General features: G+C 52.0%; 47 protein-coding genes and 2 pseudogenes (2 of these 49 running past the window's edge). 18 read left to right on the forward strand and 31 right to left on the reverse strand.

Features of this window, described 5'->3' with window-relative positions:
* The 5 genes from JJQ72_RS04925 to JJQ72_RS04945 all read left to right on the forward strand — a co-directional run.
* On the forward strand, window positions 1-532 hold the 3' end of the coding sequence (locus JJQ72_RS04925) for a cache domain-containing sensor histidine kinase (RefSeq protein WP_208202947.1). It extends 1,319 nt beyond the left edge of the window; only the last 532 of its 1,851 coding nucleotides appear in the window; its start codon lies off the left edge, out of view; the stop codon is at window positions 530-532.
* On the forward strand, window positions 498-2,165 hold the full coding sequence (locus JJQ72_RS04930; RefSeq protein WP_208202948.1) for a response regulator: 1,668 nt from the start codon (window positions 498-500) through the stop codon (window positions 2,163-2,165). The genes JJQ72_RS04925 and JJQ72_RS04930 overlap by 35 nt, the downstream gene beginning before the upstream one ends.
* Before the next feature lie 93 nt (window positions 2,166-2,258).
* Entirely contained in the window at window positions 2,259-3,551 is a 1,293-nt protein-coding gene (locus JJQ72_RS04935) for an ABC transporter substrate-binding protein (protein ID WP_138225185.1), read from the forward strand.
* 93 nt (window positions 3,552-3,644) lie between these two features.
* On the forward strand, window positions 3,645-4,526 hold the full coding sequence (locus tag JJQ72_RS04940; RefSeq protein WP_138225184.1) for a carbohydrate ABC transporter permease: 882 nt from the start codon (window positions 3,645-3,647) through the stop codon (window positions 4,524-4,526).
* 12 nt (window positions 4,527-4,538) lie between these two features.
* On the forward strand, window positions 4,539-5,375 hold the full coding sequence (locus JJQ72_RS04945) for a carbohydrate ABC transporter permease (protein ID WP_208202949.1): 837 nt from the start codon (window positions 4,539-4,541) through the stop codon (window positions 5,373-5,375).
* A gap of 120 nt (window positions 5,376-5,495) precedes the next feature.
* Here JJQ72_RS04945 and JJQ72_RS04950 read toward each other — a convergent pair whose 3' ends face one another.
* Complete coding sequence (locus JJQ72_RS04950; protein ID WP_175415236.1) at window positions 5,496-5,903, reverse strand: rhodanese-like domain-containing protein; 408 nt, start codon at window positions 5,901-5,903, stop codon at window positions 5,496-5,498.
* A gap of 201 nt (window positions 5,904-6,104) precedes the next feature.
* Between JJQ72_RS04950 and JJQ72_RS04955 the strand changes: the two genes are divergently transcribed.
* A complete protein-coding gene (locus tag JJQ72_RS04955) occupies window positions 6,105-7,085 on the forward strand; it encodes a zinc-binding dehydrogenase (RefSeq protein ID WP_208202950.1) in 981 nt (326 codons plus the stop codon).
* 76 nt (window positions 7,086-7,161) lie between these two features.
* On the opposite strand, the gene JJQ72_RS04960 is transcribed toward JJQ72_RS04955, so the two are convergent.
* Window positions 7,162-7,704 carry a YdhK family protein gene (locus JJQ72_RS04960; RefSeq protein WP_208202951.1) on the reverse strand — a complete coding sequence of 181 codons (543 nt, stop codon included), beginning with the start codon at window positions 7,702-7,704 and terminating at the stop codon, window positions 7,162-7,164.
* Window positions 7,705-7,951: 247 nt separating this feature from the next.
* Window positions 7,952-8,923: a tRNA dihydrouridine synthase gene (locus tag JJQ72_RS04965; RefSeq protein ID WP_243895876.1), complete on the reverse strand. Its 972-nt coding sequence runs from the start codon at window positions 8,921-8,923 to the stop codon at window positions 7,952-7,954.
* Between the two features lie 738 nt (window positions 8,924-9,661).
* On the opposite strand from JJQ72_RS04965, the gene JJQ72_RS04970 reads away from it, so the two are divergent.
* On the forward strand, window positions 9,662-10,723 hold the full coding sequence (locus JJQ72_RS04970) for a Fic family protein (protein WP_208202952.1): 1,062 nt from the start codon (window positions 9,662-9,664) through the stop codon (window positions 10,721-10,723).
* A gap of 81 nt (window positions 10,724-10,804) precedes the next feature.
* On the opposite strand, the pseudogene JJQ72_RS04975 reads toward JJQ72_RS04970, so the two are convergent.
* Window positions 10,805-10,957: pseudogene (locus JJQ72_RS04975) on the reverse strand (sigma factor); the annotation flags it as partial.
* Window positions 10,958-11,504: 547 nt separating this feature from the next.
* Entirely contained in the window at window positions 11,505-12,206 is a 702-nt protein-coding gene (gene sigK / locus JJQ72_RS04980; RefSeq protein WP_138225173.1) for an RNA polymerase sporulation sigma factor SigK, read from the reverse strand.
* A 279-nt stretch (window positions 12,207-12,485) separates the two neighbouring features.
* Here sigK and JJQ72_RS04985 point away from each other — a divergent pair, with 279 nt between their 5' ends.
* Window positions 12,486-13,016 carry a type 1 glutamine amidotransferase domain-containing protein gene (locus JJQ72_RS04985; protein ID WP_138225172.1) on the forward strand — a complete coding sequence of 177 codons (531 nt, stop codon included), beginning with the start codon at window positions 12,486-12,488 and terminating at the stop codon, window positions 13,014-13,016.
* Window positions 13,017-13,129: 113 nt separating this feature from the next.
* Here the strand turns inward: JJQ72_RS04985 and JJQ72_RS04990 are convergent, their stop codons facing one another.
* Complete coding sequence (locus tag JJQ72_RS04990) at window positions 13,130-13,918, reverse strand: alpha/beta hydrolase (RefSeq protein WP_138225171.1); 789 nt, start codon at window positions 13,916-13,918, stop codon at window positions 13,130-13,132.
* 308 nt (window positions 13,919-14,226) lie between these two features.
* Between JJQ72_RS04990 and JJQ72_RS04995 the strand changes: the two genes are divergently transcribed.
* Window positions 14,227-14,445 (forward strand): hypothetical protein, encoded by a 219-nt coding sequence (locus JJQ72_RS04995; RefSeq protein ID WP_208202953.1) that lies wholly within the window; start codon window positions 14,227-14,229, stop codon window positions 14,443-14,445.
* Window positions 14,446-14,516: 71 nt separating this feature from the next.
* Here the strand turns inward: JJQ72_RS04995 and JJQ72_RS05000 are convergent, their stop codons facing one another.
* The 5 genes from JJQ72_RS05000 to araA all read right to left on the reverse strand — a co-directional run bounded on the left by JJQ72_RS05000 (window position 14,517) and on the right by araA (window position 21,430).
* Complete coding sequence (locus tag JJQ72_RS05000; RefSeq protein ID WP_208202954.1) at window positions 14,517-16,202, reverse strand: glycoside hydrolase family 13 protein; 1,686 nt, start codon at window positions 16,200-16,202, stop codon at window positions 14,517-14,519.
* Between the two features lie 70 nt (window positions 16,203-16,272).
* Window positions 16,273-17,964 (reverse strand): ribulokinase, encoded by a 1,692-nt coding sequence (locus tag JJQ72_RS05005; RefSeq protein WP_138225168.1) that lies wholly within the window; start codon window positions 17,962-17,964, stop codon window positions 16,273-16,275.
* A 28-nt stretch (window positions 17,965-17,992) separates the two neighbouring features.
* Window positions 17,993-18,685 (reverse strand): L-ribulose-5-phosphate 4-epimerase, encoded by a 693-nt coding sequence (gene araD / locus JJQ72_RS05010; protein ID WP_138225167.1) that lies wholly within the window; start codon window positions 18,683-18,685, stop codon window positions 17,993-17,995.
* 55 nt (window positions 18,686-18,740) lie between these two features.
* Window positions 18,741-19,841 (reverse strand): GntR family transcriptional regulator, encoded by a 1,101-nt coding sequence (locus tag JJQ72_RS05015; protein ID WP_208202955.1) that lies wholly within the window; start codon window positions 19,839-19,841, stop codon window positions 18,741-18,743.
* Between the two features lie 101 nt (window positions 19,842-19,942).
* Complete coding sequence (araA, locus tag JJQ72_RS05020; RefSeq protein ID WP_208202956.1) at window positions 19,943-21,430, reverse strand: L-arabinose isomerase; 1,488 nt, start codon at window positions 21,428-21,430, stop codon at window positions 19,943-19,945.
* A gap of 247 nt (window positions 21,431-21,677) precedes the next feature.
* Between araA and kduI the strand changes: the two genes are divergently transcribed.
* From kduI to kduD, 3 genes are read left to right on the forward strand one after another with little or no spacing between them, the layout of a single operon-like run.
* Window positions 21,678-22,511 (forward strand): 5-dehydro-4-deoxy-D-glucuronate isomerase, encoded by an 834-nt coding sequence (gene kduI / locus JJQ72_RS05025; RefSeq protein ID WP_138225165.1) that lies wholly within the window; start codon window positions 21,678-21,680, stop codon window positions 22,509-22,511.
* Window positions 22,512-22,551: 40 nt separating this feature from the next.
* The gene (locus tag JJQ72_RS05030; protein WP_208203007.1) at window positions 22,552-23,313 is read left to right on the forward strand and encodes a DeoR/GlpR family DNA-binding transcription regulator; all 762 of its coding nucleotides are present in this window, start codon (window positions 22,552-22,554) and stop codon (window positions 23,311-23,313) included.
* Between the two features lie 54 nt (window positions 23,314-23,367).
* Window positions 23,368-24,120, forward strand: coding sequence for a 2-dehydro-3-deoxy-D-gluconate 5-dehydrogenase KduD (gene kduD / locus JJQ72_RS05035; RefSeq protein ID WP_138225164.1), 753 nt, complete (start codon window positions 23,368-23,370; stop codon window positions 24,118-24,120).
* A gap of 84 nt (window positions 24,121-24,204) precedes the next feature.
* Here the strand turns inward: kduD and JJQ72_RS05040 are convergent, their stop codons facing one another.
* The 9 genes from JJQ72_RS05040 to JJQ72_RS05080 form a co-directional block, all read right to left on the reverse strand.
* Entirely contained in the window at window positions 24,205-24,849 is a 645-nt protein-coding gene (locus JJQ72_RS05040; RefSeq protein WP_208202957.1) for a 50S ribosomal protein L25, read from the reverse strand.
* A 226-nt stretch (window positions 24,850-25,075) separates the two neighbouring features.
* Window positions 25,076-27,421, reverse strand: coding sequence for a type I pullulanase (pulA, locus tag JJQ72_RS05045; RefSeq protein WP_243895877.1), 2,346 nt, complete (start codon window positions 27,419-27,421; stop codon window positions 25,076-25,078).
* A 392-nt stretch (window positions 27,422-27,813) separates the two neighbouring features.
* Window positions 27,814-29,529: a phosphoenolpyruvate--protein phosphotransferase gene (gene ptsP, locus JJQ72_RS05050; RefSeq protein WP_208202959.1), complete on the reverse strand. Its 1,716-nt coding sequence runs from the start codon at window positions 29,527-29,529 to the stop codon at window positions 27,814-27,816.
* Window positions 29,522-29,797, reverse strand: a complete 276-nt coding sequence (locus JJQ72_RS05055) for an HPr family phosphocarrier protein (RefSeq protein ID WP_138225160.1) — start codon at window positions 29,795-29,797, stop codon at window positions 29,522-29,524. Before JJQ72_RS05055 ends, ptsP begins: the two co-directional genes overlap by 8 nt.
* A gap of 57 nt (window positions 29,798-29,854) precedes the next feature.
* A complete protein-coding gene (gene ptsG, locus JJQ72_RS05060; RefSeq protein WP_208202960.1) occupies window positions 29,855-31,918 on the reverse strand; it encodes a glucose-specific PTS transporter subunit IIBC in 2,064 nt (687 codons plus the stop codon).
* A 278-nt stretch (window positions 31,919-32,196) separates the two neighbouring features.
* Window positions 32,197-33,051, reverse strand: coding sequence for a glucose PTS transporter transcription antiterminator GlcT (glcT, locus tag JJQ72_RS05065; RefSeq protein ID WP_208202961.1), 855 nt, complete (start codon window positions 33,049-33,051; stop codon window positions 32,197-32,199).
* Between the two features lie 36 nt (window positions 33,052-33,087).
* Window positions 33,088-34,311: an aminotransferase class I/II-fold pyridoxal phosphate-dependent enzyme gene (locus JJQ72_RS05070; protein WP_208202962.1), complete on the reverse strand. Its 1,224-nt coding sequence runs from the start codon at window positions 34,309-34,311 to the stop codon at window positions 33,088-33,090.
* 150 nt (window positions 34,312-34,461) lie between these two features.
* The gene (locus tag JJQ72_RS05075; RefSeq protein WP_208202963.1) at window positions 34,462-35,988 is read right to left on the reverse strand and encodes a flotillin family protein; all 1,527 of its coding nucleotides are present in this window, start codon (window positions 35,986-35,988) and stop codon (window positions 34,462-34,464) included.
* A gap of 4 nt (window positions 35,989-35,992) precedes the next feature.
* Window positions 35,993-36,526 (reverse strand): NfeD family membrane protein, encoded by a 534-nt coding sequence (locus JJQ72_RS05080; RefSeq protein ID WP_208202964.1) that lies wholly within the window; start codon window positions 36,524-36,526, stop codon window positions 35,993-35,995.
* A gap of 246 nt (window positions 36,527-36,772) precedes the next feature.
* On the opposite strand from JJQ72_RS05080, the gene JJQ72_RS05085 reads away from it, so the two are divergent.
* Window positions 36,773-36,964, forward strand: a complete 192-nt coding sequence (locus JJQ72_RS05085) for a hypothetical protein (RefSeq protein WP_208203015.1) — start codon at window positions 36,773-36,775, stop codon at window positions 36,962-36,964.
* A 173-nt stretch (window positions 36,965-37,137) separates the two neighbouring features.
* On the opposite strand, the gene JJQ72_RS05090 is transcribed toward JJQ72_RS05085, so the two are convergent.
* The 4 genes from JJQ72_RS05090 to JJQ72_RS05105 form a co-directional block, all read right to left on the reverse strand.
* Complete coding sequence (locus JJQ72_RS05090; protein WP_138225155.1) at window positions 37,138-38,301, reverse strand: iron-containing alcohol dehydrogenase; 1,164 nt, start codon at window positions 38,299-38,301, stop codon at window positions 37,138-37,140.
* 209 nt (window positions 38,302-38,510) lie between these two features.
* Entirely contained in the window at window positions 38,511-40,103 is a 1,593-nt protein-coding gene (locus JJQ72_RS05095; RefSeq protein WP_208202965.1) for a UDP-glucose--hexose-1-phosphate uridylyltransferase, read from the reverse strand.
* A 12-nt stretch (window positions 40,104-40,115) separates the two neighbouring features.
* A complete protein-coding gene (gene galE / locus JJQ72_RS05100; protein ID WP_138225153.1) occupies window positions 40,116-41,105 on the reverse strand; it encodes a UDP-glucose 4-epimerase GalE in 990 nt (329 codons plus the stop codon).
* Window positions 41,106-42,284, reverse strand: coding sequence for a galactokinase (locus JJQ72_RS05105; protein ID WP_208202966.1), 1,179 nt, complete (start codon window positions 42,282-42,284; stop codon window positions 41,106-41,108).
* A gap of 181 nt (window positions 42,285-42,465) precedes the next feature.
* Between JJQ72_RS05105 and JJQ72_RS05110 the strand changes: the two genes are divergently transcribed.
* Complete coding sequence (locus tag JJQ72_RS05110; protein WP_138225152.1) at window positions 42,466-43,317, forward strand: AraC family transcriptional regulator; 852 nt, start codon at window positions 42,466-42,468, stop codon at window positions 43,315-43,317.
* A gap of 115 nt (window positions 43,318-43,432) precedes the next feature.
* Here the strand turns inward: JJQ72_RS05110 and mgrA are convergent, their stop codons facing one another.
* The 3 genes from mgrA to JJQ72_RS05125 form a co-directional block, all read right to left on the reverse strand.
* On the reverse strand, window positions 43,433-44,437 hold the full coding sequence (mgrA, locus tag JJQ72_RS05115) for an L-glyceraldehyde 3-phosphate reductase (protein WP_138225151.1): 1,005 nt from the start codon (window positions 44,435-44,437) through the stop codon (window positions 43,433-43,435).
* A 108-nt stretch (window positions 44,438-44,545) separates the two neighbouring features.
* Window positions 44,546-45,304 carry an NAD-dependent protein deacylase gene (locus JJQ72_RS05120; RefSeq protein ID WP_347880720.1) on the reverse strand — a complete coding sequence of 253 codons (759 nt, stop codon included), beginning with the start codon at window positions 45,302-45,304 and terminating at the stop codon, window positions 44,546-44,548.
* A 29-nt stretch (window positions 45,305-45,333) separates the two neighbouring features.
* A complete protein-coding gene (locus JJQ72_RS05125) occupies window positions 45,334-46,110 on the reverse strand; it encodes an HAD family hydrolase (protein ID WP_208202968.1) in 777 nt (258 codons plus the stop codon).
* Window positions 46,111-46,322: 212 nt separating this feature from the next.
* On the opposite strand from JJQ72_RS05125, the pseudogene JJQ72_RS05130 reads away from it, so the two are divergent.
* A pseudogene (locus JJQ72_RS05130) lies at window positions 46,323-46,565 on the forward strand (KGG domain-containing protein); the annotation flags it as partial.
* 247 nt (window positions 46,566-46,812) lie between these two features.
* On the forward strand, window positions 46,813-48,498 hold the full coding sequence (gene ilvD / locus JJQ72_RS05135) for a dihydroxy-acid dehydratase (RefSeq protein ID WP_138225147.1): 1,686 nt from the start codon (window positions 46,813-46,815) through the stop codon (window positions 48,496-48,498).
* Window positions 48,499-48,753: 255 nt separating this feature from the next.
* On the opposite strand, the gene JJQ72_RS05140 is transcribed toward ilvD, so the two are convergent.
* Window positions 48,754-50,124 (reverse strand): polysaccharide deacetylase family protein, encoded by a 1,371-nt coding sequence (locus JJQ72_RS05140; protein ID WP_138225146.1) that lies wholly within the window; start codon window positions 50,122-50,124, stop codon window positions 48,754-48,756.
* Window positions 50,125-50,260: 136 nt separating this feature from the next.
* On the opposite strand from JJQ72_RS05140, the gene JJQ72_RS05145 reads away from it, so the two are divergent.
* Together JJQ72_RS05145 and JJQ72_RS05150 are read left to right on the forward strand one after the other, a co-directional pair.
* Entirely contained in the window at window positions 50,261-51,448 is a 1,188-nt protein-coding gene (locus JJQ72_RS05145) for an AI-2E family transporter (RefSeq protein ID WP_138225145.1), read from the forward strand.
* A 28-nt stretch (window positions 51,449-51,476) separates the two neighbouring features.
* A complete protein-coding gene (locus JJQ72_RS05150; RefSeq protein WP_208202969.1) occupies window positions 51,477-52,109 on the forward strand; it encodes an HAD-IA family hydrolase in 633 nt (210 codons plus the stop codon).
* A gap of 37 nt (window positions 52,110-52,146) precedes the next feature.
* Here JJQ72_RS05150 and JJQ72_RS05155 read toward each other — a convergent pair whose 3' ends face one another.
* The 3 genes from JJQ72_RS05155 to JJQ72_RS05165 all read right to left on the reverse strand — a co-directional run.
* Window positions 52,147-53,913, reverse strand: coding sequence for a peptidoglycan D,D-transpeptidase FtsI family protein (locus JJQ72_RS05155; RefSeq protein WP_208202970.1), 1,767 nt, complete (start codon window positions 53,911-53,913; stop codon window positions 52,147-52,149).
* Window positions 53,914-54,069: 156 nt separating this feature from the next.
* Window positions 54,070-56,232, reverse strand: a complete 2,163-nt coding sequence (locus JJQ72_RS05160) for a methyl-accepting chemotaxis protein (RefSeq protein ID WP_208203008.1) — start codon at window positions 56,230-56,232, stop codon at window positions 54,070-54,072.
* 271 nt (window positions 56,233-56,503) lie between these two features.
* On the reverse strand, window positions 56,504-57,671 hold the 3' portion of the coding sequence (locus JJQ72_RS05165; protein WP_208203009.1) for a peptidase U32 family protein. Its footprint extends 155 nt past the window's final position; only the last 1,168 of its 1,323 coding nucleotides appear in the window; its start codon lies off the right edge, out of view; it ends in the stop codon at window positions 56,504-56,506.

A 57,671-nucleotide genomic window follows, 5' to 3' on the forward strand; every position in this document is an offset into this window, starting at 1 on the left:
GAGTCAGGGCCGGGAGGTCATTACGCTGGAGGAGGAAATCCGCATTGTTCGGGATTACCTGGCTATTCAGCATGTGCGCTACCGGGACGTATTCACTTATGAGATCGAGATCAGTCCGGAATGCTATCAGGTTCCGATTCTGAAGCTGACCATCCAGCCGCTGGTTGAGAATGCCATATATCATGGACTTAAAGAAAAGGAAGGCGGCGGACACCTTCATATCCGGTGTGATCTGAATGGAGACGTCATCCAGATCGACGTAGAGGATAATGGCAAAGGCATGCCGGCAGACCAAGCAGAGCGGCTTCTGTATCCTGCCGCCGCCCCTTCTCCTCCCGCTGCAGGCAAGGGGTCCTCCTACGGACTGAGAAATGTCAATGATCGCATTCGGCTGTTCTTCGGACCGGCGTACGGCCTGCAAATTCAAAGCCAGCCAGACTCGGGAACCACGGTCCGCATCTCACTGCCCCAAGCATGGAATCCTGTCACAGAAGGGAATGAACCGTTTGATCAAGCTGATGGTCGTGGATGATGAACAGATTTTTCGAGATTATTTGTGCACCTTGCTGCCCTGGGAGGAATATGGGATGACGATTGCCGCGGTTGCCAAGAACGGCCAGGACGCCTTGACCCAGGCGGAGTCCTCCATGCCGGACATTGCTCTGATCGATATCAGCATGCCGTTTATGGATGGCCTGCAGCTCAGCGAGGCACTGAAGCAGCGCAGTCCCCACGTCGCTATTGTCCTCGTAACAGGGCATAATGAATTCGAATATGCGAGAAGAGCACTGAAGCTGGGCGTGCAGGATTATATCCTGAAGCCCTTTTCCAAAGAAGAACTGCTGCTGACACTCCTGCACATTCAAGAGGATATTCTCAAGGTCCAGGAGGATAAAGAGACGCATCAGTCCAGCCGGCGCATGCGGCGCGAGGTGGATCTGAACCGGCTCGTTAGCGGTGAGCTCGCAGACCCTGAGGCCCGGCTGAGTGAGATCCTGCGGGAGCAGGGTGCCGTCCCTGAGAGCGGCCGCTTCCTGACGGCCTGCATCGAGATTGACAATATGAACGCCCGATGGCGCCAGATCAGTGACCGGGAGCTGTGGAAGTTCGCGGTGATGAATATTTTGAGCGAGACGATGGCGTTCTCCGGCAATCATATCGTCTTTAACGGACCGGAAGGGCGAATCGTATGTATCTTTGAAGTCGGCAGCGGTGACGGAGGACCAGGCTCTCTTGGTCTCTCCTTCCCTGCCCCGCCGCCGGCAGACTATGTCGAGGGCTGTGAGAAGCTGAAGTTTCTCATCCGCAAGTATTTGAAATTTACAGTTACGATCGGCGTGGGCAGGCTGCACCAAGGACCTGCCGAGATTTCCCTTTCCTACAAAGAGGCGCTGCTCGCGCTGCAGCATAAATTTGTGCTGGGGTATGACCAGGTTATCAATTACAGCACCCATGCCGCGGTCGCCGGCAAGTCCCCGGTCGGCTTGCTGACGCCGAGCATGCACGAGGCGCTGCTGGTCAGTATGCGTGCGGGAAACTGGGAGGAGGTTCAGGATCAGCTGGAGGGGATTTTTGAGAAGCTGGAGTCGGCGCAGATGACGATCGATTACGTGTTTGTCATTTGCATGAGCCTGGTCTCCTTGTGCCTGTCCTGCGTCTCCGAGAATGGACATCCCATTGAGGACTGCTTCGGTGAAGATTTTTACCCATACAGCGACATTGTAACGAAGCCCAATATGGAAGAAGCCAAGCTATGGATCATCGGCCTGTTTCACAAGGCGAACCAGTATATGCAGCTGCACCGCAAGACCAAATCGGGCAAAATTGCCGAAGCCGCCAAGCTTTTTATTGATCAGCATTACACCGACCCGGACCTGAAGGTAGAGCATATTGCAGCCAGTGTGTACATTAACTCCAGCTATCTGCGGGCACTGTTTAAGAAAACGCATGGCATGACGGTGACGGATTATATTTTGCAAAAACGAATGCAGCATGCCGCCTCTCTCCTGACAAGCGACCGGGCACTCCGGCTGTCTGACATTGCAGAGGAAATCGGATACCATGATCCCGCTTATTTCAGCAGAACCTTTAAGAAATACTTCGGCTATTCACCGAGCGAATATGAAAATCTGCCGCATTCGAAATCCTCCTACATGCGCGAATAATCCAAATTGCAAGCGTTTAGTGCATTAATTCAGCGGCCGGGGCCCGGTATACTAAAGGCATAAACAGATCACAGTCTATGGGAGGTCTTGGTCATGAAAAAAAGCTTGGCCGTACTTTTAAGCTCCGTTCTCGTATTCGGATTAACTGCCTGCGGCAGTGACTCCAAGGAAAGCGCCGGTACGCCGGAGGCGGGCGGACAGGAGCAGACAACCACACTTCGCATCTACGCCCAATACTCGGATGAAGACACCAAGGGATATTACGATTATGCTGCTGCCGAGCTGGCCAAGGAGATGCCTAACGTCAAGCTGGAGCTGGAGGTTCAGGCCCAGGACGATGGACAGAAGCTGAAGTCCTATGCAGCCACAGGCAATCTTCCGGACATTTTCAATGCCGGTCAGGATCAGATCAATCTGTTCCGCAAATCCAACAATATCCTTCAGCTTGATGACTATGCGGAGAAAATGAAATTTAAGGACAACATGCAGCCGAGCGCCATGAACACGCTGTACGCGGATGACGAGCATATTTATGCCTTCCCTTATGCGGGCAACGAGTTCGTGCTCATTTATTACAACAAGGAGCTGTTTGAGCAAAACGGCGTGGCGATCCCGACTACAAAAGCGGAGCTGCTGACAGCCATCGAGGCCTTCCAGGCTAAAGGCATTACGCCGATGTCGATTTTTGCCAAGGAGAAGTGGATCACTACGGCACTGTATGATATTTTTGCAACTCGCTATGATCCAAGAGGGATTAAAGGTCTTGACAGCGGGGAGACGAAGCCAAGCGACGAAGCCTATGGAAAGGCAGCCCAGGATGTGATCGACCTCGTCGCTGCAGGACTGCTGCCGAAGGGCGCAACGAACCTGAATTATGATCAGGCCGCAGCACTGTTTCATGAGGGTAAGGCAGCCATGTTCGTTAACGGACAATGGGAGATTGAGGCTTCCACCAAGGCTCTTGGCGACAAGGCCGGCTACCTGTACTACCCGGCGCCGGATCAGGCCATGTATGAGCAGAACAAGCTGGCCTTCAGCGGCGGCGGAAGCCCGGGCGGCTTCGCTGTCTCGGCCAACACGAAGCATAAGGATCTTGCCGCCGAGGTTGCGAGCTTTATGGCACTGAAATATGCGGAGTTCAAGTACACCCAGAAGGGCAGCCCGATTGTAGCCACCAAGGTTGACATGGAGCCGGCCAAGGCGTTTGACCCGATGATGGTTACGCTATCCGAGGACATTCCCAACATTACAAGCACAACCGCGTTTGCCTGGGGCCTCTCCAATGCCAAGTTCAAGGCAGCGATTGAGGATGCCAGCCAGAGCCTGCTGATGGATGGTTATTCGGCACAGCAATTTGTGTCTGACCTCGAAAGCGCTCTGAAATAATTACAGTCGACCTGAAGCATGTACACACCGGTCAGGTGAGAAGGCCGGTGTGTATTTTTTTCGCCAGATTGAACGCCAGAGGAGTGAGCCTGCATGAATAAATTTCTCGGAAACAAGACCGCCATCCTGCTCTTCATCTCTCCCGCCCTGCTACTGTTTACGGTGCTCGTCTTTTGGCCGATCCTGCAGGTGTTTTACCGGAGCCTGTTTGAATGGGATGGCCTCACGGAAGGAACCTTCATCTTTCTGGACAACTACAAGCGGATGTTTGAGGACAGCCTCTTCTATACCTCGCTGTACAACGGCCTGATCTTTGCACTTATTCTAACCGTGCTGCAGATCAGCATCGGCACCGTGCTGGCGCTGACCATCTCGGATGGCCTGATCAAGGGCCGCAAGCTGCTGCGGATCAGCTTTTTTATTCCGGTTGTTCTGTCGATCACGGTCGTCTGTCAGCTTTGGCTCGCTATTTACAACGGAGAGTATGGACTGATAAACAAAATATTTGAAGCCCTCGGTCTGTCCTACCGCCAGGACTGGCTTAGCAACAGCAAAACGGCCATTTTTGCCATCGCCATGGTGAACGCCTGGCAGTATATGGGCTATCATTTCGCCCTGCTGCTGGCCGCCGCACGCTCCATTCCCGAGCAATATATGGAGGCAGCCAAGATTGACGGTGCCGAACGCTGGACCGCACACTGGAAAATTACGATTCCGCTGATGGCGGAGACGTATAAATTTTGTCTAGTCCTCGCGATTACCGGTGGTTTGAATGCGTTTGCAAATATGTACATTATGACCGGGGGAGGCCCTGGCACCAGTACCTATACCTTGACCTATATGATGTACCGTTCAGCATTCCGCGTTGGCGAGTTCGGCTACGGCAGCGCGTCGGCTGCGTTTCTCGTCATTGAATGCCTGATTGTGACCTTTGCTATCAACCGGCTCGTTGCCCGGGAACGGATTGTGTACTAGGAGGATGAACATATGTGGATGAACTTCAGGCGTAAACAACCGTTACTGCAAATTTTTCTCTGGCTGTATGCCCTCATTTCACTGTATCCCTTGATCTGGATGGTGTTTTATTCCTTCAAGGACAACAATGAGATCTTTGTGACGAATCCGTTCGGCTTCCCCCGGACGCTGCGGTTTGAAAATTACGTGTCTGCCATGACCGAGTTCAATGTTCCGCGCTATTTCCTGAACAGTGTGTGGGTATCTGTCATCACCGTCATCGGAACCATTGCTGTCGCCCTGCTGTTTGCTTATGCCGTCGCCCGAATGCGATTTCGCGGCAAAACGCTGGCTCAAATGTATATCGTGATCGGCATGTTTGTGCCGGTTCAGGTCATTATGATCCCACTCGCGATCCTCGTGCGTGATTTTCATCTGACCAATACGTATGGATCGATTATTCTGCCTTATATTGCGTTTAATGTTTCCTTCTCTACTCTCGTATTTTATGGTTTCTTCCGCAGCATTCCCTTTGATCTGGAAGAGGCGGCATGCATTGACGGCGCAAATATATACCAGACCTTTTACCGGATTATGATACCCGTTGTCAAGCCGGCGATTGCCACGATGGTGATCTTTGTCTTTCTGGCAGCATGGAACGAGTTCCCGATTGCACTGATGCTCATTTCCGATGAGGATCTCAAGACGCTCCCGCTCGGCTTGCTGTTCTTTCAAGGACAGTTCACTACCGACTGGGGCGCGATGGGAGCAGCCATGACCGTCGCTTCTCTTCCAACGGTGCTGGTCTACATTCTGTTTAGCGAACAGGTCGAGAAAGCCATGACGGTCGGCTCTGCTGTCAAGGGTTAAACAACGGCTGAAGCCAGGACAGGATGCGTATATCAGGCATAGACACCCATAAACCGTAGACCTGTCGCTTCACTGCGGCTGTGTCTACGGTTTATTCGTGGATGCCTGCTTCCGGCTGATTTATGAGATGCATGCGCCCATGCCAGCTCGGCGCTGCTCCTGACTCCGACCGGCAGCATGCTCCCTGCATACAAAGGCTGCCAGCTCGGTATAGCCCGACTTCTTCAATATTCTTGCTGCTTTCCTGATATGATAAGCTGAAGAAGAGACGATCACAAGCTGTTCTCCTGGCACCAGCTCATTCATGCTGACGTAAGGGAGCCTGCCGATGTAAATGTTAATCGCCCCTGGTAGATGTCCCTTCTCGAAGTCGGTTGCGTCTCGAATATCTAAGATCTGTATTTGCCGACTTTCCTTGATGTGAAGCAGCTGCTCCTCGCCCAGAAATCTCAGCCCTTTCACAGGCCCCAAGCGATGCTGCAGCAGAAAAAGCACGAGGCCGAGCAGTAAAAATGCTTGCCAGAACACTAGATCTCCTCCCTTCGTCTGTATTCGTAGTTTGTGTATACTATGGATTACGCCTTATTTTATACCCTGTAGGGTATAAAATCAACTATACCAGGATAGGCACTTCCAAGTGCCTTCTTCCGGTAAGCTTTCATCTTCTTTATAATAAGTGTGCTTCGTTATCTTCATTCTAATCTTTTTTTATCCGAAGGAGGACATGCAATGAAAGCTTTGCTGCTTCAAGGACCCGGAGAGATCAGTCAGATGAGAGTTGGAGAAGCGGTTAAACCATCTCCCCAGCCAGGTGAAGTACTGGTTCGTATTATGGCTACCGCGCTAAATCCCGTCGATTATAAAACAGGAAATCAAGGCAATCCGCATTGGAGCTATCCGCATATTCTTGGACTGGATTCTGCCGGCATCGTGGAGGAGATCGGGGCCGGCGTGAACCATATTTCGGTTGGCGATCGGGTCGTTTGTCACCTTGATCTAACTCAAAAGGGCGGATATGCTGAATACGGCGTTACCTCAGCACATACGGTTTCTGTCATTCCGGAAGGCATTTCATTTCAGGATGCGGCCGCACTTCCTTGTGCCGGCTATACCGCTTACCAGGCGTTGTTCCACAAAATGCATGTGTCTTCAGGACAGAATATCCTGATCCATGCCGGAGCCGGCGGTGTCGGCGGCTTTGCTATTCAGCTGGCTAAAGCAGCCGGGCTAACCGTGCTGACGACCGCTTCTGCGCCCAAGCATGAGTATGTACATTCGCTCGGAGCCGATTACGCCATCGACTATCAGCAGGAGGATTTCGTTCAGCGGACGCTGGAAATTACAGACGGCCTTGGCGTTCATTATGTCCTTGATACGGTCGGCCGTGACAATGCCACCCGCTCCTTAAAGGCGCTCGCCTTCAATGGACAGATATCCTTTATTGCCGGACCGCCTTCAATCAATGAGGCGATCTCGTTTGCTCATCCCTTATCCTTCCATTCTATTGCGCTCGGCAGCGTTCATGCTTCCGGCAATCTCGCCGAGCAGCGCAAGCTTGCCCAGATGGGAGATCATATGCTTTCCATGCTGCAAGAGGGCAAGATCACCTCTACCCTCTCCAGCACCATTACCCTGGACGAGGTCCCTGCTGCTCTAACCGACATCGCGACAAGGCATGTCACAGGCAAGATCGTAGCGATGCTGGGGTAACGGCGAAGCTGACAAGAGTCCTGCCATGTAAGCAGGGCTCTTTCTCAGCTTGACCGAATAGTTGATGAGCTGTCTTTTATAATGGAGATAGTTCATTTTCTGTGACCCATTGATGGTTCTTAACCATGGCCCCACCTGTAGTCGGTATGAAGTCAATCATGTACACCGTCGTGGATTGAGCAGAATCCACCGTTGCTTCAGCACCCTTCATTCCGGGCATATGGTCGGCCGTTAAAACTACCGTTGTTCCCGGCTTCAAAGGATCTGAACCTGCATCTTGAATCTCTTCATGAATCACCCATTTGTGGTTCGTTACCTCGTCTCCTCCTGCCACAGGAGTGTAAGACACAGTATAAACAACCGTCTCATATGCACCTGCCACCGTCGCTTTGGCCCCCTTCATCCCGGGCATATGCTCGTCCCGGATCATCACTTGACTGCCTGCTTGAAACATTGGATTTGCTGCTTCTTTTAACCCTTCAGGAACTTCGCCAGTCGTTGAATGACTAGCATGATCTTCGTGCTGCGTGGACCCTGCCGGGTGCGAAGCCTCTTCCCCACATCCGGCTAGAGCCACCATCAGCACCGAAATAAAGAAGCATATCTTGATCCATTTCATGTTCAGTATCCTCACTCCTTTTTCTGTATAGCATACCCCCTTATGGTATATCATATGGAGTGAGAATATACCAGCAGGAATGTAAGGTTGGATTATCTCTTAAGATCGGGTCGTTTGATATTCGACGAGGATATAAAAAATGCCCTTCCAATGTTACACTGGACAGAGCATTCATATCGTTTGTTCATCCCCCACCTTGTCGCTACGTACAACGACTCGTCAACCGGCAAGGTGTACACCCTCGCAATTATTCAACATGATCATTAGTAAAGCTGTGTAGCACTTGACGCACTTCATCTGTTGACTTCGTTTGCATGAGCTCATTTTTCAACGCATCTGCCTTATCAAATCCATGAATATATATTTTGAAAAAACGAAGTAAATGAACAAATGGTCTCGGCTCTAGTTCTAATGCATATTGATCATATAAATGAATGTGGTATTTTAGTAGCTCTATTTTTTCGTCCCTGCTATGCTCTCTAGGCGTCTTCTCAAAAGCAAATGGATCTTTAAATATACCTCTACCGATCATAACTCCATCAAATCCGTATTGTTCTGCCAGCATCAAGCCTGTTTTTCGATCAGCTATATCTCCATTAATCGTTAATAATGTATGGGGTGCAATCTGATCACGAAGCTGTTTAATTTCAGGAATCAGCTCCCAATGAGCAGGCACCTTGCTCATTTCTTTCTTGGTTCGTAGATGAATAGAAAGATTTGCAATATCTTGTCGCAAAATATGGGATAACCACTCACGCCACTCCTCCACATGAGTGTAGCCAAGTCTAGTTTTTACACTTACAGGTAATCCACCTGCTTTAGTAGCTTGTATAATATCTGCTGCAAGCTCAGGCTGTAAGATCAGCCCGCTGCCCTTAGCTTTAGCTGCGACGTTATGAGCAGGACAACCCATATTAATATCAATGCCTTTAAATCCGAGCTTCGCTAAACCTATACTCATTTCCCTAAAATGATCAGGGTTATTTCCCCAAATATGTGCTACCATAGGCTGTTCTTCTTCTGTGAAATATAATCTCCCACGCTCACTATATATAGCATCTGGATTACAGTAGCCTTCAGTACTTGTAAACTCAGTGAAAAAAACATCAGGTCTACCCGCTCGACTCACAACCTGACGAAACACCACATTCGTGACATCTTCCATAGGAGCAAGTACAAAAAACGGTTTAGGTAACTCTTTCCAAAAATTTTCAATCAACGCTCATTCCATTCCTCTCATCTGCATACGATCACCGCTAGAACAAACAACATTATAACATATTTCATCATGCCATTATTAAGTTTGCCGGCAACACATGGCCTGGGCAGGATACTATCCATCAGCTAACCTGAACAATAATTGTCTCACATCGTATCTCACTTTATTTTCATGGACCGTCACAACATTTTGCATCGTTGTTCCGTTTGCAGGGAATTTTGTACCGTTATTCATATGCTTAGAAACATCTGAGAGTATTGCATTTTCAATCTCATCCTTGTCCCAAAGCCTTGGACACTTCCTGATCTATGTGTACGGCCATAAATGTCCACTATTTACCTCGACCTTTGTTCCACCAAGGTCGAATTTTTATTAATCTGGACTGTCAACAGAAAATCAAACAACTTTTTTAAGGGCCGCAGTTTTATACTGAACGGGCGTCATGTAACCTAGTGAACCATGAACCGGTGTTTGTTAAACCAGTTCACATAATCATATAATTCATTTGTTTGTACATTTGGCCCTATTACTATGGATATTGCTAAACTGGATTGGTTAACCCCAAGGCATGAACAAATGATCGACCCATTTAGACTTTCAATATTTAATAGTCGGATGGATTCTCGGTGGCCTCCTTCGATTCGGTAGCATGAGCTTAAACTATATATTTTCAACCCTTATATAACTACATATATTTTGGTATAATATATGTAGTTATATAAGGGGGTGGATAGGTATATGAAGCTTATGTTTTTATCTGATCGAATGAAGGATATTGCTTGGGGTCCGACTACAATGAACATGCTGCAACGTGTCGCAGAATTTAAAGGGAAACAGGCATTGTACTTTCAGCAATCCCTGGAAATTCTTACAGCTATGAAAAACGTAGCATTGATTCAAAGTACAGAGTCTTCGAACCGAATCGAAAAAATCGTGGTGACGAATAAGCGTCTTACTGAAATCGTCAATGAACGGGTAGATCCTGTAGATCGGTCGGAATCTGAGATTGCCGGTTATCGTGACGTGCTCAAGGTTATTCATGAATCCTACGAGCACATGCCTGTAACGTCTAATGTTATTTTGCAGTTACATAGAAATCTACTGCAATACGCGACGGGTAGTGGTGGAAGCTATAAAATGAGCGACAATGATATTACCGAAGAACTCCCTTCAGGGGAAACCATTATTCGGTTTAAACCTGTTTCTGCCTTTGAAACGAAACAAGCAATGCAAGACTTAGTGAATGGGTTTCGGAAGCGAAAAGAAGAAGCATTGTACCCCGAATTGCTGCTTATCGCTATTTTTATTTTAGACTTCTTGTCAATCCATCCCTTTCCAGATGGTAACGGCCGAATGGCTCGACTCCTTACTCTCCTGTTGCTCTATCAGGCGGGGTATGAGGTAGGTCGATATATTAGCTTGGAGAAATGTATTGAGGACACCAAGGATCAATACTATGCGACCCTTCAAAAATCATCACAAGGCTGGCATGAAGGAACCAATGACGTTCGTCCCTGGGTTGAATACTTTCTCACAATGCTTATCGAAGGTCATCAACGGTTTGAACAACGGATGGGGGATTTGGATCGTGGCAGGGGTTGGAAATCACGTCAAGTGGAAGGTGTCATTCAACACTTGATGGGGGATTTTAGCGTTGCTGATTTGTTAGAGCGGTGTCCGGGGATCACTGGTCCTACAATTCGTCAAGTACTTGCCCGCATGTCCAAGAAAGGGCATATTGTGGCGATCACGAAGGGGCGAAATGCCCGTTGGCGCAAAATTTTTGGTGACGAGGATTGATTCTCCATAACAGATAGATCCATGGTTAAACAACTTTATTCTGGTCCGGCCTGAATCGTAGGCCGGGTTTACTGCATATTAGATATCGCTCTCGATACAACGAGCGGCAAATGTTGCGAGCTTCGTTCCCTTGCCCGTTCGGCAGCTTTCGATCGCTTTGATTAGGCCGATGGTGCCGATGGATATCAGGTCTTCCAGGTCTTCGCCGGTATTGTCAAACTTCTTGAGGTTATGGACACAACCCGATGTAAAAAACGATTACAGTCAATAGACTTAATCGGTATAATCCTCTAAGTTATTTCGCTCTACGAGCGCTCGCTCAATTATTTCCACCCAATCCATCAATAACAATTAATTGATGAATACATTCTCTTGTGAGCTTAATCGCTTCTTTTCCAGCCGAAACTTTTCGACTCTCAGGGTTTTCAGTGTCGATACCTCGTGCTAACGCATCCCCTCGATGTACCTCTTTGTTATGTCAATCGGATTGTGCAAGAATATGTCCTTGAGCATCTTCTTCAAACTCCTATAAATCTAAAAAATAAATAGTAGTCGATTCGATAATTTGCTTGGAGGAATCGGTTATTGCGCCCGCAATCCGCAGCTATATACAATCGGGAAGTAATCCTGCAGAAACCACCCTTCCGCATGAGCTGTCATAGCAATCATCTGGAAACCCATCCATTCTAAACGCCCCCCCGCGTTAAATGCCTGAACACAAAAAAGCAGAGGTTTCCCTCTGCTTCACGTTGGCACAGCCGACTCTAAATTCCATACTCCATCATCGCTTCGCCTTATAAAACTCATGATACAGCTTCATGAGCGCCCGCTTCTCAATCCGCGAAACATAGCTCCGCGAAATCCCCAACTCCTTCGCAATCTCTCGCTGGGTGCGCTCCTCTCCGCCATGCTCCAATCCAAATCGCCCAATGACCACTTCCTTCTCCCGGTCGTCCAGGATATCGAGGTTGCGGTAAATTTTGCTCTTCTCGATCTTTAACTGCACTTTATCCACGATATCGTCCGCTTCGGTTCCTAGAATATCGATCAACGTGATTTCATTGCCTTCTTTATCTGTGCCGATCGGATCATGCAGGGATACGTCCTTACGCGTTTTTTTCAAGCTACGAAGATGCATAAGTATTTCATTCTCAATACAACGAGCGGCGAATGTTGCAAGCTTCGTTCCCTTGCCCGTTCGGAAGCTTTCGATCGCTTTGATTAGGCCGATGGTGCCGATGGAGATCAGGTCTTCCAGGTCTTCGCCGGTGTTGTCAAATTTCTTCACAATATGAGCCACCAACCGAAGGTTGTGCTCAATCAGCTTATTACGCGAAGCTGCGTCACCTTCAGCCATTAGCTGTAGATGCTTCGCTTCCTCTTCTTCGGTCAGGGGCTGGGGAAACGCGTTGTTTTTCACATACGACACTAACAGGCTTAGCTCTTTGATGAACAGTGCAATAGCGGTAAACAGTCCAGGCACAGGGGACACCTCCTGAAGAATACAATGCAACCGGCCTCTTGCCGCGCTCGGTTTCCAGTCTGTTCATTGTATGTGGGCAGGAGCCCAGTCGTGCCTGTACGTGAAAAAGTTCCTATTCTTATGGCACTGCATCACGCCTGCTGAGCCGTGCAGCAACGGTTTTTCCTCAGCGGATGGGCCGCTCTTGCTTGAATCTCCTTCCCAGCGGGTAAAAAAAGCATGTACGCGCCTTTCTTGGTGCACACTGTACAGTATGATTTCAGGAAGGAGTGACCGATCATGACTGAAGCAAAGAAGATTGCATTTTTGCTGGCTAACGATTTTGAAGACTCGGAAATGAAAAACCCATATGAGGCTATGATCAAAAATGGCCACGATAACGTAATTATCAGCTTGAAGGAAAATGAGGAGCTAACAGGCAAGCAGGGCTCGGTATCCTACCAATCCCACCTGGCTGTTAAAGACGCGCAGGCATCCGATTATGCTGCGGTCATTATTCCGGGCGGTAAATCTCCATCCCATCTGATGGACGACAAGGATATTCAAGCCTTTGTTCAGGAGGCGGATCAGAAAGGGCTGACGATCTCGGCCATCTGCCATGGTCCGCAGATCCTGGCGGCAGCCGGCCTGCTGAAAGGCCGTACGCTGACGTCCTATCCCGGTATTCAGGACGAAGTTCGCGAAGCCGGCGGTCAATTCGTGGATCAAGAAGTGGTAACGGACGGTAATTTGATTACGTCCCGTACTCCGGAGGACGAGCCAGCCTTTATTCAAGCTACCCTGGATGCTTTGGGCTCTAACGCTTGGTAAAGTCTGCCACAGTACGTAATATTGTAATCACAAACGCCGGAGGACGAGGTTCATCGTCTATCCGGCGTTTGTGATGTTTCTTCATCCTTACAGGTGAAATTCAGCTCACAAGTCTAAAGAACCTCAATTCTTCGCAGCCACTCCGCACACAAGCCGGTCCACTGCGCAACCTGCGGGTCCTCCTCGGACAGTCCGAGTCCATGACGACCATGAGGAAACACATGGAGCTCAAACGGAATTTGCTGAGCAGAGAGAGCGCTTGCATACATGAGACTATTTTCCACCGGAACAGCAGCGTCATCAGCAGTATGCCACAAAAAGGTTGGAGGTACGTTTGAAGTTACCTGCAGCTCGCCCGACATTTTACGAATCATCTCTTCCGATGGCTGCTCCCCGAGCAGATTGGTGACCGAGCCTTCATGCCGATGCTGTGTGAAGGAGATCACGGGATAGCACAGCACGGCGAAGTCCGGTCGAGCGCTCACGCGGTCAACCGGGTCTTCTGCATCCGGCTGTCCTTCTTCTGCCTGAATACATACGGTAGCAGCCAGATGCCCGCCTGCCGAAAAGCCTAGTACGCCAATCCGGGCCGGATCAATGTTCCATTCTGCAGCGCGGTGCCGGATCTGCTTGACGGCATGCATACCGTCCATCTGCGGATACGGATATCTGGTCGGCTTCACGCGGTAGTGAACCACAAAAGCAGATAAGCCCAGGCTGTTCAGCCACTCCGCGATGGGGTCCCCCTCATGCTCGGCCCGGCGGAAGTAACCGCCTCCAGGAAACACCACGACAGCAGCATGGGGTGAAGCGGACTCCACGACATGTGGAACAATATATGGCTCGAATGAACCCTCTTCCTCCAGCTCAATCCCCGGAATATTTTTTTCCCACAATTTCATTCTTGATTCCCTTCCTTCTCTCTTGATGTATAGCATGAACGAACAGGCGCTATGGCAAGCCTTTGACATGATCTTCGCTGATTATAGATCATTCGTCAACCCGTAATTGTGCAAAATACAGCGGATCGGCTGCTCTTGGCACTTCTCCTTGTTCGGATGCTGATTCAGGAATCCCGTTACGGTTTATTCGTTACTTATACCACAAAAAGCACAGCCCCATCTGATATTAGGCATCTCCAAAGCCCTCTATACATGCTTGACGTTTCAACGGGCAATCCTAGATAGGCCAAGAAGAAAGGATGAGTGACATGGCTAACAAAAATCCCGATTATGACGGCCGCTTTCCTGGAGTAGATCCCATTCCGGAGCCGGACCGCCCTGACCACGGAGCTACAGATATGATTGACGATGTCGTCGGCGGTATTCTCGAGAATAAAGACAAGGAAGAGATGAAGCGAGAGAACAGTCACGGCAATGAAACAGTGGATCGCAGACCGGGACATTTACCGGACGAGGACGAAGCCTAAAGAAGGATGACCGAGATGGTTTAGCCACTCTCGGTCATCCTTTTTCACATGTTCTAGTGGAACGCGCGAGTCTACCCCTCAACAATTACAGCCTCAAACGGCTTCAGCTTGAAGAGCCCTCCTTCCTCCACTGCCGGCAGTCCTTCATAGTTTCCCAGCACCGCCACAGCTTGACCGGAATCTCTCTTCCAGTCTTCAGGCCAACGTGTCGTAACCTCGTGATCTGCAAAGTTCAGCAGCACCAGCCATGTTTTTTCCTTATACGTTCGCGTGTAGCACATGATATGCTCCTCATCTTCCAGCAGCATATTGAAATTTCCGTAGGCCAGCACGGGCTGCTCCTTGCGCAAGGCAATTAGCCGGCGATAGTAGTGGAACAGAGAATCCGGGCGTTTCATGCTCTCCTCACTGTTAATATCTTTGTAATTGTCATTCACCGGGATCCAGGGCGTACCGCTCGTAAACCCGGCCTGCGCTTCAGCACTCCACTGCATCGGCGTACGGGCGCTGTCCCGGCTGCGGGCATGAATCATGTCGAGGACCTCTTGCTCTGAAGCCCCCTCCTCCTCCACCATCCTATTGTAGAAGCCAAGGGTATTCTTATCCCGATAATCCTGAATGGAGGAGAATTTCACATTGGTCATGCCCAGCTCTTCCCCTTGATACATAAAGGGAGTTCCGGGTATAGTATGCAAAAAAGTCGCCAGCATCTTGCCCGACAACTCCCGCAGTTCCCCATCTGCGCCATAGCGCGGAAGCATCCGCGGGTGATCGTGGTTGCTCAGATACGTGCCATACCACCCTTTTCCAAACACCTCTTTGGACCACCGGTTCACAATATCCTTCAGCTCCTGAAGCCTCCAGCTCCGCACCTTCCACGGGTTTCCGCGCTCCACATCCATGCCGATCATCTCCATCAGCAGCACCATGCTAAGCTCTTTCCGTTCTGGAGCGGAGTAACGCACCGCTACCTCCATAGAAATGCTCGGCGCCTCACCCACGGTTACGATGTTCTCATAGCGGGAGAATACCTCTGTATGCAGCTCCTGCAAATAATCGTGGACCTTTGGTCCATTTTTGAAATAGCGCTGACCTCGCGGATGGGGATCCTCCGCCGGAGCATCGGGAAATCCAGGTTCTTTGGACAAAATATTGATCGCATCCAGCCGGAAGCCGTCAATTCCCTTGTCCAGCCAATACCTGATCATTTCATACATCTCATGCCGCATGGGAGCATGCTCCCAGTTCAGATCCGGCTGAGTCACATCGAAAATTCGCAAGTAATACTGGCCGGTCTGCTCATCCAGCTTCCATGCCGACTCCTCGGAAAATGACATCCAGTTGTTCGGCTCGGCCCCGGCCACTCCATCTTTCCAGATGTAATAGCTGCGGCGCGGATGCTCCCGGCTGGAAGAGGCCTGCTGAAACCAGGCATGCTGATGCGAGGTATGATTTATAACGAGGTCCATAAACAGCTTCATCCCCCGGGCATGCACCTCTCGCAGCAGCTCCTCGAAATCCTCCATTGTACCAAACGGCTCATTGATTTCATAATAATCACTGACGTCGTAGCCGTAATCCTCCATCGGCGACTTGCATACAGGACCCAGCCACAGCATCGTAACGCCGAGACCCTGTAAATAATCCAGCTTTTCCAGAATACCGCGCAGATCGCCGTGCCCATCCCCGTCCGAATCCTTGAAGCTGATGGGATAAATCTGATAGACCACCCCTTCTTTCCAAAAAGCCCGCTCCATCAAAGACGCACCTCCGAATAGATTGTGTTATCTATCCTTAACCATTTCTCGGCTGCGTCAGACGTGCATTCTACATGGAAAGGGCGCTTCTTGCCGAAGCCTCTGCTTTCAGCTTTTTCAATGTTTTCATCACGGGGTTGCCGCCGCGGCCAAAGTAGTCGTGGAGTTTGCTGTATTCCTGATACAGCTGCTCATAAGCGGCCGCATGCTCCGGAATCGGCCTGTAGGTTTCTTCCTTCACTCGCGCCATGCTGACAGCAGCTTCTGTGATGGTAGCATACCCGCCGTTTGCAGCTCCTGCAGCCACAGCGGCGAACATCGCCGCGCCCAGCGCCGGTGTTTGCTTAGAGTCCGCAATGAAAATTTCACGCTGCGTCACGTCCGCATAAATCTGCATCAGCAGGCGGTTCTTCTGAGGAAGCCCGCCGCAGGCATACAGGGCATCCACGGGTACCCCGCCATGGTTAAAAGCATCGACGATCTTTCGCGTGCCAAAGGCGGTTGCCTCCAGCAAGGCCCGGTATATTTCCTCTGGCTTGGTCTGCAGCGTCAAGCCGAGCAGGAGGCCGGTAAGGTCTGTATCCACGAGCACGGATCGGTTACCGTTCCACCAATCCAGTGCCAGCAGTCCACTTTGACCCGGAGACAATCTGGAGGCTTCACGCTCCAGCCACGCATGCACGCTCAGGCCTTCTTCAGCAGCTGCAGCCTTCACCTCACCCGAAAGACACTCCTCCACAAACCATTCAAAAATATCTCCAACAGCCGACTGCCCTGCCTCATATCCGTACAATCCGGGTATGATGCCATCTTCAACGACTCCGCACATGCCCTCAATATGCTTTTCGTCACGGCCCAGCAGCATATGGCAGATCGAGGTTCCCATCGCCATAACCAGCTTGCCCGGCGTGACGACACCGACCGCCGGAACCGCAGCATGTGCATCCACGTTGCCGGAAGCGACGGCAATGCCTTCGTGCAGCCCCATCATGTCTGCCATCTCTTGAGACAGCCCTCCGGTCCTTGCTCCGAGCGGTACTACTTCTCCACGAAGCTTCGTATCCATCAGGTTCTCAAGGCGCGGATCCAGCGCTCTGAAGAAGGCTTTGTCCGGGTACCCCTCCTGCTTGTGCCAGATGGCTTTGTACCCGGCGGTACAGCTGTTGCGGACCATGTTCCCCGTCATTCGGGCAACCACCCAGTCCGTCGCCTCTAAGAATAAGTCCGCTGATTCATAAATGTCCGGCGCTTCATTCAGAATTTGCCATGCCTTGGCAATCATCCATTCCGACGATATTTTTCCGCCATATCGAGGAAGGAAATCCTCCGTGCGCTCCATGGCTATCCGGTTAATGGCGTCTGCCTCCGGCTGTGCCGCATGATGCTTCCACAGCTTGACCCAGCTGTGCGGCTGGTGGGCATATTCATTTTTGAAGCACAGCGGCGTTAAGTCTGCATCGACGGGCAGCATAGTGCACGCCGTAAAATCAATTCCGATCCCGATCACGAGCTCTGGATCAACACCAGACTCCTGCATGACAGCCGGTACGGAGCGCCGAAGCACCTCCAGGTAATCATCCGGGTGCTGTAATGCCCAGTCATGCTCTAATGCAACCTTGGAGCCGGGCAGTGACTCGTCAATGACATGGTGAGGGTATGGCGTAACATGGTCACACACCTCTCTCCCGCTCGACAGCTCCACCAGAACGGCACGGCCGGACTGGGTTCCGTAATCTACGCCAATCGTATATTTTGTACTCATAGATGTCCCTCCCGCTATAATAGAATGTTTAACTCCCCTGTCCATAGTACGCGTTAATCCCGTGTTTACGGAGGTAATGGCGATCCAGCAGCTGCTGTGCCATCGGTGCAGCCCCCGGATTCAGCTGAAGCATAGCCGCTGCCATCTTGGCACATTCCTCCAGCACCACCGCATGATGCACCGCATCCAGCGCATCCTTTCCCCATACAAAGGGCGCATGGGCATGCACCAGAACCCCGGGTACAACGGCAGGATCCAGCTGCTGAAAGGTTTCCACGATAACATTTCCGGTTTCCAGCTCATAGTCTCCATCAATTTCTGCCTGCGTCATGGGACGAGTTACCGGAATTTCGCCGTAAAAATAATCCGCATGGGTCGTACCGTATGCCGGCAGGGGACGTCCTGCCTGGGCCCAGCTGGTCGCCCCTGGTGAATGCGTATGCACGACTCCGCCAATGTCTGTAAACTCACGGTACAGCACCCTATGGGTAGGTGTATCCGAGGAAGGCTTCAGCTCTCCCTCCACAACCTGTCCCTCCAGGTTTACCACGACCATGTCCGACGCCTTCAGCTGATCATAAGGCACACCGCTGGGCTTGATTACAAACAGGCCGCTGTCCCGGTCGATTCCGCTGACATTCCCCCATGTAAATGTAACCAGTCCATGCCGAGGCAGCTCCAGATTCGCCTGGAGCACCTGCTCCTTTAGAGCTTCGAGCATGCTCATTCCACCCCTCTGACGTTTATATATCGCTTTCACGTTTATCCTGTAACTATCAGGTGCTCTCGACTGCTTGCACTGACGATCTCTCCACCAGCTGCGGCTCAAACACCATATCTTCACCTGCTGCGCCTTCTTCAATCATTGCAATGATCTGACGCGCTGCCAGATCTCCCATTTCGCTCTTGGGATGAGTCAGTGTCGTCAGCTTCACACCGGTCGCCTCTGCAAGCGACGAATCATCAAAGCCGATCATTGAAATATCCTCAGGAACTCGAAGTCCACATGCCGCAGCAGCCTGAATCAAACGCACAGCAAGCTCGTCGTTGTAGCATACGAACGCACTGGGCCGCCGGCTCTCATCAAGTGTCGTCAGCAGCCTGATTGCTTCCATGTAGGGCTGCTGCTCCTTCTGCTCCGTACTGTAGGTGATGACCAGCTCCGGTGTAGCATGTACTCCCGCTTCACGGTGTGCCTTCAAGAAGCCCTTCAATCGATTCACGCCCTGTCGGTCGTCTGTCTTGAAGAAGCCGGCCAGGCGGCGATGCCCCCGTTCCAGTAAATGACGGGCCGCCTTGTAGCCGCCCCGCTCATCATCCACTCTCAGGCATGGGCACTCCAGCTCCGGGTATTTCTCATTGATCATAAGAAACGGAATGCCCCTCTCCTGCAGCGACAAGAAATAGGCCAAATTGAGATTCCCTTCTGCACTCTTGGTCGGCTCAATAATGAGGCCGCTGAGCGGCTCCCCGGTCATCAGCGCCAGGCTCTCCATTTCCTTCGCTTTGTTGTTATCCGTGCTGGATAACAAGAGACGATACCCGTGATCCCGAAGCCGGGCTTCAGCCCCTCTTACAATATGCGGAAAAATATAATCCGAGATGTATGTCGTCACAATGCCTACGGCTTTGACCCGTTCTGAATACGCCCGATGAGGGTGGCGGGCAAAGGTTCCCTTGCCCTGGATTCTTTCCAGCCAGCCCTCCTTCTCCAGCTCACTGAAAGCCTGCCTGACGGTCTGCCGACTCATTTGAAATTGCTGTGATATTTCATGCTCTGACGGAAACTGGGTTCCCGGAAGCAGCTTTCCGCTTTCGAGCCAGGATAAAAGCTCCTGCTTCAGCTGCATATATTTAGGTAATTTACGTTCGTTCAATGAATTCACCTCAGGGCTGCTTGATCTCTTTATCTATTGCTTTGGTCATTGTATCACAGCCCGGGGAACCAAAGGGATATGCGGATTCAAGCAAGCGTGTGTTAACGCAGACGATACGCGGCTTCACTGAAGCGAAGCTCGTTCTTGAACCGCGGAATCGAGGTGTGCTGATCAATCAAGACGGCTTCAATGCCAGCCATCTCAGCCCAGTCGGACAAATTTTCTGCCGTTACAGCATAGGACAAGACCGTGTGATGGGCTCCACCAGCCAGAATCCATGCTTCTGCGGATTCACGCAGAGACGGCTGCGGCTTCCAGAGTACACGGGCAACAGGAAGGCTCGGCATCTCCTGCTCCACCTTGACGCCGTCAACCTGGTTTACCAGCAGACGGAAGCGATGTCCCAAATCTACAAGGGATGCGTTGACCGCGCTTCCACTGCAGCCGTTAAAGACGAGACGAGCGGGCGCCTCCTTGCCGCCGATTCCCAGCGGATGCACTTGAATGGAAGGCTGTTCTGCAGCGATACTGGGACAGACCTCCAGCATGTGTGCGCCCAGCACCAGATGATTGCCCGGTTCAAAATGGTACGTGTAATCCTCCATAAAGGAGGTCTGCTTGTTCCCCGCAAGCACCTTTAATACCCGGGTCAGCGCCGCTGTCTTCCAATCCCCTTCGCCGCCAAAGCCGTAGCCGGCCTCCATCAGGCGCTGAACAGCCAGTCCCGGCAGCTGCTTCAGCCCATGCAGATCCTCAAAGGTCGTTGTAAACGCCCCAAAGCCGCCCTCCTCCAAAAACTGCTTCAAGGCAATCTCGATGCGCGCCTGATAAGCGATGGAATCCCGGACAGGCCCCTGATTCAAGCCTGCAGCAGCAATGGAATACTGATCTCCATAGAGCTCCAGCAGTTCCTTGACCTCGGCATCGCTGACCTGGTTCATGATCTGGGCCAGATCTCCGATTCCATAGCCGTTAACCGACCAGCCCAGCTGAATCTGTGCCTGAACCTTGTCGCCGTCCGTAACCGCAACCTCCCGCATGTTGTCTCCGAAGCGGGCAACCTTCAGGCGGCGGCTTTCGCTATAGGCAGCAGCTGTTCTCATCCAACCGGCAATGCTGCTTCGCACATCGGCATCTTCCCAATGACCGACCACGATCTTGCGCGCAATGCCGAGGCGGGCTCCGATATGACCGTATTCACGGTCGCCATGAGCGGACTGATTCAGGTTCATGAAGTCCATGTCGATAGTATCCCACGGAATGTCGCGGTTAAATTGGGTGTGAAAGTGAAGCAGCGGCTTGTGCAGCTGGGACAAGCCTGCAATCCACATCTTTGCCGGTGAGAAGGTGTGCATCCACGTAATAATTCCGGCACAGCTGTCATCACTGTTGGCATCCAGCATCAGATTGTAAATCTCATCCGGGGTCTTGACGACCGGCTTGAATACCACGGGATACGTAAAGGACGGATCCCGATCCAGCTCTGCTGCAATGATGCGTGAGTGCTCTGCCGCCTGCTCCAGCGTTTCTGGCCCGTATAAATGCTGGCTTCCGGTTACGAACCAGAAGGAACGCGATTGTAATTTCATCCGTAACGCCTCCAATATCATTAGCGTAATTTTGAAGTTAACTTGTACATACATTTATGCAATATTGATGTTTTAATATAACTTGTACGTACAAGTTGTACCTTTATTCTAGCTACATTCATCCTCTCTGACAAGGAGTAAAATATATTACTTGGTGTAGACTTGCAATATGAACTCAAATGGAGTAATTTGTACATATATGAACCTGTTTGTTCATCATTAATTGATCATAAAGGAGAAATGAATCATGGAGAGACGTTTTGCTTCGCACCCGAATGAGGTTAAGCAATTTGATACTGACCGACTGCGCAAGGAGTTTCACATCCCTACCCTGTTTACACCCGATCAGCTGGAGCTTGTGCTGACCCATGAGGATCGCCTGATTATCGGCGGCGCTCACCCTGTACAAGGTGAAGTGAAGCTGGATACAGACATGAAGGAGCTGGGCGTGGAATACTTCCTGGAGCGCCGCGAGATTGGTATTATTAACGTAGGCGGCACCGGTACCGTTACGGCGGACGGAGAAGAATTCACACTGAACCACAAAGAATGCCTGTATATCGGTATGGGCACTAAAGACGTTATTTTTAAGAGCAGCGATGCTTCTCAGCCGGCCAAATTCTATCTGAACTCTGCTCCGGCGCATAAGGCATTCCCGGCAGCCAAGGCTACGCTGGAAGAAGCAGACTCCAGTGCACTGGGTGACATCAAGAACTCGAACGACCGCGTCATCTACCGCTTTATTCACCAGAAGGGCATCGACAGCGCTCAGCTCGTCATGGGCATGACCCTGCTGAAGGAAGGCAATATGTGGAACACAATGCCAGCCCATACTCACCCGCGCCGGATGGAAGCTTACATGTACTTCGACCTTCCAGAGGATGCAGCTGTTATCCATCTGATGGGACAGCCTTCCGAAACCCGTCACATCGTGATGCGCAACGAGCAGGCCGTTATTTCCCCGAGCTGGTCTATCCACAGCGGCGTAGGTACAAGCAACTATACATTTGTATGGGGAATGGCAGGAGACAACAAGCGTTATGACGATATGGACCCTGTATCCATGAAGGAATTAAGATAAGACCCCGGCGCAATTCATTAAGGAAGAGTGGATTATGTACATGAACCCGATTAGACGATATGAAAAAATTATGGAGCTGCTGCTCACCCACAAGGAAATTACCGTCTCCGAGCTGAGCGATCAGCTGGAGGTTTCCGGGAAAACCGTTCGGGAGGACCTGACCCGTCTGGAAGAACAGGGCCTGCTGCTTCGCGTACATGGCGGAGCGGTCCTGGCCCAGAGCGACCAATTCGGCATCCTCCCGGCCAAAGAGCCGCTGACCAAGCATGGCGATGAAAAGGCAGCCATTGCCGAGATGGCGCTGGCCCGGATTCAACAAGGCGACATTATCGCGCTGGACGGCGGAAGCACTACGCTGGCGATTGCCAAGCGGCTGCCCAATGAGCCGCTGACGGTCGTGACCAATGATGTTTACATTATCAGCGAGCTTGCCGCCAAGGATGCGATCCGCCTGGTCGTCCCTGGAGGCTACCGGGTGCGCAATATGCTGGCAGGCCCGGACTCTGCTGCATATATCAGTCAGCTTAATATCCAGAAGGCTTTCATATCGGCAACAGGTGTTCATCCCGAGCATGGCCTTACGATTTATACCGGCGATTTGATCGATTTCAAGCAAGCGCTGGTCAGTACGGCACAGGAGGTATACGCGGTGGTGCATCACCAAAAGTTTGGACAGACGGCTCTGCGTACCTTTGCCCGCCTGAACGAAATTACCGCTGTGCTAACCGACCGCGAATTGCCTTCCGACATCGGACAGGTGTATGAGCAGGCTGGAGTCACGATTCTCAAGCCGAACGAATGAATAAGCACGTATTCCTGATTTCTACAGAATTATAACGAAGGAGAGCTGAAGCACGTGAGTGTATTTGATTTGAGCGGCAAAACCGCAATTGTTACCGGAGCAGCCCGCGGATTAGGCCAAGGGATCGCTGTTGCATTGGCAGAAGCGGGAGCAGATGTAGTCTGCGTATCCTACAATAGCAGCGAGAACACTATGAGCAGTATTCGCTCATTAGGAAGAAGCACCTCCGGCATTGAAGTGGACCTCAGCGACCGCGACAAGCTGCAGGGAGCCTTCGATCAGGCGCTGGAGCTGACAGGACATGTAGATATTCTTGTGAACAACGCTGGTGTAATCCGCCGGACTCCGGCTAAGGATCACAGCATGCAGGACTTCCTGGATGTCATTGACCTGAACCTGAACTCTGCCTTTTTCCTGTCCCAGATTGCGGGACGCCATATGATTGAACGCGGCAGCGGCAAAATCATCAACATCTGCTCCATGCTCTCTTATCAGGGCGGCATCAATGTTCCTGGCTATACAGCGAGCAAGCATGGCATTGCTGGTATTACCAAGGCATTGGCGAACGAGTGGGCCTCCAGCGGCATCCAGGTTAACGGAATCGCTCCTGGTTATATCGAAACCGATAATACGGAGCAAATCCGCAATGATCCTGACCGTCTGCGCTCCATTACAGATCGCATTCCAGCGGGACGCTGGGGAACTCCGAAGGATATCGGGGCTCCAGCGGTCTTCCTGGCCTCTGCAGCAGCAGATTATGTCAACGGACATGTGCTGTGCGTTGACGGCGGATGGATGGCACGCTAGACGAAATCAATGACAAAGAGCAGCCCGGCCCTTGGAACTATAATTCCAGGCCGGGCTGCTCTTTTATGATTGTATCTGGCGGAGCTACTCCTGTGGTTCTTCCTCCGCGCTGTCGCTACCGGCTTCCGCGTCCTCTTCGCCGGTCTCTTCCTGCGGCTCAGTGTCCTCAACCAGACGAGGAACGATCACGGAGGCCAGAACCTCCTCATCCTCGGCATGGAGTGTGATCTTCTCCGGAATCTGAAGATCTCCCACCGTCAGCTTATCTCCGACATCCAGTGCAGAAATGTCTGCCTCAATGGAGCTGGGAAGATCGCCCGGCAAGCCTTCTACCTCAAGCTCGGTCACCTGCGTTTGCAAGGTGCCGCCATTCTTGGTACCTACTGCTTCACCCTGATAGCTGACCGGGATCGTGACCCGAACCGGCTTATTCATGGAAATATGGAGAAAGTCTACATGAACCACCTTGCCGGCGCGCTGCTGTACATCCTTGATCAGCACGGGCAGAGATTCAGAGCCCTGAATATTTAGCTTGAAGGATTCTGAACGACCTTTATAAAACAGCTTGGCCGCCTCTTTCAAATCGACGGTTACAGGAATACTTTCTGTGCCTGCTCCATATACAACTGCCGGAACACCGCCGCTCTCCCGAATGGTACGCCGGGAGGCGCGTGTAAATTCATTTCGAACCTCAGCTTCCAGTTGAACACTGCTTCTTTTTGACGTCATCTTTAACATCCTCCTTATACGAAACAAGCTTATGTATCCATTACCCCTTCTCCTTGGTAGGTAATCATTTTTGAGGTAAGCGTTTCATCTCAGAGATGCAGGGTAATGATATGTACCCCTCTCTTAAATATATAAAAATGCCGCTTTGCAGGTGCAGCTGCAAAGCGGCATTTTTATGTCCGAATTCTCTGGTAAACGTTGAAGATACATGAATATGGAAGGGCTTCTAGGATGCCCTGCCGCCGAGATTATGGGGGCGAATATCAACACCATCGCTGTGAATGTGAATACGGATGGTCTTCTCCCCCTCCGGAACGGTAATAAAGCGGTCCTGCTCCCATTCCCGGGCTTCCCATTCATTCAGTCTGAGGATACAGCCAATCTTCTTCACGTCAGCCGCAGTATAGAACACGGCTCCTGCATCCCCGTCTTCCCGAGGAGTCAGTGAAACCTCGCCGTCCTGAACTCCCGTGCCCCAGACCCACAAATTCCAGCCGGCGTAATCCCCATCCTCCCGGTCGTATTTCACGTGAACCTCGGTCAGATCCGACTTCAGCCGCTCCGGATCCTCATACAACACCATACAAGACAGACCTTGTACGGTCACTTCAGCACCGTCTGCCGTGGAGAGCACTTCTGTACCGGCCTCCCGCTCATTAACGACAACATTCCAGCCATATAGAGTCGGCGGCAGCTCCACACTGACAGCCTCCACGCCGCCATTGAACACAGCTACGATCTGCTTCCATTCGTCATTTCCGGCGTGGCTGTGGAGACGGTAGGCTACGACGCGGTCACTGCAGCGGATGATTTCCATATGCTTCTCAATCTCTTCTCTGCGATTCAGCCGAAAAGCCGGATGCTGGCGCCGCAGCCTAATGAGTCCCTGATAATATCGAAAGACCTCTGTAAACCGCTCTTTATGGCTCCATGAAATTGCGTTAATGGCATCCCCGCTGCGATAGCTGTTATGATCGCCATATTTCGTGCGAAGCAGCTCATCTCCCGCATGGATCAACGGAATTCCCTGCGAGAGCAGCACCATGCTGTTGGCAAGCAGGCTGCGCTTCACCGCCTCGGATGCAAGAGCCTCTCCCTCTACCACGTCTGCATAAGGTGTGGCAGCAGCAATCTTTGGCATGAGCGGACTTCCGTCGTGCGGCCGGCCGTCTTGCAGCGGGATAAACCCGGCTTCATCCCATTTCCCCATCGTTACCAGCACCTTATCCCACAGGTTGAGGTTATCATGCACGGTTACATAGTTGACGGTTTCTGACGCCTCCAGCGCGAAATCATGGATAGAGCCCATAAGACCCTCCGCGACGGCGCCTTCATACCAGGCTTCACCGGTAGCAAAGCCTTTGCCGCCGCCGTCATTATCCCCCTTGATCGCATGCCGGAAATCGTCATTAAACACGGCAAACCCTTTGCCTCGTTGTGTTCCTTTGACCGTCTGGTTCGCCAGCGGGCTGCCGCCTCCAGTCCATGGCTCGCCATAGATCAGGAGATCGGGAGCCACCTCCCGGCGGAGCTCCTCTACAATCTGAACCATGGTCTCGGTATCTATCAACGCCATCAGATCAAAGCGGAAACCGTCCAGATGATATTCCTCGGCCCAGTAGCGGAGAGAATCCTTGATGAATTTCCGAACCATCGGCCGCTCTGTAGCCAGCTCGTTGCCGACGCCGGAGCCGTTAGAAAGCGTCCCGTCATGATTCTGGCGGTAGAAGTACCCCGGTGCAACAGGCTCAAAGGGACCTTCCTCGACAGAATACGTATGATTGTAGACCACATCCATAATAACCCGGATACCATGCTGGTGAAGAGCCTGAATCATTTCCTTGCATTCCACGATCCGGGTCTCTGGCCTTCGCGGATCCGTGGCGTAAGAGCCTTCGGGCACATTATAATGCTGGGGGTCATATCCCCAGTTATATTCGCCTTCCGGGTCCCAATTGGAGGAGATCAGCTCGTCAACGGTCTTGAAGTCAAAAATCGGCAGCAAATGCACATGGGTCACACCCAGCTCCACCAGATGATCAATGCCCAGCTTGTTCCCGGCCTCATCGCGCAGGCCTGTTTCTGTAAATGCCTTGAACTTTCCTTTATAGGTCATGCCGGAATCCGGCGAAATTGAAAAATCTCTCACATGAAGCTCGTAGAGCACAGCGTCCGTAGGTGAGGCCAGCGGCGGTCTGGTATCGCTCTCCCAGCCATCCGGGCTGCACTGCGCAGGGTCCACGATGGCTCCGCGGCGACCGTTCGCACTGACAGCTCTGGCGTAGGGATCCACAGCCTCATGAAGCTGCCCGTCCTGCTGCCGGATCCGGTACATATAATACCAGCCGGCCCAATCGCCGCTCACGTTGGTTTCCCAAACACCGTTACCCTTTATGAGCATCGGATGCTCGCTGCCCCCGGACTGCGACAGGAGTGCCTCTCCTCCCTCGACGCCGTCATTTTTATACAGCATCAACGATACTTGAGCAGCCGATGGAGCCCACAATCTGAATGTGCTGGATGCAGCACTGTAGATGAGGCCAAACCTCTGATCAGTAATCTCTTGGATCATGTCCCTATTCATCATCATCACCGTCACTTTAAATGTAGATTCTAAGCTCTAGTATGGGCGCCTGATTGATAAGACAGACCTGCGGACTCAAAAAATAGGATATATATTTATGCTATGCCGTAGGCGCTAGGCAAGTTCGGGCCTATGTCTTTTATCGGAAAATTCCGCATCATCCATAAGACTTCTGCATAGCCTGCCAACAGCTCAGTCCTATTTAGACAGCTTGCAGATTACTCTCATTTTAGCATAAAAGCCCCCTTCATATTTTTATATTTTTGAAAAAGTATGTAAAAAAGAGGTATCCCTCGCTCTATGAAAGAGCAAAGAATACCTTAAATGTAGTTTGTAGAAGTCAACCTTGAAAAATTGAAAAAGGAAAATGCGCCTATGCCTTATTGGGAAACGGTGCTCTCTACCAGCTCTACGACCTCTTCTGCCGTACGCAGCTCCAGCGCTTTAGACGCCAGCTCCTGCATCTGGGCCTTAGACAGCCGTGAAATCTGACTGCGGGCCGGCAAAATCGAGGTTGCGCTCATGCTGAACTCATCGAGCCCCAGACCGAGCAGCAGCGGAATGGCTACCGGATCTCCGGCCATCTCCCCGCACATGCCCGCCCAGCGGCCTTCTTTGTGTGCAGCGTCAATGACCATCTTCACCAGACGCAGAATCGCCGGGTTATACGGCTGATACAGGTAAGAGACCCGTTCATTCATCCGGTCTGCCGCCATCGTATACTGAATCAGGTCATTGGTGCCTATGCTGAAGAAGTCCACCTCTTTGGCGAACTGATCCGCCATAACAGCCGTTGATGGAATTTCCACCATAATGCCCAGCTGGATGCGATCTGACACCGCAATGCCCTCTGCAGCAAGCTTGGCCTTCTCGTCCTCCAGCAGTCCCTTCGCTTCCCGGAATTCACCTAACGTCGCAATCATCGGAAACATAATCCGCAAATCCCCGTGGACGCTGGCACGAAGCAAAGCACGCAGCTGGGTTCGGAACAGATCCTGACGATCCAGGCACAAGCGAACGGCCCGGAAGCCCAGGAATGGATTCATTTCCTTGGGAAGATCCAGATATGGCAGCTCCTTGTCGCCGCCAATGTCCAAGGTCCGGACGACAACCGGCTTGCCCTGCATTTTTTCCAGAACAGATTTGTAAGCATTGTACTGCACTTCTTCAGAAGGCAGCTTATCCCGTCCCATATACAGAAATTCTGTGCGGTACAATCCTACGCCCTCGCCGCCGTTCTCCAGCACTCCGGTCACGTCATTCGGCGTACCGATATTTGCTGCCAGCTCGACGTGCACACCATCCTGGGTAATGGTCGGCTCTCCGCGAAGCTTACTCCACTCCTCCAGCTGCTTGGCATACTGTTCTTGCTTGTCACGGTATTGGGCTACAGTATCTTCATCTGGATTAATGAACACGAGCCCTTCCAGTCCGTCAACGATGATAAGATCGCCGCTTTCGGCACTGGACAGTATCGACTGAGTTCCAACAACAGCTGGAATTTCCAGAGAGCGTGCCATAATCGCGGAATGCGAGGTGCGTCCCCCGATATTGGTGGTAAACCCTTTAACAAAATTACGGTTTAGCTGCGCTGTGTCCGAAGGCGTCAAATCCTCGGCAATGACGATGACCTCCTCGGAAATTTCCGAAGGGCTCACATAATTCAGTCCCAGCAGATGCTTCAGCACGCGCTTGGTGACATCCCGCATGTCTGCTGCTCTCTCCTGAAGATAAGCACTTTTCATATTTTGAAACATCTCGATAAATTGATTCGCTGTCTCATTCAGAGCATATTCGGCAGCTACCGACTCTTCCCGAATCTTATCCTTGACGGGATTAATCAGCTCCGGGTCGTCCAGGATCAGAAGGTGAGATTCGAAAATCTCCGCCTTCTTCTCTCCCAGCTCCTGCAGCGTGCGGCTCTTGATATCCTCCAGCTCCGCTCTGGAGCGGCTCAGCGCATCGTCCAGCCGGGCGGCTTCACGGTCAGCATCCTCAACCTGAGTATGCTTGACCGTGTAGTCCGGGTGCTCCAGAATAAATGCTTTTGCAATGGCGATGCCGGCCGAGGCCGCAATACCCTTGATGTTAGTCATTGAGCTCTCCCAGCCCCTCGTTCACCATCACTTCAGCCAGTGCGTTCAGCGCGTCCTCGGCGCTAGGACCTTCGGAGATCAGAGTCAGGCTGTCACCCTGCTCCAAACCCAGGGATAGTACGCCCAGGATCGATTTCAAGGTTACTTTTTTGCCGCTTGCTTCTGCAAAGGATTCTGTGTCCTTAAATTTGTTCGCCGTGTTCACCAGTGCTGTAGCCGGACGTGCGTGGATGCCATCCTCGTCTGTAATTCTGAATGTTTTTTGCATGCTGATCATCCTCTTTCCTTGGTTTATGGTTGTTGTATAGAATGTACTTACCCAAAATTATTGAATCGTGATAATATTCTCTTCTCCGGCGGTGACGTTCCCCGTCTTGTTGAGCTTCACCTTGGATCCTTCCGGCAGATTCGAGAAAATCACTGGCGAAATGATCGAAGGCGCGTGCTCCTTCACATAGTCCAGGTCTACCTCCATAATTGGCTGGCCTGCAGCCACCAGATCGCCCTCCTGAACAAGCACTTTAAAGCCCTGTCCCTTCAGCTTCACGGTATTGACGCCGATATGCACCAGCACTTCCTTGCCGCCATCAGACATAATGCCAATGGCATGCTTGCTTGGGAATACATTGAACACCTTGCCGTAGACCGGAGATGCAATGGTTCCATCATGCGGCAGAACGGCAAAGCCATCGCCTGTCATGCGCTGAGAGAATACCGGATCAGGTACATTGGAAATATCCATCAGCTCGCCGTTAACCGGAGACACAATATCCTCCAGAATAACCGCATCGCCATCCAATGCCGCCTGCTGCTCCGCTTCGGCCGGCTTGACGTCCCCTGTTGCTGCTTGAGGTGCTTCAGCCGGCGTAATCCCGGACATGATGTCCTGGATCTGGGACTTGATCGTATCAGAGCGTGTACCGAAGATTGCTTGTACATTGTTACCCACTTCCAGTACCCCGGAAGCGCCCAGCTGCTTCAAGCGTTCTTTATCAACATTACCCTTCTCCTTCACCTCTACCCGAAGACGGGTAATGCAGGCATCTAGGTGAGCAATATTGCTCTGGCCGCCCAATGCCGACAGAATGCTGCCCGGCAAATCGTCCTTGCTTCCAGACCTTGCGCTCGCGCCGTCTTTGGTCTCTGACGGCTCCTCCCGACCCGGTGTCCGCAGCTTGAACTTGCGGATCGCGAACCGGAACCCGAAGTAATAAATGACCGCCAGGATCAGACCGACAATGATGACGTTCCACCATGGCGTCCGGTTTGGAATGACACCGAAGATAACGTAGTCAATCAATCCGCCGGAGAAGGTCATGCCGATTTTAGTGCCCAGAATGTGCATCGTCATGAACGACAGACCGGCAAACAGCACGTGAACCACGAACAGCAGCGGTGCCACGAACAGAAAGGAGAATTCCAGCGGCTCTGTAATCCCCGTCAGGAAGGACGTCAAGGCTGCAGAGCCCATGATGCCGGCCACATATTTTTTATGCTCAGGTCTTGCTTCATGATAGATCGCCAGCGCTGCCGCAGGAAGTCCGAACATCATGAACGGGAATTTCCCGGTCATGAAGGTACCCGCTGTGAATTCTACACCGTCCCGCAGCTGGGCCATGAAGATATTCTGATCACCGCGAACCAGCTGCCCGGCGCTATTCACATATTCTCCAAACTCAAACCAGAAGGGAGAGTAGAAAATATGGTGCAGCCCGAAAGGAATCAATCCCCGCTCAACCACCCCGAATACAAAAGCAGACAGTGTGCGGTTCTGCTCCAGCATGAAATGCGATGCAGCATTCAGCCCGATCTGAATCGGTGGCCAGATGACGGTCATGAGCAAGCCCAGCAGCACCGCTGTGGCAGCCGTCATTATGGGAACAAACCGCTTGCCGGCAAAGAAGCCGAGGTACGAGGGCAGCTCAATCCTGAAAAAGCGATTGTACATGCTGGCCGCCAGGATCCCGACCAATATCCCGCCGAACACCCCGGTTGCCAGCGTCGGGATGCCCAGCACACTGGCGTAAGCGTAATCTGTGCCGACCATGGCCGGAGTTACGCCGAGGACGGTCCCCATCGTCACATTCAGCACGAGGTAGCCGATAATTGCCGCAAGTCCGGCAACTCCGTCTCCACCAGCCAGGCCGACTGCTACACCGACCGCGAACAGAAGCGGCAGGTTTGTAAACACGATTTGCCCGGCATTCATCATGACCGTTGCAATGGCCTGAACCCAGGCCGTATCCAGCCAGGAGGCATACTGCAGGAAATCCTCGTTGACCAGCATATTCCCCAGACCCAGCAGCAAGCCCGCAGCCGGCAGGATCGCTACAGGCAGCATGAGAGCTTTACCTACTCTCTGTAAAACGCCAAACAGACGCTTAAACATCGTCCATCTCCTTTCTTGATTTCACCTCTCAAGGTGAATCATTAGCAACATACCAACAAAAAAAGGCATAAGCATACAGCAGGACCACTGAGCTGTTTCTCCCCGTAGGTTACCCTGAAAGGGCTGGAAACAACCAAAGAATCCTGTTATATACTCATGCCTGATCGAATCAGTTACACGTTAGATCCTGTTGCTTTTCATAAAGACAGAACGTATTGTATCACCCTGATCAGCGGCTTGCAAGAGGTGTAATCCCTGCTCTTGAAAATCTTCATGCATTATTCATGATCTTCCTTCCGCTGGGCAAGCCGCTGTAAGTGAATCGTCAGATAACCCGCTTCGGCCGGATAGACCTTCTTCCCCAGCCGGACCTCCATCATCTTGCTTAATGTCCAGCCTAAGGCGTACATTTCAGGGTATTCCCGCTTCAGCAGCTCATCCAGCCTTCCCTCCTGAGGCTCGGCCTCTCCACGGCGGATCCGTTCGATAGCGAACCGGAGATGGGTAATCAGGCGGGAATAATCAAGCGAATCCTTGGGAATGACGTATTCCAGCTTATCCTCTACAATATGCACAAGATCCGATACCAGTCTGGAATGCTTGCGCACCTCGGAAATATGCTGATTCGTCAATGCGCTGTGAAAGTGCAAGGCGATAAAGCCAGCCTCCTCCTCTCCCAAATCCACATCTAGTCGCTGTTTGAGCGTACGCACCGCATATTCTGCCATCCGGAATTCCTCCGGATACAGCTCTTTAGTCTCGTACAAAAAAGGATTATGAATATACAGGCCCTGAGCCTGGCGCTTGATCGCAAATGCAATATGATCGGTTAACGCGACATGAATATGCTCATTCAGCGTTTCCCCGGCCGCGTTCGCCGCATAATGAATGATCTCATTCATGGCTTCGATCAGTTGCTCATCGACTTGAGGCACCAGCTGCTTATACTGCTCCTGCTCCTCCGGCTTCGTTAAGATGAACATTTTCTCTACGAGCGTCAAGGGAATGGCGTCCTTCGGTTTACGGTTAAAGCCGATGCCCTTTCCGATCACGACCACCTCATCATGCCGGGGATGCTTCGCGATAATTACATTATTGTTTAATACCTTGGATACTTGTATGCTGCCCACCATTGCACCTCAATTTACACATTCATATCCTCTATCATATCAAACATCTGCTTCTTGTAGCAAAAAAGCCCCGATGCGGGCAGCCGCTTCCGTCAGTACTTCAGCCTCTTGCACAAGGGCAATGCGTACATACCCTTCCCCCTGCTGCCCAAAAGCAATGCCCGGTACGACAGCCACCCCTGTAGAGAGCAGCAGCTTCCGTGCGAATTGACGGGAATCCCCTGCGTTATGGTCCTGACGAAAGGCTTCCGGCAGCTTGGCCCATATAAACATGGTTGCCTTCGGCTTCTTCACCGTCCAGCCGGCTGCCTCCAGTGCCGCTGTGAACACATCTCTCCGCTTCTCATACAGCAGCGCCGTTTCCCGTTCTGTTCCCGAAGCCATGGTGTGCTCCAGTGCCGCTGCTGCAGCCAGCTGGACAGGAAGAAATACGCCGTAGTCAATATTGCTCTTCAAATCTCTCAGGGCTCCGACTGCTTCTGCATTGCCGGCCAAAAAAGCAATCCGGCAGCCCGCCATATGAAAGCTCTTGGAGAAGGAATGAAATTCCACGGCAATTTCCGAGGCCCCGGGTACCTGAAGGATGCTGACCGGCCGATAATTATCAAAGCCCATTTCCGAATACGCAGCATCATGAACGATGAGCACATTGTGCTTCTTCGCCAGCGCAACCAGCTCGGTAAAAAATGTGAGATCTGCTTGAACCGCAATCGGATTTCCTGGGAAATTGAGCAGCAGAAATTTGGTTCGCTGCCAGATCTGCTCCGGGATCTTGGTTAAATCAGGCATGAAGCCATTCTCTTCCCGAAGCGGCAGCAGCCAGGGCTCGACCCCGGCGAGCTGAAGCGCCCCCGCATAAATGGGATAACCGGGATCCGGCACCATCGCCAGATCTCCCGGGTTGCACACAGCTTGAGCGAAATGGGCAAGTCCATCCTGAGAACCCATCAGCGCCAGAATCTCTGTCTCCGGGTTGGTGTCCACCCCGAAGCGATGCTTGAGCCAGGCTGAAGCGGCCTTCCGAAAGGTCGGTGTACCTTGTGAAGACGGGTATGTATATTGATCCTCCTGAAGCACGCTGCGGCTGAGCAGCTCCCGGATTTCCAAGGATGGCGCCCGATCCGGACTTCCGATGCTCAGATCTATCACTTCTCTTCCTCTCTGGGCTGCTTCCTGCTTCCAAGCCTGTATCTCGGCAAATATCGAGCTGCCCATCGCGGCCAGTTTGTCAGAGCGCCATACAGGCGCTGCCGGCTGTTTCATATGGTATCCCTCCTGTTAAGAACCATTATACCTTGCTAGGTCCATGGCGTCCTCTTCCTGAAGTGCAGAACATTGGCATAAAAAAAGCATAGCCGCGTCAGAAAGTCTTCTCTGACACGGCTATGCCGATATTGCTGAAGCCAAGAGCCATTAGATGGTCTCCAGCTCCTTCTCTTCCTTCGCTGCACTGGTCTCCAGCAGTACCTTTGCCGGCTCCGCAGCAGCAGGGGACGACTTCTTGGTCAGTCCCTGAATCAACGCCTCGACGTCGATGCCTGACACACTTTTCAGCATTTCCGGAGCAGTGGACATCAGCTCCGTCACATAGTTGCTGACCCGGGCTGCACCTTCACCTTTACCGGTGTCCACAACCGTCAGCTTATCAATGGACGAGATTGGCTCTGCAATCTTGCCGGCGAGCTCTGGCAGCATCTTCACAATAATGTCGAGAACAGCCGCTTCACCGAACTTCGAGAAGGCTTCCGCCAGCTTCTCCTTCGCTTCTGCTTCCGCCAAGCCGCGAAGACGAATGACCTCGGCATCAGCCGAGCCCTTCGCCCGCTCGGCATCGGCGATCGCCATACCGTCCAGACGCTTCTGCTCCGCTGAAGCCTTTGCCTGAGTTTCAATGGAGTACTGAACCGCATCCGCCTCGCGCATCCGGCGGGCCTTCTCCGCCTCAGCCGCCTGCACTACCGCATAACGATCTGCATCGGCCTTTTTCTTGACCTCTGCATCATACTGCTTCTCTCGAACCATAATTTCCTTCTCTTGAATATCAATCTCCCGCTCTTTCCGAACGAGCTCGACCTTCATTTGTTCTTCAACAACGGTCTGCTTCGCACGGGCTTCCTGAATATGATAAGCCTGATCGGCCTCAGCCTTTGCTGTATCCTGATCGCGCTTGAACGCGGCCACCTTCAGCTCCTTCTCCTTGGAAGCCTCCGCAATGTTCGTATCCCGCACCAGCTCTGCCTTCTGTCCTTCCTCTTCCGCACGTGCCTTCTGAATTCTGGCATCCCGAACGGCTTCGGCTTCGGCAATCTCAGCATCGCGCTTTACGGTAGCGATCCGCGGCTTACCGAGCGCTTCCAGATAGCCGTGCTTGTCACGGACATCCTTGATCGTGAAGGAAACGATTTGCAGGCCCATTTTCTTCAAATCACGTGCGGCTACGCCCTGCACTTCCTGCGCAAATTTATCCCGGTTCCGATATACCTCTTCTACCGTCATGGAGCCCAGGATCGCGCGCAGATGACCTTCGAGCACTTCTTGTGCTTCTCCCTTCAGCGCTTCAATCGGCTTGCCCATAAACTGCTCTGCCGCTGTCGCCACGTCTTCAATCGAGCTGCCGACTTTGATAATCGCGACGCCGTCAGCCATAACCGGTACCCCTTGCTCCGTGTACACTTCCGGCGTCATAACATCCAGCTTATGAGACAGGAGCGATACAAACTCCGAACGTTGAAAGATCGGAAGGATAAATGCGCCGCCGCCGCGGACAATCTTGATTCTCCGGCCGGATTCATCCGACGAAATGTTCTTGCTCCCGAGGAACGAGCCCGTCACGATCATTGCTTCGTCCGGACTTACGGTCTTGTAGCGGGCCCAGAACGCAAGACCCAATACGACAATGACCCCAATGACAACCGACGGAATAATTAAAAATTCTGGCATGCTGTTACACCTCTCCCTTGACTTCTTCTAGTTCAGACACTCGGAGGACGCCATCCACCACATCAATCACGACGACCCGCACTCCTGCAGGAACCGACCGCTGATCAAAGCTTGAGGCAATATGGAGGGTATTGCTGGCACCGACCCGTACCATGACCTCACCGTAGCCGATGGCTGGAAGGGGAATCATCACTTCACCGATTCGTCCTGCCAGCTCCTGTACGGAGAAGCCGGTCGAGTTCTCACTGTTCTCCATGGGACGGACATAGCCGAAATAGACTACGACTGAGACAGCGGCTGAGATCAGCAGCGACAGCATAATGACGAAGAGCAGGCTGAATTCCGTGTATGTAGTCAGCATGATGCCCGACCCGCCGAACACAGTTACCGCCGCTGCAATGACCATAGGATTCAAAACATCCAAGGACAAAAAATCAAGCGCCCCATCCAATGCCCCACTGAGAACATCCCCCAGCAGAACGCTTACAATGGCGAACAACACGCCGCCTGTCAAGCATCCCCAAAACAGTGCCTCCATATTGACTGCCTCCCCGAGTTGAACCTTACTGTATAGATAACTCTTTTTACGAAGAAAAGTTAACATCGTTTCAAAAATTTGTATTCAAATTGCGCAAAAAGGGGCTGTCCCACATGATCTAGGGTCTTGCGGGATGGCCTCGTTTGTTGTTACGAGATGCTCCGCGTACGAAACGTTCCTCCCCTCGCTGCTGCCTCCAAAAACAGGTAACACAAAGAAACCGCCCTTTGGCAGAATGGAAGTGTCATGCAACCATTTAAAAAGGAGCGGTTTCATTTGTACATTCAATATACTATGGATCAACTTTATCTGCTCATGGATGTAGAAGACGACATTCCATTCAATCCCCTTGTTACTGTAGTCCATGAAGCGGTTTATGACCGAATCTTCCAGGCTGCATATCCTGGTGGAGGTCGGATGGCTTTGACTCGCCCATAACCTGTTGAAGAAGGCGGTAATAGACCACAATAAAGACATGGCGGTGCTGGGATCACCTCCCTGACTCCGCCATGTCTTTATTTTTTGCTTCAGATCTCATTCAAATGAGCTGCCTCGTTAAACAAGAATCTACTTTTGGGACAGCCCCGTATAATCCATAAGCTCATTAAAGCTTACAGTGACATGTTGTAAATCTCAATCACGTCCTGACGTTCCAGCTTGCGGAAGTTGCCGAACGGTCCAAAGCGGACAGACTTATCTGCCATAACCTCGATGTCCTTGTCATCAATATCGTAATCCGCCAGAGAGCTCGGCGCCCCGATTGAGGTCCAGAAGGACCGAAGAGCCTCAATGCCTTCAAGACCAATCTCTTTGTCGCTCTTGCCTGCAGGATCTACACCCATGACCTGAACAGCCAGCTGCTTGAAGCGTTCTGGCTGAACGTCGATATTGTACTTCATCCAGTTCGGGAACAGGATAGCCAGGCCTCCGCCATGCGGTATGTCATACACGGCTGAGACGGCATGCTCGATATTATGGGTCGCCCAGTCGCCGCGCAGCCCCATGCTGATCATGCCATTGAGCGCCATTGTACTGCAGTACATGATCGTTTCACGCAGCTCGAAATTGTTGAGGTCCTCCACCAGCTTCGGCGCTGTTTCCATAACCGTACGCAAAATGGTTTCACAGAACCCGTCCTGCACCGGCGTGTTGGAATCGAGATGGAAGTAATGCTCCAGCACATGCGACATAATATCTACAATGCCGTATACCGTTTGATCCTTTGGCAGGGAGAAGGTATGCTCTGGATCTAATATAGAAAATGCAGGGTAAGCGTAGAGGCTGCCCCAGCCCATTTTTTCCTGTGTAGCCTCGTTTGTAATGACAGAGCCGCCGTTCATTTCAGAGCCTGTAGCCGCCATTGTCAGCACCGTGCCTAACGGCAGTCCGGCCTCCGGCGCAGCCTTGCGCTCTACAAAATCCCACATGTCACCTTCATACTTGGCACCAACAGCAATTGCCTTGGCACAGTCCAGTACACTGCCGCCGCCAACCGCTAGAATCAGCTCAATACTGTTCTCCCGGCAAAGCTCAACGCCGCGGTGAACCGTGGACAAGCGGGGATTGGGCTCCACGCCGGCAAGCTCCGTTACCTCTGCGCCTGCTTCCTTCAGCAGAGACAGGGTCTGGTCATACAGTCCGCTGCGTTTAATGCTTCCTCCGCCATAAACCAGCAGCACCTTCTTGCCGTACTTCGAAACTTCGGCTGGTAAAGAGCTCAGCTTGCCCTTTCCAAAAATCAAGGTCGTAGGATTATAAAATTCAAAAGGACCCATCTGATCACCCTCCAGTTATATGTAATCCAAATTTCTTTGGTTTCAGCCACTCATTATACTACCCCCGCGAACGGATTTCAAAACGGTCCCTTGCGACCTGGATGTATATACCAATCCTTGGAGTGCAAAAAGAAAGAACATAGCCGCCCGGGATCTCTCCCAGAGCTGCTATGTCCTGTGTTTACAGCGTAGTGGTGCTTATGCCTGAATTATATGCCAGATCGTTGAAATCCCATGTGATTCAGGAATTGATGGAAGCCCTGACGCCCTGCTTCCGTATGCTTGTACACGCCGGCCTGTTCCAAAATTTCTGTGAAGATCTCCCCGACGGCTTCCCGGATGACGTGCTGCGCCTCTTCCTTGGAGAGCCCATCAGCATGCTCTTGCTTCAGCTGCTCAATCCATGGAAGATGAACCTGAAGCGGATTGGAGTCCTCCTGCGCAGCAGCGTAAAGCGCCGTGTCGCCAGCCAGAATATCTCCCACCTGGTCCAGCTCGCTCTTGAGCCTTCCCGGCAGGATTGCCAAGCCCATGACCTCAATGAGCCCGATATTTTCTTTCTTGATATGATGCATTTCCCGGTGTGGATGGAAAATCCCTTCCGGATGCTGCTCGTTCGTCCGGTTGTTGCGGAGCACGAGATCCAGCTCATAGCCGCCATCTGCACTTCGGCGGGCGATCGGAGTCACTGTATTATGAGGTACCCGCTCCCCTTCCGCATCGCTCCATGCTTCAATGTCAAGTGCTGAATCGCTGTAGCCTTTCCAGGCTTCATAAATCTCGTTCGCGCATCCCAGCAGAGCTTCTGGGTCTTCTGCCGTCAGTCTCAGAACCGACATCGGCCAGTTCACAATGCCGGCAGTAACACCTTTATGACTGGTGTGTTCATAGACTGCAAGGACCTCAGCCTTCTGAATCGGGAACGTATGGCGACCTCCCTGAAAATGATCATGCGTCAGGATGGAGCCGCCCACGATGGGCAGATCTGCATTGGAGCCCAGGAAATAATGCGGGTACGCTTCCACAAAGCCTAAGAGACGACGCAGCGTGTCCTTGGTCAGCTTCATCGGCACATGGTCATGATGCAGCACGATGCAATGCTCGTTGTAATAAACATAGGGAGAATATTGAAACAGCCATTTCTCCTGATTCAGCTCCAGCGGAATGACGCGGAGATTCTGGCGGGCCGGATGATTAACCCGTCCGGCATAACCGACATTTTCGCGGCATAGCTGGCATTTAGGATACACCGGAGGCGGGAGCAGCTTGGCCATGGCAATTTCCTTCGGGCTTTTTTCCGGCTTGGACAGATTAATTGTAATTTCGATATCACCATAAGAGCTGTCATACCGCCAGAATTCATTCTTTGACACGCGGTCCATCCGGATATAGTTGCTGTCGATGCACAGCTTGTAAAAATAATCCGTAGCCGCTTCAATGCCCTGCTCTTCCTTCAGCTGCATGAATCGGCCTGTGACCTCGGAGGGCCTGGCCATCAGCAAGCCCATGATTTTGGCATCCATCAGATCACGGTAGGTGTCGCTGTTGTCGGGAATGAGACCCTTGGAGGCGGCTGCATCAATGAGTATATCGACCATTGCCTGCGGGCTGTCCGGTACCGGCTGAGTGATCTCCTCCAGCAGCGGCTCTGTATAGCCCAGCAGATCCAGCAGAAGGTTCCGGCTGTAATCCGTATCACTGTCCTGAATAAGCTGCTGGCGCAGCGCAAACTGCACCAGCTGTTCTATCGCATGCAGCACCTGATAGGGCTCGGGTGCTGCCTGATTCAATTCCTGTTCCATACTGCGGCCTCCTTAGTTGCTCTCATAACCGTTCGGATGACTGACATGCCATCTCCATGCATCCTGAATAATATCCTCCAGCTTCACACGGGCTGGCTGCCAGCCTAGAACAGTACGTGCTTTGTCTGAGGAAGCCACCAGAACTGCGGGATCTCCCGCGCGCCGCGCTTCCATCACGACCGGAATCTCGCGGCCGGTGACGGCTTTGGAGGTTTCAATGACTTCTTTGACGGAGAAGCCCTGACCGTTGCCCAGATTGAACACATTGCTGTCCTCGCCGCGGCGCAGGTACTCCACGGCCCGAAGATGCGCATCCGCCAGATCGCTGACATGAATATAGTCTCTGACACAGGTGCCGTCCGGTGTAGCATAATCGTCTCCGAATACGGAAATATGCGGACGCTGCTGCAGCGCAGTTTGCAGCACTAACGGGATCAAGTGACTCTCCGGACGGTGGTCTTCTCCGATTTTGCCGCTGGCATGAGAGCCGGCTGCATTGAAGTAACGCAGTGATACATATTTGATGCCGAGCACTTGATCAAACCAGGCCATCATTCTCTCCATCATCAGCTTGGTCTCGCCGTACACATTGGTCGGCTGCGTGCGGTCTTTTTCTTCGATCGGCACTTTTTCCGGTTCGCCGTAAGTGGCCGCTGTGGAGCTGAAGACAATCTTCCGCACCCCTGCCTCATTCATGGCTTCCAGCAGGCACAGCGTTCCATAGACGTTATTGTCGTAGTATTTCACAGGGTCCTTCATGCTCTCGCCAACGAGAGAGTTGGCTGCAAAGTGAATGACCGCATCAATCTCATTTTCGGCAAACAGCGTCTTCAGCAGCTCCTTGTTACGCAGGTCTCCCTGATACAGCTTGCCACCCAGCAGCGCTTCCTTGTGCCCGGTTTCCAGACTGTCGATCACAACAACCTCTTCGCCGCGCTCCAGCAGCTCCGCAACCGTATGCGAGCCGATGTATCCGGCTCCTCCCGTTACCAAAATTGCCATTTACAGCACCCCTTTCAGTTCGTGTACACCCTGGCCAACACCGCATACATAGAAATCCGGTTTCAGTCCGGTTCTCTTCTCGTAACCGACAGCGACCTCGGCAATGACCTGCTCCACATGATCCTCGTGCACCAGCGCGACCGTGCAGCCGCCGAAGCCGGCTCCCGTCATCCGGGCGCCCAAAGTGCCCTCCTGCCGCTGGAACTCCTCGACCATGACATCCAGCTCATCCCCGGTCACTTCATACAGATGGCGCAGTGAAGTATGGGAGTCGTTCATGAAGCTGCCGAACGCCTGAAGGTTATTCTCTTTCAATGCTGCTACTGAATCCAGCACGCGCTGGTTCTCTTCGACCACATGCTGAGCCCGCTTGCGCACGGTTTCATCCTCAATGACACCCTGCAGCTCCTGGAACTGCTCCGGTGTAAGCTGCGCCAGGTAATTCAATTCCGGTCTTGTGCCTTGAAGCTGCTCCAGCGCGGAATCACATTCGCTGCGCCGCTCATTGTATTTGGAATCCACCAGGCCGCGGCGCTTGTTCGTGTTCGCGATAACAATCTTATAGCTGCCTGTTTCAAAAGGCACCAGATCATATTCCAGCGTGTCGCACATCAGCAGAATCGCATGATTGCTGCGGCCGTTCGCAACAGCAAACTGATCCATGATACCGGAGTTCACACCGACGAACTGATTCTCGGCGCGTTGGGACAGCTTCGCAATTTCTACAGGATCCCGATCACAGCCCTCCATGGACATAAACGCATAGGCAGTCACTACCTCGATGGAAGCTGAGGAAGATAAGCCCGCACCGTTCGGGATATCGCCGTGATACAAGAGCTCATAGCCTTTAGTAAGAGAGCAGCCCAGCTTCTCCAGCTCGACGATGACGCCAACCGGATAATCTGTCCATTCCCCAGTCTTGCCCCCATAGCTCTCCTCCGGTCCCGCTGCTGCTTCGTATGGCAGGTTCGTCGAGGCAAATGCAACCTGATTGTCCTTGCGCTCGCGAATCAAGAGCGTGGTGCCGAATTCCAGCGCCGCAGGCAGTACATAACCGCCATTATAATCAAGATGCTCGCCAATCAGATTGACGCGTCCCGGTGCGTTAAACATCCGCAGAGGAGCATCACTGGTACCGTACTTACTATGAAATGTGGATACTAATGATTCCAGGTTCATTATGTTCACTCCATCCTATTTTCTAAATCCATCTGTCTTGACTCCAGTATAGAAGAAAGCTCTTTTTCGATTAATGCAATCTTGTGTGCTACATATGGATATATGTGACTTCTCATAGTAAAATACAAGAGTTAGAACAACAGGATGCTACAACCTGATGACCCCTGAAGGCAGGTGCTGTATGTCAAACGAAGAAACATATTCGGTTTCCTCCAGTCCCGTGTTACCTCTGCATGACCGTCTTATTGTGCTTTTTTCGGGGGTGAGCCAGACGACTCCCCTTCATGCCCTTGGTCCCAAATTGTATGATTATTACCTGCTGCATCTTGTGGAGGCTGGTAAAGGCACCTTCCAGACGGAGCATGCTCTATATGAGCTGGGCCCCGGCGATGCGTTTCTCATTCATCCCGGTCAATTGGTCAGCTATGTATCTGACGCGGAGGAGCCCTGGCGTTACCGCTGGGTCGCCTTTAAGGGTCAGGAGGCGGAGGGCCTGGTCAAAGCTGCAGGCATGCTGCCGGACACACCGGTCGTATTTAACCCCGGTTCTCACAGGCCCGCCCGATATATAAGGCTGATTCAGGAGTGCTTCAGCCGCAAGCAGGATCAGGCACATATTGCCGCCTCCGGCTACTTCCAGCTGCTCTGGGCCGAGCTGATGACTCATACCCGGCGACATGTGCTGCCCTCTGCAGCGGAAACGCAGATCCAGCGAACAGTCAAGCAAATGATTACCGTCATGACCTCCCAGTACGCGCATCCTGTATCCATTGAGCAGATGTGCGCCAGCCTGGGGTATAACCGCGCTTATTTATCGCGCATATTCAAGAAGGAGACCGGCCTCCCTCCGGTTACGTATCTGCTCAAGCTGCGAATGGACCGGGCCAAGCGGCTGCTGCGGGAGCGTCCGGACCTGTCGGTGGAGCAGGTGTCCGCCTCTGTAGGCCTGCCCGACAGCCTTTACTTCTCCCGTCAGTTCAAGCGCTTCTGCGGTATGTCTCCCACCGCCTACCGACGGGAGAATTCCGGCTGATGCTCTCTCTAAGTCATGGCAAAGCCCGCTTTCCTCGGCAGAAAGCGGGCTTCTGGCTGATGCCGCCCTGACAGCTCAAGGACTACGGAGCACCGTTTCCGGCTGCGGTGAGGCATCAGGCCTCCGGCTCTTTTTTCAGAATGGACTCAATCCGGTCCAGCTCCTCTTTAGAGAACTCCAGATTACTGAGAGCCCCCACATTGTCCTCAATCTGGCTAACCTTGCTCGCCCCGATCAGGGCTGAGGTAACTCGGCCTCCACGCAGCACCCAAGCGAGAGCGAATTGAGCCAGGCTCTGGCCCCGGGCGGCAGCCATCTGATTCAAGGCGCGGATTTTGCGGAGCACCTCTGGTGTAATATTGCTTTCATGCAGAAACTGGGAAGCGCTGGCTGCCCGGGAGTCGTTCGGAACTCCATTCAAATATTTGTTGGTCAGCAGTCCCTGACCGAGCGGCGTAAATGCAATGCTCCCTGCGCCCTGTTCGTCCAGCACATCAAGCAGGCCCTGCTCCACCCAGCGGTTCAGCATGGAATAGCTCGGCTGATGAATAAGCAGCGGTGTACCCAGCCTTCTTAAAATTTCAGCCGCTTCTTTGGTCTTCTCTGGCGTGTAATTGGAAATACCGACGTAAAGCGCTTTACCGGAACGAACGATATGATCCAGCGCCATCATCGTCTCCTCCAGCGGTGTATCGGGATCCATTCGGTGTGAGTAGAAAATGTCCACGTAGTCAAGACCCATCCGCTTCAGGCTCTGATCGAGGCTGGACACCAGATATTTCCGCGAGCCCCAGTCTCCGTAAGGTCCGGGCCACATGTAATAGCCGGCCTTAGAGGAGATAATCATCTCGTCACGGTAGGCCTTCAGGTCCTTCGCGAGCACCTGTCCGAAGGTTTCCTCGGCGGAGCCCGCCGGCGGACCGTAGTTGTTGGCGAGATCAAAGTGCGTGATTCCAAGGTCGAAAGAGCGGGTCACCATGCTCCGCGCATTCTCGAAGGAGTCAATCCCTCCAAAGTTATGCCACAAGCCGAGGGAAATAGCCGGCAGCTTCAAGCCGGATCGCCCGCAGCGATTATATATCATACCTTCATAGCGGTCTTCACTCGCTACATATGTCATTGGTCATCCCTGCCTCTCCATTTGGAAATATGCTTTGGTCATACAATTCATACTATATGATTAACCCAAACTGCGGCCGCTTGCGTCGCTGCACCGTAAATTCCAGGCTTACACGCTGCTGCGCAGCATTCCGTTCACCTTGTCCATCACTTCACCGATGCGCTCGGTAATCAGCAGGCCTGCCCTGTGATCATATGGTGTCGGGTCCCCGTTCAAAATGGCAGTCCGGCTCCCCTGATAGTAGTTGATTAATCCCGCTGCCGGGTGAACGGTAAGAGAAGTTCCTCCGACAATCAGCAGATCCGCTATTGAAATTTCATGGATCGCCCGCTTTAACAGCTGATGATCCAGCTCCTCCTCATACAGCACCACATCCGGCTTGATCATTCCGCCGCAATCGGCGCAGCGGGGCACTAGCTCTTGAATTTCCATCACCTGCTGAAGTGAATAAAAGCGGTTGCAGTCCATACAATAATTGCGGTGCACCGAGCCATGCAGCTCAAGTACCTCGCCGCAGCCTGCGGTCTGGTGGAGGCCGTCGATGTTTTGGGTAATTACCGCCTTCAGCTTGCCCTCCTGCTCCAGGCGCGAGAGCAGCTGGTGGCAGCCGTTTGGACGCGCCGCCGGGTGCAGCATTTTGCTGCGGTAGAAATCATAGAATATGTCCGGCTTCTCCATAAAAAAGCTATGGCTGAGCATAATTTCCGGCGGATAGGGAGAATGATGCTCACTTTGATACAATCCCGCCGCCGAGCGGAAATCAGGAATTCCGCTTTCCGTAGAGGTTCCGGCTCCGCCAAAAAAGACGATATAATCGCTTGCTTCGATCCAAGTCGCGAGCATTTCTATTTTTTCATTGCTTTCCACCTGCGCACCTCCCGTAGAACGTCTGGCCATCAGGCCTTTAATCTAATTTCATTATAATCGCTGATAATCAGATCGGCATCCACGAGATGTTGCGCATCCCCATGATCAGCATCTCCTTCGTAAAGACCGATCGCCAGCGCACAGCCTGCCTGCTTCGCCATCTGCATGTCGCCGTTACTGTCTCCAATGACCGCGACCTCTTCCGGCTGAAGACCAAGCTGCCTGCAGGCCGCAAGCGCCATATCCGGGCCGGGCTTGCCCTGCTTGACCTGATCACGGCCAATAATGACCGGGAAATTCTCCAAAAGGCCCATCCAGGCCAAATGTTCCTTCGCTGCAGCCGTCGTATCGGAGGTGACAACGGCCAACGGAAGCTTGAGTGTCCGGCACTGCTTCAGCAGCTCATTCAGCCCGGGCATGGGAAAAGCCGGCCTGGTCTGCCTTACCTGAACCATGGCATTTTTCTCCATCTGCCGGACTTGCAGCAGCGCTTCATTCCACGGCATTCCTGCCGCATACAGCTGCCAGGCTAACAGCCCGATACTTTCCTCGGCCGTAGCCATCGCGAGCGGACCTTTCCGGTCATAGGAATACAGCTGCCCCAAGGAATCCTGCAGCGTACCGAGCACCTTGTCTCTCGAACCGGTAAACCCTTTACCGATCAGCTCCAGCCGCTCCTCCAAAGCCTGCAGCATGTAGCTTGCCCAGCCGCCCCATAAAGACATGAAATGCAGCAGCGTGCCGTCCTTGTCAAACAGCAGCCCGCTGCAGATCATACGACGCTCTTGGATCTCAAGCACCGGCACAGCCTTCCCCTCCTTTTCTTCTCCATCTTACACTTTCTGTTTACTTCTGCAAGTTTCCTTTCGAGCAGCAGACTCTGTTCAAAAAACAGACAAAAAAACCCCTCTTATTTTCCATTCTTTAGTTTATTTTTCTGTTTCATGACAACTAGGGTGTGGTAAGTAAGTCGTGCGGTAACCAATAAAAGGATGATGGAGAAGGAGGAACAACCAAGATGGCCAAGAAAAATAACGGACAAAAAATGACCCGCGAAGAAGCTGGACGCTTAGGCGGTGAAGCAACAGCGAAGAAGCATAACCGTGAATTTTATCAGGAAATCGGCAAAAAAGGCGGACAAGCTACCTCCAAAAATCACAGTCGCGAGTTCTACCAGGAAATCGGGCAAAAAGGCGGCGAGGCAACTTCCCGCAATCATGACCGTGAATTTTACCAGGAAATCGGCCGCAAGGGCGGAAAAAAATAGCCATAGATTGAAGTTTACAAGAGCGTGCTCCTCACGAATGAAGGAGACGCTCTTTTTCTCATATAATAAGGAAGCAACCCCTGCCCGCGCTGGAATGACAGGTAGAAAAACATGACTTTTTATGATAGACTCTGTTAAATGATATCAATTATCGTTTGTCACCCGGCTGCTTTGCCGGTAAGCCGCGCTAAAGCGCGTGACCATCATACATTTCAATAGGACATGGGGGGAACAAGGCATCATGAAAGCTAAAAAAATGCGTTCAGACATGATCAAAAAAGGCTTTGACCGGGCCCCGCACCGCAGTCTTCTGCGTGCCGCCGGCGTGAAAGAGGAAGATTTCGGTAAACCGTTCATCGCGGTCTGCAACTCTTATATCGATATTGTACCGGGCCATGTGCATCTGCAGGAATTCGGCAAAATCGTTAAAGAAGCCATCCGCGAAGCGGGCGGAGTTCCGTTTGAGTTTAACACCATCGGTGTTGACGACGGAATCGCCATGGGACATATCGGTATGCGCTACTCTCTGCCAAGCCGGGAAATCATTGCCGATTCCCTGGAAACCGTCGTTTCCGCACACTGGTTCGACGGCATGGTATGTATTCCCAACTGTGACAAAATCACGCCAGGCATGCTGATGGGAACGCTTCGCGTTAACATCCCGACCATCGTCGTCAGCGGCGGTCCGATGAAAGCCGGCGTAGACAGTAAGGGACGCAAGCTCTCCCTGACCTCCGTATTTGAGGGCGTAGGCGCTCACCAGGTCGGCAAGATTAACGACGAAGAGCTGCTGGAGCTGGAGCAGTACGGCTGCCCGACCTGTGGATCTTGCTCGGGCATGTTCACAGCGAACTCTATGAACTGTCTCTCCGAGGCACTTGGCCTTGCCCTGCCGGGTAACGGAACCATTCTCGCGGTAGCTGAAGAGCGTAAGGAATTTGTAAGACAATCCGCACGCCAGCTGATGAATCTGATCGAGATGGACCTGAAGCCGCGCGACATCGTAACCCGCGAAGCGATCGATAATGCTTTTGCGCTGGATATGGCGATGGGCGGCTCCACCAACACAGTACTGCACACACTGGCTCTGGCGCATGAAGCCGGCATCGATTACCCGCTGGAGCGTATCAATGAAGTAGCTAACCGGGTACCGCATATTTCAAAGCTGGCCCCGGCCTCTGACTATTTCATCGAGGATGTCCATCTGGCAGGCGGCGTTAGCGCTGTACTGAACGAGCTCCTGAAGAAGCCGGACGCCTTGTTCGGCGACTGCATTACCGTGTCGGGCAAGACGCTGGCCGAGAACGTTGCAGGCTGTGAGATTCAGGACAAGAACGTAATTCACCCGATTGATCAGCCCTACTCCGAGCGCGGCGGCCTCGCTGTGCTTTACGGCAATCTGGCTCCGGAAGGCTCCATCATTAAAGTGGGCGCCGTTGACCCTTCCGTCGGCGGATACCATCGCGGTCCTGCCATTTGCTTTGATTCCCAGGAGGAAGCGCTGGAAGGCATCGCAAACGGCAAAGTTTCGGAAGGTATGGTCGTTGTCATCCGCTACGAAGGCCCTAAAGGCGGACCGGGTATGCCGGAAATGCTGGCTCCAACCTCGCAGATTGCAGGTATGGGACTGGGTGCCAAGGTCGGCCTGATCACGGACGGCCGCTTCTCGGGCGCATCCCGCGGCATCAGCATCGGACATATTTCTCCGGAGGCTGCTGAAGGCGGACCGATCGCTTTTGTTGAGAACGGAGATATTATCGAGCTGGATCTGGAGAAGCGCACCATTCAGCTGGAGGTTAGTGACGAGGAGATGGCGAAGCGCCGTGCCGACTGGAAGGGCTTTGAGCCGAAGGTCAAGACCGGCTACCTGGCTCGCTACTCCAAGCTCGTAACCAACGCCAGCAGCGGCGGTATCATGAAGATCTAACAATAATAAGAAGAAGCTGTCCCATAATAGATTCTTATTTAACGAGGCAGCCCACTTAAGTGAAAGAGGAAGTAACTTATAAAGACATGGTGGAGTCAGGGAGATTAGCCCGGCACCGCCATGTCTTTATTTGGTTTGTATTCAAGAAATCTTTGGAGTGGCAGCAGCGTACGCGGAGCATTTCGCAACAACAAACGAGGCTATCCCGCAAGATCCTGGATCTTTTGGGACAGCCCCTGGGTGCATAAATTTTATTTAGGAGGACAGCTCCTTCGCGGTACTGCCCACAGACAGCTCACCAAGACCGGTCTCGACAGAAGATCTTCGGGAACGAAGTTCCCGTGGGGCATAACGGCTGATCAGGACCTCCACCGGCATCATCAGCATCCGCGGCTCCATGCGCCGGCTGCCTTCCTTGAGCCGCGATTGACCCTTGGGATGAATGACAGACAGGAGCAGCTTCAGATACACCCGGGTAGAGCTGGCAAACAGCCCGGAGGGCAAATCCTGAAGATGAAATCCGAATTGCTCCGGTCCTCGGGTAATCATCGTGACCCCGTACAGACCTTTCACGTTTCGATATTCCGGCTTGTCGAGCACCCGCTGTGCAATGGTTGGCAGGTCCTTCTGAACCGCACGGATCATCTGAATCGCAATCTGCATCTCGTTCCGGGCATGTCTGCCAATATCAAACAGCTTCTGATTATCGAAATGAAGCTCCAGCACCTCATCCCCCTTCACAAGTCGTAAGCCATCCTGTGTTACCATGTCCTGTCCTTGATAGGAGGTCAAGCGATAATGCAGCATAGGGTCCGACGGATTCGCCGTTTTCAGGCGAAATACAACATGAAACAGCTTCTCCCATAGCAGCCACACTGCTACAGCCATTCGTTTCGGTAAGGACAGCTTCATTGAAGACGACATCCTCTCATGAGTAATCATTTCGTCGATCCGAACGCTTCTCAGGCCTTCACGCTCTGCTTCTGACAGCACCCGGTCCAGTGCCAGCAGCATCTGCTCCGGCGCCTGTACATCTGCACCCATCGTATTTCCGCAATCGTGAAGGAGCATCACTTCCCCTGCTCTCAGCTTGCGCCGCATTCTGTGGGTCAGCTTGTCAGCACCGACGCTGCTTCTCCAGTCTCCGTACATCGAGGACCAGAGAATGATACGGTAACCGCTGTTTTTGGCAAAATCAAATAGATTCACAATGCCCCAGGGAGGACGGTAATACACCGGCCGCTCACCCGTAATGCCGAAAATGATATCATCCGTGCGCTTGAGCTGCATGCGGACCGTCTTGGGCCTCATGAGCCAGTTGGATTTGTGAACATAGTTATGAATACCAATCAGATGTCCCTCATCATGAATGCGCTTGATAATTTCTGGATGGGACTCTGCATGAGAGCCGACCACAAAAAAGGTGGCCTTCATATTGTAGCGCTTCAGCAAATCCAGAAGCTGAGGTGTATATACCGGATCAGGTCCATCGTCAAAGGTCAAGGCAAACTCGCCCTCCACCGTCCCTCTCCGAAATACACGATAACCGAAAAAACGGGTGATAATCCCGGGAATGAAGGCATAAAAAGAAGAAATGTAAAACAACCAGAGCAGCACTGTCTGCATGCCAATTTCCCCGCTTTTCTGTTTACTTTGGCATTACACTCCTGTTATTTTATCATAGGGCAAAAAGAAATAGGCGTTTTTTTAACAATTCATGTACAATGAAGTCATTATGTTGAAAGGAGCGTTTGACTAAACTATGCTTCCCTTGTACAAAAAATACTGGAGGACTTTTTTTGATATCGGAATGATTGTCCTCACTGTATATCTGGTCATGTTTGTGTTCAGCAAACTGTACCAAATTGCAGCTCCCGTCTTTTTATCCTTCCTTGTGTTCTGGATGATCGAGCCGATTGCACGTTTTTTTCACCGCCGCGGCATGAAGAAAACCTTCGCTTCCGCCCTCGCGGTTCTCATCTTCCTGCTGATTATTGTCGCTTTGCTATTCGGCGCCGGCGCGATCATCGTCTCGCAATTGATGCAGCTTGAGAAGAATTTACCGCTCTATACCTCCATGCTGCAGGAACAGTTCGCAGCCCTGCTGAGCTTCCTTCAAGTCAAGCTGGCAGCACTGCCTCCGGATGTGACCGAGAGCTTGAACAGCTATTTTCAGGATATTACCAACTTTGCAAAAAATGCTGCCCAAGGACTGTTTTTATACATCATCGGCTTTATGGGCTCTTTCACGACCTTTATTGCTAACTTCGGGATTGCCATTATACTGGCGTACTTTCTTAGCACGGAGATCGGAAGCTGGCGCAAAATCGCCAGTGACAAAACGCCGCGAACGATCAAAAATGCCATTCTGTTTCTTAAAAATCACGTCTTCGGAGCCATCGGCGCTTATTTGAAGGCGCAGCTGAAGCTGATCAGCATTACATTTGTGATGGCTTACATAGGCCTGCTTATCTTAGGGACTGGCAATGCGCTGTCTATTGCCCTCATCAGTGCCGTGTTTGATTTTCTCCCATTGCTTGGCGTCCCGGTCATATTCATACCCTGGATCCTTTATCTGTTTCTCGTGGGCAAGGCCAGCCTTGCGGTGGGCCTGATTGTACTGCTGGTCATCATTATGGTAACCCGTCAGCTGCTGGAGCCCAAGATTGCCGGTCAATCGATCGGGGTCACCTCCGCCTTCCTGATGCTGTCCTTTATGATCATCTCTCTGTCCATCTTCGGCATTGCCGGCTTGATCATGACACCCATCTTGATTATTTTGCTAAAAGAGCTGCTGGAGCAAGGATATTTGCAGCGCTGGATCCATCTGCCTAAGGAGGAGTTTGAGGTTTCTCCATTTGCGATGCAGAAGGAAGACTCTGCCGTACATAGCTCCGCTGGAGCAAAGCAGCCCTCAGAATCCCCATCCTCAGACCATACTCCGTTGTGATCTCATTACCAAGGAGGGCGGGCGCATCATGAAGCCATACTGGATATTCGACTTTGACGGCACACTTGTGCAATCCAAGGATCTGGCGGTACAAATATTTAACGAGCTGTCTCAAAAACATGGCGGCAGACTCATCAAAGACGAAGAAATAGCTACACTTGCTGCGATGTCTATACCAGACCGACTAAAAGCCTTGAAAGTCCCGATGTACAAATTACCGGCGCTCCTTGTTGAAGGGCGGATCGAGTATAAGAAGGCCCTTCTTTCTCTAGAGCCTGTGGCTGGAATTCAGCATGCTTTGCACCAACTGAAAGCAAAGGGCTGCAAGCTGGGTATTATATCTTCTAATTCGGTAGAGAACATCAGGCTTTTTATCGATCACCATGGACTCCAGGATTTTGACTTTATTCATTCCGCCTCTAATCTGTTCGGGAAGCATAAAGCCATTATCCGTTTAGCCAAAAAGCACAGCCTTCACGTAAGCGACATCCTGTATATTGGCGATGAGCTGCGAGATATCGAAGCCTGCCATCAAATCAACGTAGCGGTGGTCGCTGCAGCCTGGGGATGGGACTCCCCGGAGCTGCTGGAGTCCGCCGCGCCGGACTTCATTTGCCATTCACCCTTGGAATTATCCACATTAATGTCACAGAGAACCTGATCTCCTGGCTGCAGCCATCGCTATTGCCTCTTCGCGTTTACTTGCTGGCTGACAGCATATTCATCACTTTGCCGAACAACTCTGTAGCCCGGTGGCGCGAGCCGGGCTTCTGGTTCTTCAGCAGTACACTAACTGCGTATCGCGGAGCCTCGATCGGCCCGTACCCTGTAAACCATTGATGGTTCGCAGCGGCTCCATGATGCAATACCTCCGCAGTGCCGGACTTGCCGGCCAGTCTCCAGGCGGCACCCTGCTTCAATGCCGAGCCGGTCCCCTTCTGCACTACCTTTTCCATCCATGTCAGCAAGATAGACGTCGTCTTCGGCGACAGGCTCTTCTCGGGTCGCAGTCGCTGCACCGGCCAAAGCTGCAGCTCTTGTCCATTATCGTAGGACACCCGGCTTACCATTCGAGGTCGAAAGCCTTGTCCTTGGTTCAGCAAAGTAACGATCATATTGGAGGCCTGCAGCGGTGTCATCATGACATCTCTTTGACCGATTGCCGTCTGCACCCTAACTCCCTCATCCTCAGCCGCTTCAAGGTCTGCGAAGACGCTGCCGCTTTCTTCATGATCCAGAGGCCTTATCTCCGGAACACCCAGGACATTGGAGGCTTGCCAGCCCAGTACGCGCCCCACACCCAGCTGCTGTGCAGCGAGCTGAAATTGTGCTGGAGACAGCCGCTGTCCCAGCTCGGCGAACACGACATTACATGACTGGGCGAACGCATCTTCAAGCGTCAGCCTGCCATGACCGTGTTTTTTCCAGCAGGAAAGACCGTACCTGCCATATTCTCCGCTGCAATGAAACACTTCTTTCGGGGTACTGATCCCTGCTTCCAAGGCGGCAGCAGCCGTTACAATTTTAAAAATAGAGCCAGGCGCTGCTCCCTGCAGCGCTTTATTTTCCCACTGTCCCTCTGCGGGGTGAATCCGCTCGGGATTGTAGAAGGGGCTTGAAACCATGGCTACCACATCTCCGTTATGTACATCCTGAACGACAATTGCACCTTCTGAAGCACCGGCTTCAGACATCAAGCGCTCAACTTCTTTTTGAATGGAGAGATCTATGGTCGTCGTGAACCGGAGTGGATAATACGGGTTGAGATTCGCCTTCACCATAGGTGTAAGCTCTGGAATGACCTGATTATGTCCGTCTACGCTAAAGTAGACGACGGTGGGCGATAGGCTGTTCAGGAGAGGATCCAAGGCTTTCTCCAAGCCGCTGCCGCCCGTGATGCCATCGTATTGACCATAACGCTGGGTTTCCTTCCGCTGCCCCGATATATATCCAAGCCACTGCATTCCGCTTTCCTTATCCTCGTATCTTCGCTCATACGGGTACACCTTTAGCTGCGTCAGCCCCAAAGCAGAGAGCGCATCTCGCTGCTCGGGTCTCAAGGCCACTGGAATTCGACCTTCTCCGTGCCACAGCACCGGCTCCTTTAAACTGGACCAGATCTCAGCCAGCTGATCAGGCTTCGTGTCCAGAATGACTGCCACGTCCTTCAGCGTGGCGGGTTGAAATACATTCCAATCCGTCACTGGAAAGAGGACAGCGGTCCAGATCAGCTTCCCGGTTAGCGGAACTCCGTGACGATCGTGAAAATGTCCTCTTCCGCTGTCCAGCACCACGCCTCTCTCATGCTGAAGCCTTGCGGCTTCCATCAGGGTATGCTGCGTAGCTGGAACCGGATGACCCTTCAGCCAGATTTGAATAAAGGCCAGACGGCCGATGAACAGCACAAGCACGCAGGCCACCAGAAGCCATCCGTAGTACATCCGGCGGCGTGAAATCTCTCGCATTGTAAGTCCCTCCTGAAGCATGACATCATCATATCTATGATTTCCCCAGTGGCCTTGAAACACACCTGCCTGTGGATATTCATCTTACAATGACGACAAAAAAAGCCCGTCCGCAAGTGGCTGCACATCTTGCGGACGGACCTGTTATTGATAGTTCTAGAGGGTGAAGCGGGAAAGTGTCTCTTTCAGCTCATTGGACACATTCTCAAGCTTCTCCGATAGATCGACCAGCTGATTGCTGACGCTCTGCTGCTCGCTGCTCAAGGAAGCAACCTCCTCGGAGGTCGCCGAGGATTCCTCGGCTACGGCGCTGACGTTCCCCATCGCCTCAGACAGCACGACCTGGGATTGGTTCAAGCCATCAATCGAATCCGTGACAGAATCCAGACGTGCGATAAAGTCTACCATCTGCTGCTGCACAGACTCAAAAATCTCATTCGTTTCCTTCACCGAATCCATTTGAGCCTTAAACAGCGGGTTGGCGTCAAGAAGCACCTGAACCGTTTCATTCATTTCTTTCATAATCTTCTCGGTAATCTGACTGACCATATCAATGGACTGCCTGGACTGATCGGCAAGCTGGCGGATTTCATCCGCGACGACCATGAAGCCGCGTCCTGCCGCTCCAGCGCGGGCTGCTTCAATAGTTGCATTCAGGGAGAGAATATTCGTCTGCTTCGTAATATTTTGCAGAACCTCCAGCACCTTCACGACGGAAGACGTCGTTTCTTTCAGTCCATCCACCTTCTTCATCATGGAACGGGTCATGTCTTCTGTTTCATGCGTCCGGTTCAGCAGATCATTGAGATGCTTCGTTCCACGTTCGCTGGAGCTTTCCACATGGCGTGCCGCCTTGCTCATCTCTTCGTTCGCGGTGACCACCACATGCATCTGATCGGAAATATTGCTCGTCAAGTCGCTGCCGCGCTCGGCCTCCACTGCGAGGCTGCTTGCGCCGTTCGCGATCTCCTCCGTAGCTACAGCAATTTCTTTCGCTGACAGCGCCGTTTTCTTGGATGCATCGCTCAATGCTACAGCCGTGCTCAGCACATCCTGCGCGGTACTGCTGGTCTGGCGGACCAGACCGGTAATTTGGCCCATCATCTCGTTAAAGCTGGCTGACAGCTGGCCGATTTCGTCTTTCGACTGATGATCTGTGCGTACATTGAGGTTGCCCTTCGCGCCTTCTCTCATCAGCATGCTGAGCTTGCCCAGCGGCCTTGCAATCATATGAACCATCCACATGCCAATCAGAATCGCAATGACAATAACGATCACAACCGCCAGATTCGTAATGAACAGAATCCGCTTGGCATCCTTGGTCAGGAGCTCTGTTGGAATCGCGCCGACCACGGTCCAGCCGTTAACATTCAAATCGTCATAAACGGCGAGAATATCATTGCCGTTAGGGTCTTCATCTACCGTGCTGCCGGAACGTCCTTCCCGGTTCTCACTGCTCATAAAGGTCCACTTCGAATCTTCGCCCAGCTCCGAGGTTTCATTGGATGAGACTACCTTTAGTTCCGGGTTCAGTAACTGGATTCTGCCGCCATCCCCAAGGTCAATGCCCTTTAGCTGTCTGTTGAGGACGTCTGCATGCAGCTCAATGACAAAGATATACACTTGGCTGAAGTCATGCATGGATCCTAAAGAGCGGGCCATGGAGAAATACGGAGAATCGGCTTCCGTCCTTGTCGGCAGCCACATCGTTTTCTTCTCTTTCAACAGCTCCTCAACCCAAGGCTCAGCTGTAATCTGTTCCGTAGATCTGGACATAATTCCAGCAGAGAAAATTTTATTTTTCTTTGGCGGAATAATGTAAATAGCCTTAATATTGGAGTCCGCCGTAATTTCATTGTTCAGCTTCTCCCGAATCTTCTTTTCCAGCGCAAACATATCATAATCGGAGCCGCCTGCAGTATACTCGGTCAGCATAGCCTGCAATTCACTGTCGTATGAGCTCAGATTCTGATAGTTGGACAAAATAATATCCAGCTTATCTGAGGTCTGAATGATGGTCTGCTGGTTTGCATCCGCTGCATTGCTCTGAATAATGTTCTTGGCCATGGTGTAGGAGATCTGTCCTAACGTCACCACAAATAACACAATCGTAATAAAGAAAATCAAAAACAACCGGATACCTACCGATTTCGCAGGGTTCCATTCAAAGCCTTGCTTCTTTCCGCTCACTCCGGACATCATGCCGGAAGCCTGGGACTTTCCCACACCTTCTGCCTTGGTGCTCTTTGCTGCTGCTTTGCGTTCTTTTGCTTTTTTCTCTTTCTTGGGCTTCATCTTCTTCTGATCTGATTCGTCCATTGTATCACCCACCACATGTCGTATTGTCACAGCAAAGCTGGATTGAATATCCTCTTCAGGCTTCCAATCCCGAATCACGAATGACTTCCTTACTAGTTATTTCGACAGAAAGGCACAGAAATCTTTGGGTATGAGGGTTAAAATAATCCAAAAGACCCAGTTTCAAATCTAAAAAAAAGGAACCCGCCATCCTAAAAGGACTTTGGGTTCACATAAACATGTAAGCTTTGAAGGTTTTCATTAGAAATAAAGAAGCGATATCATGAAGCCGCTATTTTCGCTTCCGCATCATATCAAATGGCTTGACGGGATGATCTACCTTCATGCGGATCCGCTGCAGCGGATGCCTTGCGGCATCCAGCGCTTGTCCTGCTTCATCCTTCAGCTGTCCAACCGTTTGCTTGAAAAAAGTGCCTTCCGGCCCGAAAAATTCAATATGCTGTCCCGGCTTGAAATGGTTTCGCTGCTGAATCACAGCCTCACCGGTTGTGACATCATAGTCCATGACGAGGCCCGCAAAGTCATAAGGCGCTGCCTTCTCCTCCGGTTCATAAATATGGTCCTCATGATCCGGCGTATCGTAGAAAAAGCCGGTGTTCAGCGGCCGGTTTGCAGCCTTGTTTAACTCTTCCAGCCATTCCGGCTTTAATACATAGTTCTCAGGATCTGCCATATAAGCATCAATGGCCTGCCGATACACATTCACGACCGTTGCCACATAATGTATCGATTTCATGCGTCCCTCGATCTTGAAGCTGTCAATTCCCGCCTCAATCAAATCCGGAATATGCTCCAGCATGCACAGATCCTTGGAACCCATTGTAAAAGCATGATCCTCTTTTTGAAAGAGCGGGATTGAAGTGATGCCTGGCTTAAAGGCTGCAGGGGCCGAAGCTGGCGGCTGCAGCCCTGACGGCAACGAGGATGCCGCTTCGTCCCGTCCATCCTCAAACAGATCGTACTTCCAGCGGCAGGACTGGCAGCATCCTCCCCGATTGGAATCACGGTCCGTGAAATGGTTAGAGAGGACGCAGCGTCCCGAATACGACGAGCACATGGCACCGTGCACAAACGCTTCAATTTCAATATCGACGTGATTTTTAATCTCCGCAATTTCTTGCAGGCTGGTCTCTCGTCCCAATACGACGCGCGGCAGTCCCTCTTCCTTCCAGAACTGCACTGCTTGCCAATTCAAGGTAGACTGCTGTGTGCTCAAATGCACCTCCAGGCCAGGGACAACACGCTGCGCAATCTCGATAATTGCAGGATCTGCCGCAATGATTGCAGCAATTCCTGCCTCATACAGATTGCGAAGATAGTCCTCAATGCCCTCAATATCCTCGTTATGGGCGTAAATATTAGCAGCCACGAATACCTTGGCGCCATATTTTCGGGCGAACTCTACGCCTTCCTTCATTTCCTCAAACGTAAAGTTGTCC

Source organism: Paenibacillus sp. F411, from assembly GCF_017582705.1.
Lineage (GTDB): Bacteria > Bacillota > Bacilli > Paenibacillales > Paenibacillaceae > Paenibacillus_AQ > Paenibacillus_AQ algicola.

What these genes read in the sequence shown, in the direction of transcription:
- JJQ72_RS04930 (WP_208202948.1), top strand. Translation starts at nt 498, where the DNA reads ATGAACCGTTTGATCAAGCTGATGGTCGTGGATGATGAACAGATTTTT.
- JJQ72_RS04935 (WP_138225185.1), top strand. Translation starts at nt 2,259, where the DNA reads ATGAAAAAAAGCTTGGCCGTACTTTTAAGCTCCGTTCTCGTATTCGGA.
- JJQ72_RS04940 (WP_138225184.1), top strand. Translation starts at nt 3,645, where the DNA reads ATGAATAAATTTCTCGGAAACAAGACCGCCATCCTGCTCTTCATCTCT.
- JJQ72_RS04945 (WP_208202949.1), top strand. Translation starts at nt 4,539, where the DNA reads ATGTGGATGAACTTCAGGCGTAAACAACCGTTACTGCAAATTTTTCTC.
- JJQ72_RS04955 (WP_208202950.1), top strand. Translation starts at nt 6,105, where the DNA reads ATGAAAGCTTTGCTGCTTCAAGGACCCGGAGAGATCAGTCAGATGAGA.
- JJQ72_RS04960 (WP_208202951.1), bottom strand. Translation starts at nt 7,704, where the DNA reads ATGAAATGGATCAAGATATGCTTCTTTATTTCGGTGCTGATGGTGGCT.
- JJQ72_RS04970 (WP_208202952.1), top strand. Translation starts at nt 9,662, where the DNA reads ATGAAGCTTATGTTTTTATCTGATCGAATGAAGGATATTGCTTGGGGT.
- JJQ72_RS04985 (WP_138225172.1), top strand. Translation starts at nt 12,486, where the DNA reads ATGACTGAAGCAAAGAAGATTGCATTTTTGCTGGCTAACGATTTTGAA.
- JJQ72_RS04990 (WP_138225171.1), bottom strand. Translation starts at nt 13,918, where the DNA reads ATGAAATTGTGGGAAAAAAATATTCCGGGGATTGAGCTGGAGGAAGAG.
- JJQ72_RS04995 (WP_208202953.1), top strand. Translation starts at nt 14,227, where the DNA reads ATGGCTAACAAAAATCCCGATTATGACGGCCGCTTTCCTGGAGTAGAT.
- JJQ72_RS05000 (WP_208202954.1), bottom strand. Translation starts at nt 16,202, where the DNA reads ATGGAGCGGGCTTTTTGGAAAGAAGGGGTGGTCTATCAGATTTATCCC.
- JJQ72_RS05005 (WP_138225168.1), bottom strand. Translation starts at nt 17,964, where the DNA reads ATGAGTACAAAATATACGATTGGCGTAGATTACGGAACCCAGTCCGGC.
- araD (WP_138225167.1), bottom strand. Translation starts at nt 18,685, where the DNA reads ATGCTCGAAGCTCTAAAGGAGCAGGTGCTCCAGGCGAATCTGGAGCTG.
- araA (WP_208202956.1), bottom strand. Translation starts at nt 21,430, where the DNA reads ATGAAATTACAATCGCGTTCCTTCTGGTTCGTAACCGGAAGCCAGCAT.
- kduI (WP_138225165.1), top strand. Translation starts at nt 21,678, where the DNA reads ATGGAGAGACGTTTTGCTTCGCACCCGAATGAGGTTAAGCAATTTGAT.
- JJQ72_RS05030 (WP_208203007.1), top strand. Translation starts at nt 22,552, where the DNA reads ATGAACCCGATTAGACGATATGAAAAAATTATGGAGCTGCTGCTCACC.
- JJQ72_RS05040 (WP_208202957.1), bottom strand. Translation starts at nt 24,849, where the DNA reads ATGACGTCAAAAAGAAGCAGTGTTCAACTGGAAGCTGAGGTTCGAAAT.
- pulA (WP_243895877.1), bottom strand. Translation starts at nt 27,421, where the DNA reads ATGATCCAAGAGATTACTGATCAGAGGTTTGGCCTCATCTACAGTGCT.
- ptsP (WP_208202959.1), bottom strand. Translation starts at nt 29,529, where the DNA reads ATGACTAACATCAAGGGTATTGCGGCCTCGGCCGGCATCGCCATTGCA.
- JJQ72_RS05055 (WP_138225160.1), bottom strand. Translation starts at nt 29,797, where the DNA reads ATGCAAAAAACATTCAGAATTACAGACGAGGATGGCATCCACGCACGT.
- ptsG (WP_208202960.1), bottom strand. Translation starts at nt 31,918, where the DNA reads ATGTTTAAGCGTCTGTTTGGCGTTTTACAGAGAGTAGGTAAAGCTCTC.
- glcT (WP_208202961.1), bottom strand. Translation starts at nt 33,051, where the DNA reads ATGGTGGGCAGCATACAAGTATCCAAGGTATTAAACAATAATGTAATT.
- JJQ72_RS05070 (WP_208202962.1), bottom strand. Translation starts at nt 34,311, where the DNA reads ATGAAACAGCCGGCAGCGCCTGTATGGCGCTCTGACAAACTGGCCGCG.
- JJQ72_RS05075 (WP_208202963.1), bottom strand. Translation starts at nt 35,988, where the DNA reads ATGCCAGAATTTTTAATTATTCCGTCGGTTGTCATTGGGGTCATTGTC.
- JJQ72_RS05080 (WP_208202964.1), bottom strand. Translation starts at nt 36,526, where the DNA reads ATGGAGGCACTGTTTTGGGGATGCTTGACAGGCGGCGTGTTGTTCGCC.
- JJQ72_RS05085 (WP_208203015.1), top strand. Translation starts at nt 36,773, where the DNA reads ATGCAACCATTTAAAAAGGAGCGGTTTCATTTGTACATTCAATATACT.
- JJQ72_RS05090 (WP_138225155.1), bottom strand. Translation starts at nt 38,301, where the DNA reads ATGGGTCCTTTTGAATTTTATAATCCTACGACCTTGATTTTTGGAAAG.
- JJQ72_RS05095 (WP_208202965.1), bottom strand. Translation starts at nt 40,103, where the DNA reads ATGGAACAGGAATTGAATCAGGCAGCACCCGAGCCCTATCAGGTGCTG.
- galE (WP_138225153.1), bottom strand. Translation starts at nt 41,105, where the DNA reads ATGGCAATTTTGGTAACGGGAGGAGCCGGATACATCGGCTCGCATACG.
- JJQ72_RS05105 (WP_208202966.1), bottom strand. Translation starts at nt 42,284, where the DNA reads ATGAACCTGGAATCATTAGTATCCACATTTCATAGTAAGTACGGTACC.
- JJQ72_RS05110 (WP_138225152.1), top strand. Translation starts at nt 42,466, where the DNA reads ATGTCAAACGAAGAAACATATTCGGTTTCCTCCAGTCCCGTGTTACCT.
- mgrA (WP_138225151.1), bottom strand. Translation starts at nt 44,437, where the DNA reads ATGACATATGTAGCGAGTGAAGACCGCTATGAAGGTATGATATATAAT.
- ilvD (WP_138225147.1), top strand. Translation starts at nt 46,813, where the DNA reads ATGAAAGCTAAAAAAATGCGTTCAGACATGATCAAAAAAGGCTTTGAC.
- JJQ72_RS05140 (WP_138225146.1), bottom strand. Translation starts at nt 50,124, where the DNA reads ATGCAGACAGTGCTGCTCTGGTTGTTTTACATTTCTTCTTTTTATGCC.
- JJQ72_RS05145 (WP_138225145.1), top strand. Translation starts at nt 50,261, where the DNA reads ATGCTTCCCTTGTACAAAAAATACTGGAGGACTTTTTTTGATATCGGA.
- JJQ72_RS05150 (WP_208202969.1), top strand. Translation starts at nt 51,477, where the DNA reads ATGAAGCCATACTGGATATTCGACTTTGACGGCACACTTGTGCAATCC.
- JJQ72_RS05155 (WP_208202970.1), bottom strand. Translation starts at nt 53,913, where the DNA reads ATGCGAGAGATTTCACGCCGCCGGATGTACTACGGATGGCTTCTGGTG.
- JJQ72_RS05160 (WP_208203008.1), bottom strand. Translation starts at nt 56,232, where the DNA reads ATGGACGAATCAGATCAGAAGAAGATGAAGCCCAAGAAAGAGAAAAAA.